The sequence below is a fragment of the Sphingomonas hominis genome (genome assembly GCF_013328205.1).
Classification (GTDB): Bacteria; Pseudomonadota; Alphaproteobacteria; order Sphingomonadales; family Sphingomonadaceae; genus Sphingomonas; species Sphingomonas hominis.
Genome location: NZ_JABULH010000002.1, coordinates 1 through 57,671 on the forward strand (window position 1 = coordinate 1; position 57,671 = coordinate 57,671).

A 57,671-nucleotide genomic window follows, 5' to 3' on the forward strand; every position below is an offset into this window, starting at 1 on the left:
TAGACCACCGGGATGAGGGGTCCCTTTTCGACGCCGATCACCCCGCTACCGGGGTCCTTTTTCCACGCCGATCCACACTAAGGCTGTAGGGTGACTTGATCGGAAGGATCGGAAGGGGGGCTGCTCCTCGTTCCGTCGTAACAGGGGGGCAAACCTTGGTAATTCGGTCACCGGAATGGGGCATCGTCGCGGATGCTTGGATTTTGCAACCGGTTGCAAAAGCGTTTAAGTCTTGCCCACTAGGCCTAGCTCAATGGTGCTCAATCTCGAAAGGTGATGCTAAAACTTTCTACAAAGAGCAATTGCGGCTCTCAAACATCATACTTCGGAAATCGTCTTAGAGCCTTATCCATAGCCGATAGTGTGACGTTTCCATAGTCTTCGTGCTCATCCTTGCCGGAATGACCCGTTATGGCGCGCCTGATGTCTCCATCGATCCTTCCTCGCGCGCGCGAGATGAAGGCGTGCCTCCAGCCGTGATTAGGTTGGAGCTCCTCATCATCGACACCCAATGCCCGTACCCATTCGGCAATGCGCTGCCCGACGCGCTGCGCTTGAGAGTTGCCCTCTCCATTCCGCTTGAGGGCAGCGTTATAGAATAAAGGTCCAGAGCGCTGCGCAACCGCATCAGGGAAGCCCTGCTCGATGAGATGAGGATGTAAAGCTACATGCCTCGCCTTTCTGTCTTTCACCGATCCCGCATCAGGGCGAACGATGATGTGCCAAATACCATCGGCGCTCTTTGACACGTCGTTCCGCCGCAATTGCGCCATCTCGGTAACACGAGCACCTGTATAAGCGCACAGCCAAGGCAGCCACCGCCGCGCAAATGCACCGTAGGATTCGTTGCTGTCACAGTCGATTTCTAGAGCGGCACGCAGCACGATCTTGGCCTCCGCAGCGCAGTACCCGCGCTCCGGACGATTGGTAGCCCGGCGGGGCACTCTGACGGTGATCCCTGCTACAGGGTTGCAGTCGATCTTGCGGTTCTCCTTAGCCCATCCGAACACGGGCTTAGCGGCTCCCAAATAGCCGTTTCGAACAGTGCCGGGGTCACGAGACTTGCCATTAACAGGCGCAAGAAGTGCGGCTTTCCAAGCAACAATGTCTTCTGGCGCTACGCGGGTGGCATCGTCATGCCCCAGATGAGCAATGAGTGACTGGAGCGCCGTTCGCCACTTCTTGACGGTTTTGGCGGCAGGCTGCTGCTCGGCTAGATAGCCAGCAAAGATGTCCATGATGGGGACCGCCCCACGTACCATTGCAGGCAAGCTTTCTCGGTCCTGCGCGAACGCTGCGGCCTCGAACATGGCGTGCGTCGGCGTCGGGCGATCCTCGAAGTTAAGTTCCGCCTTTACTCGTAAAGCTAATTCCCTCTGTGCACGCCCGACGCGGTCAAGCAAGTACTCGCCCAAGCTGCCATCTGGGGGCAACCTCCAGTGCTCTGCTTCCGCGATGTTGTCTGCGGTCCAGCTTGTTGTCAGGAGCGACCCGAGCCGCCCTTCGCGCAGATGGTCTGGCGTCAGAGCAGCTATGTTGGCGAGGTCTCTCACCGTTTGCCTTCTCGCCTCCCTGTCGAGCTTCTCTTGGGACGCGCGCTGCTCCTGATCCGTGACCCAGGCACGAACTGCGCGGTCTATATCAGCTTGGTCGGGGACGCGCCCCCCAGGCTTGAACGATGTGACGCGCATAGTTGGATCAGGCTTGCTTGAAGCCTCCGCAATACGTCGATCACAATATTTCCGGCACTCGGCTGCGAGGTGATCGGCCTCTCGACGGCTAACATCACCGAAGCTGCGCGAGAACGTAGCTATCCCGCCCTCGAACGTCGCGCGGGCGTAAAGCGGTATGACCTTGCGGAACTCATAGCTATTCCCGCGCCGGTACAGGTGTTTTGCAACCCGTTGCAGCGTTGGACGGGATGTCGATTTTGCAGCACACATTGCAGCCAGCTACCGAGAAAATCGGCTAATTTGCAAGGGTTTCTGCACATCCAAGCACTTAGCTTGAAGGTGGCGGAGACGGAGGGATTCGAACCCTCGGTACGGTTTCCCGTACGACGCTTTAGCAAAGCGTTGGTTTCAGCCACTCACCCACGTCTCCGGATGCGGCGTTCGTGGGGCTATAGCGAGGGGGCGTGGCACGATCAACCAGCTGTGTGCATCTGATCGACGCGAATTCGCGCTGCCCCGTCGAACGTTCATTGCCGGGACAGCCCAAGCACGGATAAGTCGAACCGTCAGGGGTCAAGGGGCGTGGGTCATGGGTAAGTGGATGCGTGGCGCAGGCAATGTCATTGCAGCGCTGGCGCTTGCGGGAATGCAGGTCGCGCCGGCGTTGGCGCAAGTGCGATCGATCGATCCCAATGCGGCGATCGATGCCGACGTCGAGGGACCGCGGGAAGTGCCGCGCGATGCTGCGCCGCGCTATCCTGATGCGCCCCCGCCGGCGTCGCCCGCCACGGTCACCGGCGACACGGCTCGCAGCGGTGCTCCGGTCGATCCCGAGCGCACCACGGCCGCGGCGGACACGTTCAAGCGCGACGACCTGATCGGCGCGGGCGAGGACGTGTTCGGCAAGGGCGCGGAAGGCTTCGCTTCGTTGATCGAGAAGATCCTGAAGGAGCAGGGGGAGCCCAACGCCTATATCGCCGGACGCGAAGCGTCCGGTGCGTTCGTGCTCGGCGTCCGTTACGGCTCCGGCATCATGACGCACAAGGTCGAGGGACAACGACCTGTCTACTGGACCGGGCCGTCGGTTGGTTTCGACGTCGGGGGCGATGCCAACAAGGTATTCGTGCTGGTCTACAATCTGTACGACTCACAGGAGTTGTTTAAACGTTTCCCCGGGGCCGAGGGCCGTCTGTATTTCGTCGGCGGGTTTGCCGCGACTTATCTGCGGCGTGGCAATGTTGTCCTGATTCCAGTCCGATTGGGCGTGGGCTGGCGTGCCGGGGTGAATGTTGGCTGGATGAAGTTCAGCGAGAAATCTAGCTGGTTGCCATTCTGACAGACGCACCTGTCTGTTATAGGCGCAGCGTGCGTCGTTCATGCGATTGCGAACCAACCTGGTGTGTTACTTTGAAATAGATGTTTGTTTGCGAATTGCCGCGCCTGTCTGACGTTTGCAAACGATGATTCAACATTGCCGGCGAGGCCCGGTATGGGAAAGATAAACAGCGCAAAGTAAACTGCGACTTAAAAATCATCGCGTCTGGTGTGTAAAGGATCAGATATGAAGTCCGCCATCATCACCGGCGCCACTATCAGCCCGCAAGGCCTCGTGTATAAATGATGACGATGACATGCTGGTGAGCACGGCTGTTCGCCGATCTGCTCACGCATCGAGCAAGCGAGTAGTGTTAGGCGTGGGCGTGTGCTGATCATTGACGGCGTTGAAGGGGTGAGGATGAAGATGTTGAGACTAGGCAGCACGGCCGCGATGCTCTTTATCGCATCAACCAGCATGGCGGGCATGGCGACCGCGCAGGTGGCTGCCACGGATGCTGGCCAAGTTGCGGGCGCGACCGACGACCAGGTGACGAGCTGGAAGGGTATTCCGTTCGCCGCAGCGCCGGTCGGGGCGCTGCGGTGGCGCGCGCCGCAACCCCCTGCCAAGTGGGCCGGCGTGCGTCGGGCGACCGACTACGGCCGCGACTGCATGCAGGTGCCGTTCCCGAGCGACGCCGCGCCGCTCGGTACCACGCCGGCGGAGGACTGCCTTACGTTGAACGTGTGGAAGCCCGCGAAGAGCACGCAACCGCTGCCGGTGATGGTGTGGATCTACGGCGGGGGCTTCGTGAACGGAGGCGCCTCGCCGCCGACCTATTCGGGGGCACCGCTGGCCAAGCAGGGCGTGATGGTGGTCAGCTTCAACTACCGGCTCGGTCGCTTCGGCACGTTCGCGCATCCGCAACTCACCGCGCAGAACGCCGACGGTGGGCGGTTCGGCAACTATGGCTACATGGATCAGATCGCCGCGCTGCAATGGGTGCAGCGGAACATCGCGGCATTCGGCGGCGATCCGAGGAACGTGACGATCATCGGCGAGAGCGCTGGCGGGATGTCGGTCAACACGCTGGTCACCTCACCACAGGCGAAGGAATTGTTCGCGCGTGCAGTGGTCATGTCGGGCGGTAACGGGCAGAACATGGGTTCGACCGGTCTGGCAGGCGCGGAAAAGATCGGCGTCGACTTCGCGCAGAGCAAAGGCATCGCCGCCGACGATCCCGCAGCCTTGGCGAAGCTGCGCGCGCTGTCGGCCGATGCGGTCACCGACGGCCTCAATCTCGCCACTGCATTCACCCCGAACGGAAAGCCGCGTACCTTTGCCAGCCCCTTCCCGGACGGCAGGATCGCGGTCGATCCAGCGACCGCATATCACGCGGGCGCTTTCCCCAAGATGCCCATCATGATTGGTGCCACCGACAATGATATCGGTGGGCCCACTGGTTACATGGTCGCTGGCGCGCGGAAACTTGCCGGCACAATCACCGCCGCGGGCGCACCCGTTTACGAATACCGCTTCTCCTACGTCGCAGAAAGTCTCGGCAAGACCGGGGCCGGCCATGCGACCGATATTCCGTGGTTCTTCGATACTGCCGACATCAAGTACGGGGACAAGACCACAACGCGTGATCGGGCGGTGGCGCGAACGATCAGTGCATATCTGGTGAACTTCGTGAAGACGGGAGATCCCAACGGTCAAGGTCTGCCTCGCTGGTCGCGCTATGAACGCAGCGCCGACGAATTGATGGACTTCACGGCTGCGGGTCAGGCCGTGTTGAGGAAGGATCCACTCGGTCCTACAATCGACGCAGCTCCTGTCACCAGCGAGCGCTAGCGCAGCCCTGCGAACCTCCGGTTGTGGCAGGACGTCACCACGTCCTGCCAACGGGTACGCCAGGCGCTGACGCGTTGAAGGAATGACCCATCAATGATCGCTCTGCTGATCGCGCAAGCCGCCACGCTCGGCGCCACGAATTACCAGGTGGATGTGCCGATGCGCCCGCCCGCAACCCGTCCGAGCTTCGCCGACGAGTTCAACGGCGCGCGCGTCGACAAGGGCAAGTGGCGCTACGACACGTCGCGCAATGCGGAAGGCTGGTTCAATCACGAACTGCAATATTACGCCGCCGATCGCCCTGAGAACGTGCGGGTGGTCAAGGGCGCGCTGGTGATCGAGGCGCGGCGCGAGCGGCTCGGCCGGACCCGCGTCCGCGATTGGGGCGGGCAGGACTACACTTCGGGCAAGCTCGTCAGTCGACACGCGCTCGGCTACGGTTTCTACCAGATCCGCGCCAAGCTGCCGTGCGCGCGCGGCACGTGGCCGGCGATCTGGATGCTGCCAGCGAGCGGCAAATGGCCCGACGCGGGCGAGATCGACATCATGGAGATGGTTGGTTGGGATGCGAACGTCGTTCACGCGACGTTGCACACCGCCGCGTTCAACCACGCCAAGGGCACGCAGCGCGGTGCCGAGCGGCGGGTCGCGACCAGTTGCAGCGCCTTTCACGACTATCAGCTCGACTGGCGGCCCGACGCGATAACGATTGGGGTCGACGGCCGCGGCTACATGCGCGTCGTCAACGACCAACCCGGCGGCGCGGCAGCGTGGCCGTTCACCAACCCCTATCACCTGATCCTCAACCTCGCGGTCGGCGGCGACTGGGGCGGCAAGAACGGGGTGGACGATGCCGCTCTGCCGCAACGCATGGAGGTGGATCACGTGCGCTACTGGCGCGCGCACGCCCGCTGACGCACCCGGCCGGCAACGGCTGACCAATATCGACGACCAACGAGCCGGGCGACGCACGCGCGCCGCCCGGCATGGCTGTTACGCGCGGTTGCTCACGGCTTCATCGTTGCCGCATCGAGCGTGGCAGTCGACACCATCGTCCGGTCGGTCGCGTCGCGTGCCAGCGCCACACGGTAGCTGCCGCCGCGCACGCGCCAGCCGGGCAGGCGGGTGTCGTAATCGGCGATCACGCGCGGCTCCGCGGTCAGCGTCACGCGGCGCGTCTCGCCGGGGCGCAGCATCACGCGCGTGAAGCCGGCGAGCCGCATCGGCTGGTTCGCGCCGTCTCGCGATACGTACATCTGCGGCACGTCCGCGCCTGCCGTGCGCCCGGTGTTGACGACGTCGAAGGTGATCGACAGCCGCTTGCCCCCGCTCACCACCGGGTTGCGATACGCGAAGTTGGTGTAGCTGAGCCCGTAGCCGAACGGGAACAGCGGCTTCATCGCCTTCTTCTCGTACCAGCGATAGCCGACGTCCGATCCTTCGACATAGTCGACCGGGAAGCTCGGCAGCACCGCGTTGCCGGCAGCACCCGGATCGGCCGCCGCCTGCGCTTCGGCCGAGTTCAGCCCGTCGAGCCCGACCGGTGCGGGGCGCACCGGCTGCGCGGCGGAGGCAGGGAAGGTGATCGGCAAGCGGCCCGACGGATTGACGCGGCCGGTCAGCACGTTCGCGATCGCCTCCCCACCGCGCTGTCCCGGATACCAGGCCTGTACCACCGCGGGCACCTGATTGAGCCACGGCATCAGCACCGGCCCGCCGTCTCCATCACCGCCACCGTCTTCGGCTGTACCTTCGCGACCATCGCGATCAGCGCGTCCTGATTGTCGGGCAGGCGCAGATCGGCGACGTCCTGCGCCTCGGTCGTCCACTGCGTCGCGAAGAAGATCGCCAGGTCGGCGTTCTTCGCTGCGTCGAGCGTGGCGTTCAGGTTGCGCCCGTCGACGTAGCTGATCTGCGCGCCCGGCAGTGCCTTGCGCATCGCGGCGAGGGGGGAGGAGGCGTGGTAGGTGATGCGGGCGAACGATGAGGCGCCGCCGCTCGACAGCGGGATCTCGACCGGCGCGCCGCCGACCGAGCGGACCTGGCTCGACCCGCCGCCCGACAGCACGCCCACGTCGGCCGAGCCGCCGATCAGCACGATACGGCGGGCGGTGCGCGCCAGCGGCAGCAGGTTGTTCTCGTTCTTCAACAGCACCATCCCCGCCTCGGCCGCGCGCTGTGCGACCTCGGCATGGGTCGCGTAAGGCGGCATCTGCGCGGTGCCGGGGACTGGCGCGTCATAGGCGCCCGTCTCGATCAGTCCGGTCAGGTAGCGCAGCACCATGTCGTCCAGTCGCTGCATCGGCACCTGGCCCGCCTCGACCGCCTGCTTGAGCGCGGGGCCGAAGAACAGCGATTTGTCGAGTTCCTGACCCGATTGCTGGTCGAGCCCGGCATTCGCCGCCTTGACGGTCGAGTGCACCGCGCCCCAATCGCTCATCACCCAGCCGCGATAATCCCAGTCGCGCTTCAGCACGCGGTTGAGCAGGAACTCGTTCTCGCACGCCCAGTCGCCATTGACCTTGTTGTAGGCGCACATGACCGAGCCGGGATTGCCGCGCTCGATCGCGATCTCGAACGCGAGCAGGTCACTTTCCCGCAGCGCCTGCTCACCGATGCGCGCGTCGGCGACCGTGCGTCCGGTTTCCTGCGCATTGAGCGCGAAATGCTTGATCGTCGACACGATGCGGTTCGACTGGACGCCGGCGATGTGCGCGCCGCCCAGCTCGCCCGCGAGCAGCGGGTCTTCGCCCAGATACTCGAAATTGCGCCCGTTCCACGGATCGCGCGTCAGGTTCACGCCCCCCGCCAGCAGCACGTTGAACCGCTTGGCGCGTGCCTCGCTGCCGATCATCACGCCACCCGCGCGCGCGATTTCGGGGTCGAAGCTCGACGCGGTGGCGAGGCCGGAGGGGAGGGCAGTCGCGACATCGCCGCGGCGCTGCTCGACCTGATTGGCGACGCCGAGCGAAGCGTCGCTCTCGCGCACCAGCGGCACGCCCAGCCGCGGCACGCCGTCGATGTGACCGGCCGACGGGATCAGCTCGTTGCTCGTCTTGCCCGCCGCCATCGGCGGGAACAGTCCGTGGACCAGCGCAATCTTCTCGTCGAGCGTCATGCGCGCGACGATCGCGCGGGCGCGCACTTGCGCGGCGTCGCCGGTGATCCGCGCAGATTGCGTTTCAGCCGCCGATCGCTTCCGCACCGCGCCTTGTTGCGCGTTCACACCGCTCGCTCCAGCGATTGCGAGCAGCGAAGCGCTCACCAGCACGGCCTGCAAATTCTTCACCATTTCTCCGCCCTTGCCCCTTGTTGGTCTCGCGTTCACGGCGCTCTCTGTGGTGTTAGACCGTGATTAGCGAGCAGCGCCGCCACTGGTTCTCAGGTTACGCGTCCTGTCAACGAAGGCCGCGACCCAGACTAGCGGCGCGTTCCAGTTGATCGCCACTTCGTTCTGCGTGAACGCCTGCGCTTCATCCGACCAGCAGGTGAGCGGGCGGCACGTGCCTTTCATCGTCGTGGCGACCGGGTCGGTCATCGCGACATTGTTCGGGCCACCGGACAGCACACCCGGCGGCGGCGACGGGAACGCGGGGTCGAGCTGATGCGCCCAGAAGCGATGATGCGGGTTGCGCATCGGTCGCGCGCCGTATCCGGTGACATAGGAACGGTCGAGCGGATTGCGACCGAGCACGTAGTCGAGCGCGTCGACCACGCCGGTGCGATACGCGCCTCGTCGCGTGAGGTCGTATGCGGTGCCCAGGATGATCGCACGCGACAGCACGTCGCCGTTCGAGCCCCATTGCATCGCACCCGGTGTCGCCGGGAAGCGATAGCCTTGTTGCGCAGCGTCGGCGAGCAGGCGGTCGGCGCGTGCGATCACCGCACGGCGCTGCGTTGCGATCGTTGCGGCAGGGATGTGGCTGGGCACGGTCAGCATCGAGATCGCACCGAGTGGCCCCGTATCCGCCCATCCGATCGTGCCGCCCGCACCGCTGCGACCCAGTGCGGAGCCGCTCACCCGCGCGATGACGTCCCGGTCGCCGGTGGTGATTGCCAGCTCGCTCGCCGCCCAGAAGAACTCGTCGGCGACCTGTTCGTCACCATAAGCGCCGCTGCCGGTGAAGCGATCATCCGCGATCAGGTCCGGGTGGCGCAACGCGGCGGCATAGGCGCGCTTGGCCGCCACCAGGCACGTGGCGGCGAACTGGGGATCGATCGTGCGCCAGATGCGTGCGGCTTGTGCCGTCACCGCGGCGAAATTGAGCGTTGCGGCCGTCGATGGCGGATAAAGCGCACGGACGTCGTGATCGTCCTCTACGCGCAGCGGCAGCTTGGCCCAGTGGATATCGCCGAGCTTGTGATGCACCAACCCGCCAGCATCGATCGTGCGCGTCGCCTTGCGACCGGGCGCCAGCACCGCGGTATGCGTGCCGTCGGGCAATTGCATCCGCAGCATCCACGCGATCTCGTAGCGTGCTTCGTCGAGCAGGTCCGGCACGCCGTTGCCGGCCTCGGGCAGGGCCAGCACCCCGTCGCGCATCAGGTCGGGTGTGCCGTGCGCCTGCGCGCGCTCATACGCGTTCAACAGCGTCCACACGCTCAGCCCGGCGTTGACGACATATTTGCCGCGGTCGCCGGCGTCATACCATCCGCCGCTCACGTCGACGCGACGATCGCACGCCGGCCAGGCGAGGCCGAGCATGTCGGTGCCCGCGAAACAGCTCGCCCGCTCGCCCGGGTGGCCCGCCACGCGTGCCAGATCAGGCCGCTGTACGTAGCGCGCGAGGATCGGGGTGCCGGCGCGCTGTTGGTAGAAGAACGACATGGCGTCGCGGAACAACGGCTGAAACGGGCGCGAGGTGATCGTGATCGGACGGCTGGTCACGCCGCCGGCGGTCAGCGCATATCGTCCCGCCGGCAGCGCGGCCGCGATGCGGACGGTCGCAACGCTGTCGCCCGCACCCGCGTCAGGGCGCGGCGTGGCCTTGCCGGAGGCGACCACCCGACCGCGTTCGTCACGCAGCGACCAAGAAACGGTTCGGGGAAAAGCGAGCGAAACGGTAACCGGTTCGCCGACCGCGAAGCCTTGCTGGTTGAAGCGAATCGGCGAGGCAGGTGGCTCGGCCGCCGCAGTGCCGAACAGCAATGCGGTGCCCAGAACCGCCGCACGCAGTGCCCGCGACGCCCGCCTGGCCGGTGCGACCGTGGATGAAATGGTCGCGCTGGCCAGACGAGGCGTCTTCATGATCAAAGGTCCTTAGAACTTCATCCGCGTGGTGAGCGAGAAGCGGCGATCGTTCTTGAAGTAGCTGCGCGGTGCGCGCAGCCCTTCGGCGTTGATCACCGATTCCGTCTTGGTCGTGCTGTCGAGCAGGTTCACGCCCTGGAAGCCGATCTTGAAATGCTCGTCGACCGAGTAAAGGATCGTGCCGTCGAGCTGCCCGAAGGAGCCGGAATAGATCGGCAGGAACGGCGCGATCTCGTCGCGCACGGTCAGCAGGTAGCGTGAGCGCCAGTTATAGGCGGCGCGCAGCGACAGCGGCCCCTTCTCGTAGATCAACGCGCCGTTGATCGTGTGGCGCGACAATCCTTCGAGCGGCAGGCGTGAGGTGTCGATCGTGGTCGTCGGCGATGTCGCCTGACCGGTGCGTCCCTGCGGGATGTTGGACGGATCGACGTAGGTGTAGTTCGCCTGGATGCCGAAACCCGACAGGAAGCCCGGCAGGAAATCGTAGGTCTGCTGATACGCGACCTCGACGCCCTTCACATTGCTGTGTCCGTCCGCATTCTGCGGCGCGATGAACAGCACGTCCTGCGTGATCCCGTTGTTGGTGACGGAACGGGTTTGCGCGACGTTGGCGACGATGACGTTGGTCAGGTCCTTGTAGAACGCCGCCACCGTGAGCGAACCGACCCGCGCGAAATACCATTCCGCGGTCAGGTCGAACTGGTTCGCCTCCACCGGGCGCAGGTTCGGGTTCGAATTGCGGCCACTGCCGTCCAACCGGAAGATCGACACCCCGCTCGCCGGCTGGATCTGCGTCGTGCTCTGTAACTGATCGAAGCCCGGACGCGAGATCGCCTTGGAATAGGCAAAGCGCGTGATCAGGTTCGAGGTCAGGCCGACCTTCAGGTTGAAGCTGGGCAGCCAGTGATCGAAGCGATTGCGCACCGTTTGGTTGATCGCGGTACCGTCCGCGAAGGCGAGCACCGCCTGCTGCTGCTGGGCGTTCAGGCCGCAGAACGCGCTGGTCTGGGCCGGCTGCGCGCAGAAGGTCGCCACGTCGGCCGCCGTGCCGATGATCTGATTGCGCGTCGGGAAGGTGAAGAAGCCGTTCGCCTTGTCGGTCGTCTGGACGTAGCGCAGGCCGACGTTGCCCGACACCTTCAGGCCACCGAAGATGTCGTTGCCCTGCGTGCCGAAGTCGAGCCGTGCATAAGCGGCCTTGGTGGCTTCCGAGTTGGTGTACACCTCGTTGGGCAGGAAATTGGTGCCCGGCAACACGCCCGCGCGCGCACCGGTCGGCGTCCAGCCGCCCGAGTTCGCACCCTTCTGATTGCGCCAGATCGCGTTCACCGCCTGCACCTGTGCTGCCGCACCCGCGTAATCGGATGCAGGATTGCCGTTCAGGTAATTGGCGGCGAGATTCGACGGGCCGTCGCCGCGGAACACGTTGTCGAAGCTGTACTGGCCGTAGGTCTCAGGCGCGGTATCGGCGAAGGTAACCGGGCCGGAGCCGTCCCACACCTCGCTCAACACGCCCCAATTGTAGAGCGAGTAGCGCACCGTCTGGTCGCGATCGGCGTAGCGTGCGCCGACCTTGGCCTTTTTCAGGAAGCCGTCGCCGAAATCATAGGTGGCATCAGCCTTGAACGCCCATTCGTGACCGTCATTGTCCTCGAAATGGTCCATCGCGGCGCGATAATAGCTGTTCGCCGGATCGGCGTAGAACGCCTGGCTGTTCGAACCGTTCGGTGCCAGGAAATCGATCTGCGGCGCATCTCCCGTCACGTCCAGCGCGACGTCGGCGAAGGTCGATCCGTAAATGGAGAAGTCGGTCTGCTTGGTGGTCGACTTGACGTACTGACCGTCGAAGTTGAACGACAGCTTGTCGCTGGCCTCCCACTTCACGTTGCCGCCGAAGTCGTTGGTCACCGCGCGGGTCTTCACCCCGCGGTTTGCAAGCTGGGTCACCATGCCGCGCTGCTGGCCGCCGGGCGGGACGTAACCGCGGTCGATCGAGATCACGCCGCTCTCGAACAGCCCGTCGTCACCGAAGGCGTAGTTGGTACCCGGCGCCGGGAAGGTCAGCCGGTCGATCGCGTCCGGGCTGGTCTCGAACGTCCGCTCGCCCCAGGTCTGGCGCGCGTCGCTGCGGATGAACTGCAACGTCGCGAGCAGCGATTCATCGTTCGACTGGAACTGCAGCGCCGCCGCCGCGCCCAGCCGCTCACGGTCGAATTCCTGCGTGCGCACGCCCGCGCCGACCGGCGCGTAGACGACGCGGCCGGGCGCGATCCCCGCCAGCGTGTCGGTTTCCGCAACGCCGTCGCCGTTGATATCCTGCGACCCGTTGAAGCGCGCCTGGTAGTTGGTGACCTGAAGGCCGTCGGCACGGCTGAACAATTGCGAATAGGACGCGCCGACCAGCACGCCGAAGCGGCCGATACCGGTGTCGAAATTCTTGCTGGCCAGCCCCGAGATCGCGGGCGAGCCCTGCTTGATGAAGTCGCCGTAGTTCATGTCGGCGGACAGGTAGAATACGGGGTCGCGGCTATCGAACGGCTTGCGCGTGTTCAGATTGACGGTGCCGGCGATGCCGCCCTCGATCTGGTCGGCGGTCATGTTCTTGTACACTTCGACCGAGCCGAGCAGCTCGGGCGACACGTCCTGGAAGTTGAGCGCGCGGCCGCCGTTGGTGGAGAAGCTGTCACGGCCGTTGAACTCGGAACGGACGTAGTTGAGCCCGCGGATGACGATGCCCGAACCTTCGACCGAGAAGTGGTCGGGATCGGTCGCACCGGCGAAGCGGCTGATCGACACGCCGGGCACGCGTTGCAGCGCTTCCGTCACCGACCGGTCCGGCAGCGCGCCGATATCTTCGGCGGTGATCGCGTCCACCACGGTGTCGGCATCGCGCTTCAGCCCTTGCGAGTTCGCCAGGCTGGCGCGGATACCCGTCACCACGATGTCCTGGCCCGCGGCATCGTCGACCTGCTCGGCAACCGGATCCTGTGCGATGGCCGGTGTGCCGGTCTGCGCATCGGGTGCCGGAGCGGCCGACACCACGGGGTCGGTGGAACGGGAAATGCCGCCGTCCTGCGTGTTGGTCGTCGGCGCGGTGGGCTGCTGCACGGTCTGCGCGAACGCCTGACCGGCGCTCATCACGGCGAGCGCGGACGCACTCACCTGCAACGAACGGATAAGCGACATCTTGGCACTCGGTGCGCGAACCACAGGCATTCATCCCCTCTCAGCCGACCGCGAACAGGCAGGTCGGTCTTCCGCATGACGCGGGAAGGCGCGGTGGCTAACGTGGCCAAGGTCTTGATCGCAACGGTAAACCCGCTTGCCGCAGGTTTAATGGTTTTGATTTTCACTTATCTGTTGCGTAGAAGGCACAGGTTACATCTGCAACTATATCGTGCGATGGAGGGATCATCGTGGCTGCGTCGCAGGCGCCTGGCACTGCACCACCGTTGAAGGTGGTGATCGTTGGCGGCGGCACCGCAGGGTGGATGACCGCGGCGGCGCTTGCCTGCGTGCTGGGTCCGCGCGTGGCCGACGTTCAGCTGGTCGAATCGGAGGAGATCGGCATCGTCGGCGTGGGTGAAGCGACCCTGCCGCACATCCGCGCGTTTAATACGCGCATCGGCATCGACGAGGCGGCATTCATGCGCGCCACCGCCGCGACCTTCAAACTGGGGATCGAGTTCCGCGACTGGGCGCGGATCGGCGACAGCTACATTCATCCGTTCGGCGCGTTCGGTCACGACGTCGACGGCGTCGGCTTCCATCATTACCTGACCCGCGCCGGATCGATCGCGGACCTGCCCGATTACTCATTGCCGGTGGTGGCCGCGCGCGCCGCCAAGTTCGCGGTGCCCGACGACGATCCGCGATCGTTGCTGTCGACGTTCGGTTACGCGTACCAGTTCGACGCCACGCGCTACGCCCCGTTTCTTCGCGCCCATGCCGAACGCCACGGCGCACGGCGCACCGAGGGGCGCATCACCGATGTCGAGCGCGACGACGGAGGCAACGTCGCGGCGGTGGTGCTGTCGGACGGACAGCGGATCGCGGGTGACCTGTTTATCGATTGCTCGGGTTTCCGCTCGCTGTTGCTGGCGCAGGCGATGCGCGAGCCGTTCGAGGATTGGTCGCACTGGCTGCCGTGCGACCGCGCAGTGGCGGTGCCGTGCGCCGGTCAGGGGCCACTGCTGCCTTATACCAGCGCCACCGCGATGCCGGCGGGTTGGCGCTGGCGCATTCCGTTGCAGCACCGCGTCGGCAACGGTTACGTTTATTCCTCCGCGCACATCGCCGACGACGCCGCGCGCGACGCGCTGCTCAGCGAGCTCGAAGGCCCGCCGCTCGCCGATCCGCGCTTCCTGCGCTTCACCGCGGGACGTCGGCGGCGAAGCTGGGTCGGCAACGTCGTCGCGGTCGGGCTCGCCGGTGGGTTCCTGGAACCGCTGGAGTCGACCAGCATCTACCTGATCCAGCTCGCGATCACGCAATTGCTGGAGCTGTTTCCGCAAAAGCCGGTCGCGGCGATCGACCGCGACGAATTCAACCGCGTCGTTGATCTGGAATATGATCGGATCCGCGACTTTCTGATCCTCCATTATCACGCAACGACGCGCAATGACTCTCCTTTCTGGGATCACGTGCGCACGATGACGGTGCCCGACACGCTGGCGGAGAAGATCGAGCTGTTCCGCCGTCGAGGTCGCGTGATGACATACCGCGAGGGCGTGTTCCTGGAGCCGAGCTGGATCGCGGTGTACCTGGGACAACGGATCGAGCCCGCGGGTTACGATCAGCGCGCCGACGCGCCGCCGGCTGCTGCGCTCGCGCGCGCCCTGCAACGCCTGCGCGACGAAACGCAGGCGGCGGTCGCGACCATGCCCGACCATGCCGCCTATCTGTCCATGATCGGCGCCGCGGCATGAGCGACGCACGCATCCGCACGGTTGCGGTCGTCGGCCACGGCATCGCCGCGTGGAGCACGGCGGCGGCGCTCAAGAAGCGTGTACCGGGGCTGGCCGTCGCATTGGTGCCCATTGCTGCGTTCCGGCCCGGCTTCGTCGACCTGACCGGCGCCGCCGCTCCGTCGATCGGCGACTTCCACCGCGATATCGGCCTGGCGGAAACCGACGTGGTGGTGCGGACCGGCGCGGCGTTTCGGCTGGGCACGCGCTTCACCGGATGGAGCGGCGACGGCTCCGATTACGTCCACGCCTACGGGCCCGCGGGACAGCCGATCGAACGGGTCTCGTTCGCGCCCTTGTGGATGCGCGATGGCGGCGACGCGCCGTTCGATGCCTTTTCGCCCGGCGCGGCGCTGGCGCGAGCCGGGCGCTTCGTGCCCGCCGGCGGCGCGGTGCCGGGTGGTTACGCGCACGGCCTGCATCTCGATCCCCCGACCTATGCGCGCTTCATCGAAAGCTACGCGCGGCACTTGGGCGTGGTGGTGACCGCGGCACCGTTTGTCGAGGCGCTCGTCGCGGAGCGGCGCGTCAGCCGGCTACGGCTCGCCGATGCGAGCGAGCTGACCGCCGATTTGTACGTCGATGCGACCAACGCCGCAGGAGCGTTGATCGGCGCACTGGACGGCGCGTGGCAGGACTGGTCGCGCTGGCTGCCGTGCGATCATGTGGTGCTTAACCGAGCGCGCCCCGATGCTGACCTCGCGCCGGTGGACGAGGTCACCACCTTGCCCACCGGGTGGCGCGCGACAGCCGATCTACCGACGCATCGCCAGACGATCGACGTGCAGGCAGGCCGAGGCGCCGACGCGAGCGGCACCAATGTCACCTTTCGCAACGGCCGCCGCCCGCACGCGTGGATCGGCAATGTCGTCGCGGTCGGCGAGGCGCATAGCGTCATCGAGCCGCTGGAGGCCGCACCGCTCCACTTGCTCCACGCGCAGATCGACCGGCTGGTCGCTACCTTGCCCGATCGCTCCTTTGCGGCGGTCGAGCTGGCGCACTACAATCGCGTGACGAACGAAGAGGCCGACCGTTTGCGCGATTTCGTTATCATGCATTACGCGACATCGGACCGCCCCGAACCGTTCTGGCGCGCGGTGCGCGAGGTGCCGCCGCCTGATCTGCTGGCGGAAACGCTGGCGTTGTTTCGCGAACGCGGGCGGTTGCCGATCCGCGACGGTGAGAGTTTCGACCGTGACAGCTGGCACGCGGTGCTGTTCGGCCAGGGCGTGCAACCGCGTCGCGTCGACGTGCTCGCACACGCGGTCGACCCCACGCAGGCGCGCGCCGCGATGGACGCATTCCGCCGCCGGCTGGCGGCCGCGGTCGCGACCGCCCCCTTGCACCGCGACTATCTGGCGGGTTTGAGGATCGGCGCATGAACGAACACAGCATCCGCGATATCGTGATCGTCGGCGGCGGTACCGCAGGCTGGATGGCGGCGGCGGCCTTGTCGAAATTCGTCGGGCACCGCGCGCGCATCCGCCTGGTCGAGAGCGAGGCGATCGGCACCGTCGGCGTCGGCGAGGCGACGATCCCGACGATCGCGACCTTCAACCAGATGCTCGGCATCGACGAGGATGATTTCGTCGCGCGTACGCAGGGGACGTTCAAGCTCGGTATCGAGTTCGTCAATTGGCGCCAGGTCGGCGAACGCTACTTCCATCCCTTCGGCCAATTCGGTCACGACATCGAGGGACTGAGCTTCCATCAATTTTTTCTGAAGCTGGCCCGCGAAGGCAAATGTGCTGACATCTGGCACTACGCCCCTTGCGCGGTGGCGGCGGCGGCGGGGCGTTTCGCGCGGCGCGCGCCCGACCCACGATCGCCGTTCGGCACCTTGCCCTACGCCTTCCACTTCGATGCCGGGCTCTACGCCCGCTACTTGCGCGATTATGCCGAAGCGCGCGGCGTCGAGCGGATCGAGGGACGGATCGTCGACGTGGCGCTGCGCAGTCACGATGGCTTCGTCGACGCGGTGACGCTGGACGATGGCCGCGCGATCGGCGGCGAGTTGTTCATCGATTGCTCGGGCTTTCGCGGGCTGTTGATCGAGGAAGCGCTGGAAAGCGGCTACGAGGATTGGCGCCACTGGCTGCCGTGTGACCGCGCGGTCGCGGTGCCGACCGCCAACGTCGGCGCGCCGGTCCCGTTCACGCGCGCCACCGCGCGCGCGGCCGGCTGGCAATGGCGTATCCCGTTGCAGCACCGCACCGGCAACGGATACGTATATTCCAGCACGCATCTGTCGGACGAGGACGCGCGCGCGACGTTGCTCGCGAACGTCGAGGGCGAGCCGCTTGCCGAGCCACGGCATTTGTCGTTCGTCACCGGGCGTCGCAAGCGTTTCTGGCACCGCAACGTCGTGGCGTTGGGGCTGTCGGGCGGGTTTCTCGAACCGCTCGAATCGACCTCGATCCACCTTATCCAGACCGGCATCGCCAAGCTGCTGGCGCTGTTCCCCGATCGTCGCTTCTCGGGTGTCGAGGCGGATGAATACGACCGGCTGATGCGTAGCGCCTATGACGGTGTGCGCGACTTCATCATCCTGCACTATCACGCGACGACGCGCAGCGATTCAGCCTTCTGGAATCACGTGCGGCAGATGGACGTGCCCAACACCCTGCGCCGCAAGACCGAGCTGTTCCGCGCGACGGGGCGCTTCTTCCGCTACGACGATGAACTGTTCTCGCTGGCGAGCTGGGTCGCGGTGATGCTGGGGCAGGGAATCACGCCCGCGCGGCACGATCCGCTGGTCGACGGGCTGGACGAAGCGCAACTGGCGCAGGCGGTGGAACGAATGCGGGTCGCGATCCGGCAGAACGTGGCACAGATGCCGACGCATGTGGACTTCATTGCGGCGCATTGCCGCGCCGCCTGAGCCGCGCCTCAATCGTCGTTGGTCGCCGCGATCTGGCCGGTGTTCATCAGGATCGCGTCGGACGGCAGCAAGCGGGCGCTGAACGGCAGCAGCGCGGCGCCGACCGCGGGCGCATCCGCCGCCATGGTCGCGCGCCGTACCGGCGCCAGCGACGGCAGACGCGGCGCATAGGGTGCGAGACGCGCGTTCAGCGCCGCGACCAATTCGTCGATCAACGCCGCCGGCATCCGCCCGCCGATCAGAACCGCTTCCGGGTTGAGCAAGCAATTGAGCGCGATCAGCGGGTCGACCAGCAGGGTCGCGGCTTCGTCGATCCAGGCGGCGATGACCGCTCGTGCGTGCGCATCGGCCCCCGCCAGCGCATCCAGCGACCCACTGGCACATCCGGCTTCGGAGAGGCGATGGTACAGCGCCGACAGCGACACGCGTGCCTCGATCGGCTGGTCATCGGCACCGGGATGACGGCTGACGATGAACCCGATTTCGCCGCTGCGTGCCCCGGCTCCGCGATAATAGCTGCCATCCACCACCAGCCCGCCGCCCAGCCCTGCGCTCAGCAACAGGTAGAAGAAGTTGGAGCAATCGCGCCGCGACCCGAATTCCAGCTCCCCCAGCGCCGCGGCGGCGGCGTCATTGTCGACGTGGATCGGCCACGCCAGCAAATCCTGCAGCAAGGCGGTGATATCCACGTCGTTCCACGCGGCATAGCCGGCGGGCTGATCGTGGAAGTTCGCCTTGCTGAACGGTTCGGGCACCGCCACGCCGACACCGATCACGCGGTCGAACGCGACGTCCGACGACGCCCGGATCGTGTCCATCGCCGCCGCCACGAACGCGCGCACGTCGTCGGGCAGCGCATAGGCGATGTCGCGCGCCACGCGTGCGCGCACCTGTCCGCTTAAATCGAGCACCACCAAGGTCAGATGGTCGCGATCGATGTTGATCCCGATCCCGAACGCGCCGTTCGGGTCGATCGCCAGGCGTACCGCGGGCTGCCCGCGCCCGCGCTGCAACCGTCCCGCGGTGCGCGCCAGCCCGGCCGCGACCAGCCGCCGGGTGATGTTGGCGATCGTCGGCACCGTCAGCCCGGTCAACTCGACCAGGTCGCTGCGCGTCACCTCGGCATTCAATCGGATCGCCTGCAACACGACGCGCTGATTGTAATCGCCCGCACGTTCCAAGTTGGTACCCGACAGGCTGACGTTCAGGCGCGCTTCGCCGATCTTCATACGCCGCGCGCCAGACCGCGCAGCAGGAACTCGCGCATCATGGCGGTACGCTCCGGGCTGCTCGGGCCCAGGATGCCGCGCGCGTGCGCGGGCAGGTGCGCGGCATCGTCGGGGTCGGCATCGAACACGTAATGGTCGAAGAACGCGCGCCAATGCGCCCGCTCGTCGGCGGGGCGGTTGCGGATCGACAGCATGGCGTGGATCAACGCCTCGAACGCGGAGCCGTCGTTCGGCGCGCTCCACCAGTAATTGACGAGCAGGTTGAACGGCGCGGTGGAGCGGACGTGGTGCCACCACATTGTCGGCACGTAGATCGCGTCGCCCGGCTCCAGCTCAGCCGAATGAGCATGTGCGGCAGCCTCGGCGAAGCGCGGGAAGCGCGACAGGTCGGGGGCGAGCGGATCGACCATGCTGACCGGCTGGCCCGAGATGGTGTTCTCCAGCGGGCCGACATACAGGTTGCCGACCTGATCGGGCGGGAACAGCGTGAATTGCCGGTTGCCTGCCGCCACGCAGGCGATGTTGTCCGCCAGGTCGTAATGTGTCGACACGGTCACCGCATTGCCGATCCACAAGCGCGGCGCCACGTTCTCGTCCAACAACCCCATCGCATTGTCCCCCGAAAACGTCGGGAAGTGATTGGTTGCCGCCGCCGCACCGCTGTAGATCGCCGGACCCTGACCGGTAGGATCGCTCAGCAGCATGTTGGCGACCGCGCGAAACGGTGCCGATCCGCGGTCGAAATTGAACCCGCGCATGTCGTCACGGTAGAAGAACTTGCCCGCAATCTCCGGTGCCCCGACATAGGTCGACAAGGGTGCTCCGGAATCATGCGCGGCCAGATAATCGACCAGCGCGACGGGTGAGCGGCGGCTTGCCGCAACCACCGGCCACGCATCCACCAACCCGCGCATCACCGCGGGTTGGTGCAATGGCACGATCTCGCGCTCGAACGTTTCTCTCGTTACTTCATGCCACGTTCGGACTGGTTTGCCGATCATCTCAGGCTCCATGCCTTGATCGGATTGCCTTGCAAACGACAATCGTCCGGGCACGACGACGCGGACTGGCTCGGCGGACACCTGAGCCCGCGTCTTCGGCTCGGTTCCAGATGCGGTCGGCGCGTCGCACCTGCCGGGCGAACTCCGCCGGACCGCGCCCGCGGTGCAGCGGTCGTGGCTGAGCGGCTATGCCGGCATGACACGGCACCAGAGGCGTTCGCACTACACGTTCGCGCCGGGCTGTCGCAGGGCGGCTTCACGCGCGGCAAGCTCATGTAGATGCTGATGCAGGCGGCGATCTAACCTCGGCTGCCGCGATCAACGACCCAGGGGCATTGGGTGGAGAACGCTCGGCGCTGAGGCAACAGCACTCGGCGGTCTGGCCATGATTACTCGTCAGGTGGACGTCCGCTCGTGCACCATCCGCGTCAACTCGCGTCGACTGGGGCCATCCAGCCCGCTCGTTGCGGGGAGCAAACCAGCGTCACCGAAAACCGCATCAACGATGCCGTTCGCGCCATGCTCGTTCCATAAACCGGAGAGTCGGTCCGCGAGCGGATCGGCAACTGTGTGCGAGTTACCGCGCACGAACACGAGCCACGCGGCCAGCGCTTGCAACGTCGCGGGAGACGCCATGCCTCGCGCGCACGCGATCGCCAGTGGCTCGAGCCAGCGCGGGCCAATCTTCTGCGACCCGTCGGTTGCGATCTGGTCTAACCGGTGCGCGAGCGCCGGGTTGGCGAAGCGGTGCAGCAGCGCATCGATATAGGCGGGCAGGTCCTGCCCGGCGGTGGCGTCGATCGTCGGCGCGGCCTCGATCCGCATCAATCGTTCAACCAGCGGGCGGATTGCGGGGTCGGCCACCGCCTCGTGGACGAACGACAATCCGCGCGCGAGCCCGAGATAGGCGAGCGCTGAGTGCGCGCCGTTGAGCAGGCGAAGCTTGGCGGTCTCATAAGAGCTGACATCGGCGACGAACTGCGCGCCGCCAGCCTCCCACCTCGGTCGCGGACCTGCGAAGCGGTCCTCGATCACCCATTGGTGGAAGGGTTCGGTGATCACCGCCGCCTCGTCGCGCATCTCGAGCCGGCTGGGGACCCGATCCAGATCGCTCGCGGTGACCGCGGGGACGATGCGGTCGACCATCGTCGAAGGGCAGGCGCACTCGGCCTCGAACCACGCGCGCAGCTCGGGCATAGTCGCATCCAAGAACTCGCTGATCGCTCGATGCAGCACGGGGCCGTTGGCGGTCAGATTGTCGCACGACACCAACGTCAGCCCAGGGAGACCGGCCGCACGCCGTGCGGCGAAGGCGTCGCATAGATAGTGGTAGATGGTGCGCGCGCGGCCGTTCACTACCGCGGGATCGACGGTCCCATCCGGTCGGCGGCAATAGCCTTTCTCGGTCACGGTGAGGGTGACCACGTGCGTGTCGCGCGCGGCGATCGCGGCCACGACGGCGCCCGGGTCGTGCGGCGCGACCAGCACATCGCGGATCGCGCCGATTACGCGCATCCGCTGTGCCGATTGGTCGCGCTCGGTCAGCGTGTAGAGCCCGTCCTGCGGCGCGAGTGCGTCGTGCACGTGCGGCGAGCGCAGCGACACGCCGGTGATCGCCCAGTCGCGATCCCCCGCCGCCATCGCCTGATCGGTGTAGGCCGCCTGGTGCGCGCGGTGGAAGGCGCCCAGGCCTAAGTGGACGATGCCGCGGCGCTGCGCATCGCGATCGTAGCTTGGCCGCTGCACGTCGCCGGGCAGATGCGCCAGCGTCTCAGGCGACAGCCTCACAACCGGTACGCTCGGCGCGCGAGCCCGACCGTCAGCTCGTGCGCGAGTTCGGCGGCTTCCCAATCCTCCAAGCGGTGCTCGGTGACGAGCCGGGCGAGAAACGCGCAATCGACGCGGCGCGCGACATCGTGGCGTGCGGGGATCGACAGGAACGCGCGCGTGTCGTCGTTGAACCCGACCGTGTTGTAGAACCCCGCGGTTTCGGTCGTCATTTCGCGGTAGCGCCGCATCCCCTCGGGGGAATCGTGGAACCACCAAGCCGGGCCGAGCCGCAGGCACGGGTAATGGCCGGCCAGCGGGGCGAGCTCACGCGCGTAGGTCGATTCGTCGAGCGTGAAGAGGATCAGCGTGAAATTGCGCTCGTTGCCGACCACGTCGAGCAGCGGCTTCAGCGCGGACACGTAATCGACCCGCATCGGGATGTCGGCGCCCTTGTCGCGGCCGTGGCTGGCGAACAATGCCGCATTGTGGTTACGAAGCGAGCCCGGGTGCAATTGCATCACCATGCCGTCCTCCACGCTCATCCGCGCCATCTCGGTCAGCATCTGCGCGCGGAACAGGTCGGCATCCTCGGGCGAGGGATCGGGCCCCGTCACGCGCGCGAACAAGGCCTCGGCCTCGCGCGGGGACAGGTTGGCGGTGCGGGCCGAGGGGTGGCCGTGATCGGTCGCGGTCGCGCCGGCGGCGCGGAAGTCGGCGCGGCGGCGGCGATGCGCGGCGAGATAGCCTTGCCACGACCACACGTCCTCGCCGGTCAGCGCGGCGAAGCGCGCCATCGCGGGGGCGAATTGTTCGTGCTCGACGTCGATCACGCCATCGGGGCGATAGGTGGTGACGACGCGCCCGTTCCATCCCGACGCGCGGATCGCGTGATGCGCCGACAGATCGGCTTCCGCGCCCTCGGTGGTGGCGAGCAGCTCGATCCCGAACCGGTCGAACAGCGCGCGCGGGCGGAAGGCAGGCGAGGCCAGTTTCTCGGCGATCGCGTCGTAGTAAAGGTCGGCGGTCGCCGCCTCTAACTGCACGTCGAAGCCCATGATCTCCGCGAAGACATGGTCGAGCCACAACCGCGACGGCGTGCCGCGAAACAGGTGGTAACGCGCGGCAAAGGTCCGCCATGCCGCGCGCGGGTCGGTCGCAGGCGGGCCTTCGCGCGACGGTACGCCCAGCGCCTCAAGCGGCACGCCCTGACTGTAGAGCATGCGAAAGATGTAATGGTCGGGTGTCAGCAGCAGCTCGGCCGCATTCTCCCATGCTGCGTCGGTCGCGAACCATTGCGGGTCGGTGTGGCCGTGCGGCGAGACGATCGGCAGGTCGGCGACCGCGGCGTACAAGGTGCGCGCGATGTCGCGCTGGACCGGATCGCTCGCGAACAGCCGGTCGGGGTGGAGGCGCAGCGGGCGCGTCATCGACGCGGATCGCGCGTGATGATCGGGGCGCTTTCTCGCATATCCTCTCTCCTTCGACGTTGTCGCTTGCTAGCCAAGCCTGACTCATTTTACCAGAGCCGCAACATTGGTCAGGCAAGATAGGCGCGCAATGACGATTGTCGTGGTGGGAGAGGGGATGATCGAGCTGTCGCCCGCGGGTCAGCCGCGCGCGTGGACGCTCGCATACGGTGGTGACACGCTCAACACCGCGATCCATCTCGCGCGGCTGGGGCACGACGTCGGCTTCCTGACCGCGCTGGGTTCCGACCCGTTCAGCGACCAGCTGCGCGCGGCGTGGGTCGGCGAAGGGCTTCGGCCCGAGTTCCTGCTGACCCACCCGACGCACCGTCCGGGGCTGTACGCGATCAGCAACGATGACCGCGGCGAGCGGCAGTTCACCTATTGGCGCAGCGACAGCGCGGCGCGGCAGGTGTTCGCGCTGCCGGGGAGCGCCGACGCGATCGCCGCGGCGGTGCAGGCCGATCTGCTCGTATTCTCGATGATCTCGCTCGCGATCCTGCCGGCCGCAGGACGCGCGGCGCTGCTCGATCTCGCGCGTGCGGTGCGCGCCAACGGGGGACGGGTCGCGTTTGACACCAATTTCCGCCCCGCCTTGTGGCCCGACATGGAGGACGCGCGCGCGGCCTATCGCGACGCATTGGCGGTCGCCGACATCGGGCTGCCCACGCTGGAGGACGAGGAAGCGCTGAGGGGGGCGGAGACGGAGACGGGGGCGGATGCGGCGAACGCGATCGTCGATGGCTGGGCGCGCGCCGGCGTTGGGGAAGTGGCGCTGAAACGCGGCGCGGACGGTTGCCTGGTCGATGGGACGCTGGTGCGCCCCGCGGCGGTGCTGTCGCCAGTCGACACCAGCGGCGCGGGCGACGCCTTCAACGCGGGCTATCTCCACGCGCGGCTCGGCGATCAGGCGCCGCGCGCTGCCGCGCGCGCGGGCCATGCGCTGGCGGGGTGGGTGGTCATGCAGCGCGGCGCCATTCCCGACCGAACCGCTGACGCACCTTATGGGCAGATGATTGGCCCGACCAATATGGACAGGCCATAACGAATGCGCTAGTCGATCCGGTGACGTCGAACACGGCGCGAGGCGGCAGGAGCCGGGGAGGAGACAGGCGTTGCGCGTACGGAACCTGCGCTGGTGGATCGTGGCGCTGATCTGCGCCGGCACGATGGCCAATTACCTCGCGCGCAACTCATTGGGCGTGCTCGCCCCCGAACTGAAATCCGCGCTGCACATGACGACGCAGCAGTACAGCTACGTCGTCGGCGCATTTCAGCTCGCCTATACGATCATGCAGCCGATCGCGGGTGCGCTGGTCGATCGCTTCGGGCTGCGCATCGGGTTCGCGATGTTCGGGCTCGCCTGGTCGGCCGCCAACATGCTCCACGCGCTCGCCTTCGGCTGGCTCAGCCTGGCGCTGTTCCGCGGGCTGCTCGGCATCTTCGAGGCCGCGGCGATCCCCTCGGGGATCAAGGCGGTGGCGGAATGGTTTCCGGCGCGCGAACGCTCGGTCGCGGTCGGCTGGTTCAATGCGGGCACCTCGCTCGGCGCACTGATCGCGCCGCCGGTGGTCGCCGCGGTCGCGATCTGGGCCAACTGGCGCTGGGCGTTCATCGTCACGGGTGCGGTCGGCGTGATCTGGGCGATCGCCTGGTACGCCTGTTACCGCCCGCCCGAGCAGCACAATGCCATCACCGCGGACGAGCGCGCGATGATCGCCGCCGACCGGCCCGCCACGCCGGCGGCGCGCGCGCGTCCACGCGAGATCCTGCGCAGTCAGCGTTTCTGGGTGATCGCGGTTCCTCGCTTCCTCGCCGAGCCGGCGTGGCAGACGTTCAGTTTCTGGATCCCGCTGTATCTCGCGACCGAGCGCGGCATGGACCTGAAACAGATCGCGCTGTTCGCGTGGCTGCCGTTCCTGGCGGCCGATTTCGGCGGCATCCTGGGCGGCTATCTGTCACCCTTCCTGATGCGCCGCGGCGTCGCGCTGATCCCGTCGCGCGTCGCGGGGATCGCGCTCGGCGCGGTGCTGATGATCGCGCCCGGCTGTATCGGCCTTGCCGCGAGCCCGTACACCGCGATCCTGCTGTTCTCGATCGGCGGCTTCGCGCACCAGATGATCTCCGGGCTGATCAACACGCTGTCGGCGGACGTGTTCGCGCCCGGCGAGGTCGGTACCGCCAACGGCTTCATCGGGCAGGCGGGCTGGATCGGCGGGCTGATCTTCTCGCTGCTGATCGGGCAGTTCGCCGACACGGTCGGTTATGGTCCGCTGTTCGGCGTGCTCGCGGTGCTCGACCTGATCGGCGCGGCGATCTTCATCATCTTTATCGGCAAGCTGACGGCGCCGACCCCAGCCGAGACGAATTCAGCCAAGGAACTCTCCGCATGAGGCGCGCGACGCTATCCCGCCCCCCGATCTTTACGCTTTCGGCGCGCGCGCCGGGGCGCGTCACGCTCACCGCCGACACAGGCACAGTCGCGCACGTCTTCGTGCTGGAGGACGACGTGATGCGGTTGCTGCTGCTCGCCGAGGGGCGCGTCACCAGCCCGCCGAGCTGGGCGATCGCGCCTGGGGCAAGTGACCTCGCCGAGCCGGGGCGCGACCGGATGGACACCGCCGGCTTCGCCTTGCCCGATTTCACCTGCGAGGAGCGGGACGGCACGCTGATCGTGGCGACCGCGCGTATCCGCGTGACGATCGCGCTCACCGGGCTGCACTGCGTCTGGGAACAGCAGAGCGGGGAGGCGGGCGACTGGTGCCTGATGGCGGCGGATCGCCCGACGCAGGCGTATGACTTTGGCTGGTGGGACGGGCGCGCGCACCATTATGTCGCGCGCCAGCCGGGCGAGCGTTTCTACGGCCTGGGCGACCGCACCGGCGACTGCGACCGCGCCGGGCGGCGCTTCCGACTGACTAACGTCGACCCGATGGGCTTCGACGCCGAGCACAGCGATCCGATGTACAAGTCGATCCCGTACCTGCTCGTCGCAGATAGCGCGGGCCGTTGCCACGGCGCGTTCTACGACAGTGTCGCCGACGTGACGGTCGATTTGGGGCGCGAGCTCGACAATTATCACGGCCTCTACCGCCACGTCGTTGCCGACGCAGGCGACCTCGACCTGTGGATGATCGCCGGACCGGACCCGCTGGCGGTGACGCGGCGCTTCACTTGGCTGACCGGGCGTCCGGCGATGATGCCGCGCTGGTCGCTCGGCTATTCGGGCTCGACGATGACCTATACCGATGCGCCCGACGCCGCGGTGCAGATGGCGGGGTTCCTCGACCAATGCGCCGAGCACGATCTGGGGTGCACGTCGTTCCACCTGTCGTCGGGCTACACCTCGATCGGCGACAAGCGGTACGTGTTTCACTGGAACCGCGACAAGTTTCCCGATCCCGTCGCCTTCGTCGCCGGCTATGCCGCGGCGGGCGTGCGGCTCGTCCCCAATATCAAGCCCGCGCTGCTGCGCAGCCACCCGCGCTACGACGAGGTGGCGGCAGCCGGGCTGTTCGTGTCCGATGCGGACGGCACGCCAATCGAGGCGCAATTCTGGGACGAGGTCGGCAGCTACCTGGATTTCACCAAGCCCGCGGCGGCTGACTGGTGGCGCGGCGAGGTCGGCCGAGCCTTGCTCGATCACGGCATCGAGGCGACGTGGAACGACAACAACGAATATGAGCTGTGGGACGCACGCGCGCGCTTCGCCGGCTTCGGCACCGCGCAGGCTGCGGCGGCGATGCGCCCGGTGCAGCCGATGCTGATGACGCGCGCGTCGCGGCGCGCGCAGGTCGAGGCGAAACCCGATCAACGTCCCTATGTCGTCACTCGCTCGGGAATGGCAGGGCTGCACCGCTACGCGCAGACCTGGTCGGGCGACAACCGGACCGAGTGGAAGACGATCCGCTACAACGCGCGGCAGTCGATCGGGCTCGCCTTGTCGGGCGTGTCGAACAGCGGGCACGACGTCGGCGGCTTCTCCGGCCCGGCGCCGTCGCCCGAATTGCTGGTGCGCTGGGTACAGGCGGGCATCCTGATGCCGCGTTTCAGCATCCATAGCTGGAACGACGATCGCAGCGTCAACGAACCGTGGATGTACCCGGAGGTGCTGCCCGCGATCCACCGACTGATGGCGCTCAGGCAGACGTTGATCCCGTTCTTCTACGATTTGCTCCACCGCTACGCGCGCGACTATCAGCCGATGGTGCGCCCGGTCTGGCTCGACTTTGCGGATGACGCGCGAAGCTGGGACGAGTGCGACGAGCATCTGCTCGGCCCCAACCTGCTCGCTGCCCCGGTGATGGAGCCGGGCGCGACGAGGCGGCGCGTGCGCGCGCCCGCGGGCGCGGACTGGATCGACGTATGGGGCGGGCAGGGGATCGCGGGCGGCACGGAGGTGACGATCGACGCTCCGCTCGACGGCGCCCCGCCGCTGCTCGCACGCGCAGGATCGGCGATGTTGGTCGATCTGGCGCGCGGTGGCTGGCGGCCCGAGCCGTATCGCCGCGGATTGTGGCTGTTCCCGCCGCTTGACGGCACGTTCGCCTGGGATGCGGTGGAGGATGCGGGTGACGGCGACGGGCCGATCGACCGCTGGCTCGTGACCGGCAGCGCCGACGCGAATAGCGTATCGATACAGGTACGCCGCGATGGTCCCGGCACGTTCGGCGACTCCGATGTCACGCTGCTCCTGCCGCCCGGCGACACGCGACGGCTAATCGTGAACGACGGCGCGGGCAGCGTGGTCCGGCACGACGGCCGCGCGGGGGTCGCGATCAGTCTGTTCTGACCACCGCCGATCTCACACCGAGACGCGGCGTGCCAGCGCGCTGCGCTTCTCCTCCAGTTCGGCGCGCGTGCGTTCCATCGTATCGATCTCGGTCGCCTCGAGCAGCCCGTCGATCACGCGCGCCAGATGGTCGCGCATCGCGGTGCGCGCGGCGGCCGGATCGCGGTTGCGCAGCGCCTGGATGATGACGAGGTGCTCGTCGATGCGCGGCTGCACGCCGACCTTGCGCGCGCGCTCCAGCATCTCGGCGCACAAGGGCGAGCTGTAGCGCGCATCCCACAGCGACTCGATCACGCCGACGATCGCCGAATTCGCGGTCGCGCGCGCGATGACCAGGTGGAACTCGCGATCGGCGCGCTCGCCGCCGACCTGCTGCTGATTCTCGCGCTCCATGTCGCTGATCAGCTCCTCCAGCCGGACGAGATCGGCCTCGGTGATCGACAGCGCGGCAAGCGCGGCGGTTTCGCCCTCGAACAGGCGGCGCGCCTCCGTCAGCTCGAACGCGCCGATGTCGAGGCTGAGCGACAGCGCGTCGCTGCTGGGATTGTCGACGACGAAGATGCCCGACCCATGGCGTGATCGGACCAGACCCGTGACCTCGAGCGCGATCAACGCCTCGCGGATCGTCGGGCGGCTGACCTTGTGCTCCTCGGCCAGGTCGCGTTCCGACGGGATGCGCTGCCCGGGGCGATAGTCGCCGCGCTGGATCGCGGCGGCGATCGCGGCGGCGGCCTGCTGATACAATTTCCGGCCGTCGGGCTGGAGGAGCGACGGCGACGCGCGAAGTGGTCTTATCAATGCAACTCTTCCCGGATGGCTGCGCAACCTAGCGGGTTGGCTACACCGCTGCAACGCGCCGTCTTGTCGGCGTAGTCGACGCAACGGTCTTACCAGCTACAAATGTCGCTTGCCAATGGTAAGGCCAGTTGGTACGCCTGCACCATGTTCAGCCGACCGAGAGCGGCGACACGTCAAAGGGAGGATTTCGATGAACCTGCGCACGTCCGCCGCGACCATCGCCATTTCGGTTGCACTCGCCGCCGCTGCCACGCCGGCGACGGCGCAGACGCAAACGCCGGCGACCCCCGACACGACATCAGCCGACGCCGCGTCCGCGCAACTGACGCAGGATGGGCAGGGCGCACCCGGCGGCCCGACCGCCGCGGTTCAGGGCGAGGCGACGACGGGTGAGATCATCGTCACCGCGAACAAGCGGGCCGAGAACATCCAGCAGGTGCCGCTCGCGGTCGCGGTGGTGACCCCGGCGCAGCTCGCCAGCGCGGGCGTTCGCAACTTCACCGACATCGGCAAGATCGCGCCCTCGCTCGTCGTGCGCCCGGCCGAACAGCCGCAGAATTCCAACATCTCGCTGCGCGGCGTCGGCACGTTCGCCTTCGGCATCGGCGTCGAGTCGAGCGTCGCGGTGCTGGTTGACGAAGTGCCGCTCGCATTCCAGGCGCGCGCCTTCACCGACCTGCCCGACGTCGAGCGGATCGAGGTGCTGCGCGGACCGCAGAGCACGTTGTACGGCAAGTCGGCGTCCGCCGGTCTGGTCAATCTGATCACGCGCAGCCCGACCAGCACGCTGCGCGTGCGCGCAAACGGCGTCGCCACGACCGACGACGAATACGGCCTGAACTTCAGCGTGTCCGGACCTGCTGGCGACGACTTCGGTTATGTTGTCTCCGCCGCGTACAACAATTGGGACGGCAACGTGAAGAACCGCTTCAACGGCAAGACCGTGAACGGCCGCGAGACGCTCAACCTGCGCGGCAAGGTGCGGTGGGAGCCGGTCGATGACGCGTCGCTGACGCTGTCGCTCAACTACGTCAACGGCAACACCGATGTCGGCCGCCCGTTCGTTCGTTTCGGCCCCAACGCGCGGCTGCGCGGCACCGCCGGCCTCACCCCGGCGGTTGTCCTGCCCGGCGTCAGCGTCGAGGAATATAACGACGAGATCAGCAACAACTACAATTCGCGCACCAAATACGAGGGCGGCGGCGGCTATCTGCGCGGCGAGGTCGCGCTGGGCGAGATGAACCTGGTCTCGATCACCTCGTATGATCGCTTCCACCTCGACGATTTCCTCGATCAGGACGATACCTCGGCCGCGGGCGCGATCGGCAACAACAACCAGATCGGGCAGTTCGACTCGGAGCAATATACGCAGGAAGTGCGGTTGCAGTCGCCGGACGACAAGTCGTTCCGCTATACGGTCGGCGTGTACCTGGCGAGCAACGCGTTCGAGCGGCCATTTCAGCGCGGCCCCGTCTTCTCGCTCGCCAACTGGTTCGCGACCTCGAAATCGCGCCAGATCGCGGGCTTCGCGCAGGTCGATTGGACGCTGACCCCGGGGCTTACCCTCACTGGCGGCGGACGCGTGCAGAACGAGCGGGTCGCCTATACCTACCGCGACAATCTGACCAATCGCTTCTATTCGGGTGACGCGAGCGATACCGCGGGCACCTACCGCGCGAGCGTCAAGTACGACCTGACGCGCGACATCAACGCGTTCTTCACCTATGCGACCGGGTACAAGGGTCAGACCTACGACCTGACCACCGGGTTCAACCAGAACCGCGCCGCTGCCGGCCCGATCCGCCCCGAACGCTCGCGCGACAAGGAGCTCGGCATCCGCAGCCAGTTCTTTGATCGGCGTTTGACCGCGAACGTCACCTTGTTCGACACCAATTATCGCAACCTGCAGGCGCAGACGATCGAGACGCTGGCCGACGGTACCTCCAACTACCGGCTGACCAACGTCGGCAAGCTGAACACCCGCGGCATCGAGTTCGAGGGATCGCTGCGCCTGTCGGACGACCTGAACGTGAACGGCGCGGTGACCTACCTTGATGCCACCTACAAATCGTTCCCGGTCGCGCAATGCTATCCGCTGCAGACCGCAGCGCAGGGCTGCACCGGCACGCCGGCGAGCCAGAACCTGAACGGTGAGCGCGTCGCGCAGGCGCCGGAATGGAAGTTCAACGTCAGCGGCGATTACTCGCCGTCGCTGACCACCGGGCTGCGCGGCGTGGCGCAGTTCAACTGGCAATACCAGAGCAGCCTGTATTTCGCGCCGCGCGACCCGCAGCTGTTCCAGCCCGCGTTCCACATCGTCAACGTAGGGCTCGGCGTGCGCGACGAGGAGCGCCGCTGGGAGCTGGTCGCCTTCGTCAACAACGTGTTCGACCAGCAATATTACGGCGCGCTGGTCAACACCGCGGGCAATTTCGGCAACAACATCGCGACCCAGGCTGTGCTGCCGCGCGATTTCAAGCGTTACGCCGGACTGCGCCTGGGCCTGAACTTCTAAGCGCGAGCGGGATACGAGCGGGAATTGGTGATGACAGTGAAGCAGGTGCTGCTGGCGGGTCCGGTGCTGGTCGTGACCGGCGCGGCGATCGCCGCCGAGGTGCCGAGCGCCGCCGGTCCGGGTTCTACAAGGCCGCGCCCCATCAGACCGGGTGGCGTCCAGCCGGCGGACGGCGCGCAGGCCCGCCCACCGGTCGACGCGCCCGAGCTCGCGCGGTTGGGCGCGCATCCGGTCGGGCTCGCGCGCGTCGAGCTGGTGCAGCCCGGGCAGGCCGACCCGTTGCAGGGCACGGACCAGCCGCTGGTGACCGCGCGGCGGCTGCCGACCCTGGTCTGGTACCCGGCGGCGCGCGGGGGGCCAAGTACCGAAACCGGTACGACCTACCATGCCGCGATGTCGGGCGCGGATGGGCGCGACGTGCCGTTCACGCTCGCGGGGCTGGCGACACCCGAGGCGCGCGCGGCGGCGGGGCGGTTTCCGCTGGTCATCCTCGCACATGGATACGGCAACGCGCCCGAAGCGCTCGCCTGGCTGGGCGAGAATCTGGCGAGCAAGGGCTATGTCGTCGTCGCGCCCGAGTTCGGCGATCCGCCGATCAGCATCCGCACCGCCGCGGCGCGGTCGGGGCCGATCACGCGGCGTCCGCTCGACATTGCGTTCGTGGCCGCCGAGGCGCAGCGCCGCGCGGCGCGGCACGACGGCGTGTTCGCCGCCGCCGACGCATCGCGCACGGTGCTGATCGGTTACTCGATGGGCGGCTACGGCGTGCTGACCGCCGCGGGTGCGCCGCTCAACCCGCAGATGGGATCGCTGTCGCGCGGGATCCTCGCCGATTATGCCGCGGGTGGCGCGCGCGCGGCATCGCTCAAGGTCGCGAACGTGAAGGCGGTGGTCGCGATCGCGCCCGCCAGCCGCTTCGGCGAGATACCGGCCTGGTCGCCGTCCGGGGCAGGCGTCGGCGCGATCACGGCGCCGACCTTGTTCATCGCAGGCGATCACGATCACGCGGTCGGCTATGACGCGGTGCGCGCCCTGTTCGCGCAAGAGCGGCGCGCACCGCGCTACCTGCTGACCTTCAAGGGCGCGGGGCACAGCATCGCACTTGCCGGCGCGCCCGCCGAAATGCGCGGTACCTTCTGGGACATGGACTGGTTCGAGGATGCGGTGTGGCGCAAGGACCGCCTGCTGCCGATCCAGACGCACTTCATCACCGCGTTCCTCGACCGTTTCGCCAAGGGTGAGACGGCCAAGGCGGCCTATCTCGACGGGCTGGTGAGCGATGCCGACGCCGGCAACTGGCCGAACGCGCCGATCGGACGTTACGACGGGTTCAGCCCCGGCGCGCCGGTCGCAACCGTGTGGAAGGGATTCCAGCCGAGCCGCGCCACCGGCCTGCGGTTCGAGGCGGAGCCCGCGTCGTGAGCGACGAGGGGAGCGGCGACGCGTCGCGGATGACGCAGACAATGCGCTGGTTCGGCCCCGCCGATCCGGTCAGCCTGCGCGACATTCGCCAATCCGGCGCGACCGAGGTGGTGACCGCGCTGCACGACATGCCCAACGGCGAGGTCTGGCCGCTCGAGGCGATCACGGCGCGCCGCGCGACGGTGCAGGCAGCCGGGCTCGACTGGACCGTGGTCGAGAGCCTGCCGGTGCACGAGGACATCAAGAAGCGTGGGCCTGACTGGGACCGGCTGATCGAGGCGTATTGCATCAGCCTGCGCCACCTCGCCGCGGCCGGAATCCGCGTCGTCACCTATAATTTTATGCCGCTGCTCGACTGGACGCGCACCGATCTGGCGTGGCCGATGCCCGACGGCGCGCTGGCGCTCAGGTTCGAGCTCGAGATGGTGGCGGCGTTCGACCTGTTCATGCTCGCACGGCCCGGCGCACAAGGCGATTACGCGTCCGACACGCTGGCGGCGGCCGAACGCCGGTTTCACGCGATGGACGAGGCGGCGCGCCACCGGCTCGAGCGGACGATCATCGCCGGACTGCCGGGCAGCGAGGAAAGCTTCACCGCCGCAGCGTTCCTGGACGCCGTACGCGGCTATGACGGGATTGACGCCGACACGCTGCGCGCGAACCATGTCGCGTTCCTGCGCGCGGTCTGTCCGGTCGCCGACGAGGTGGGTGTGCAGTTGGTCGTCCACCCCGACGACCCGCCGTTCCCGATCTTCGGCCTGCCACGCGTCGTCAGCACCGAGCACGACGTGGCCGCCCTGTTCGAGGCGGTGCCCAACCGGTCGAACGGATTGTGCATGTGCACCGGATCGTTCGGCGTCCGCGCCGACAACGACCTCGCCGGGATGGTCGATCGCCTGGGCGCGCGGATCGGCTTCCTCCATCTGCGCTCGGTGCAGCGCGAGGCGAACGGCACGTTCCACGAGGCACCGCATCTGGCGGGTGACGCCGGCATGGCGGCGGTGGTCGCGGCGGTGCACCGGCTGCAACGGCGTGAAGCACGCGCGATCCCGATGCGCCCGGATCACGGGCACCAGATGCTCGACGATCTGAGCAAGGTGACCAATCCGGGCTATTCGCTGCTCGGCCGGATGCGCGGCCTGGCCGAGTTGCGCGGGCTGGAAGCGGGGATCGCGCACGCGACACATTCTGACGACTAACACCGCGGCGAACGACCGCGGTCCATGAAGAGGCGGGAGAGGCGATGATGTCGAGCAGGTTCACGCTGGTAGGTGCGGGATTGATCGCGGCGCTGGCGATCGGTCCGATCGCGGCGCAGCAGGCATCACCGCCCACGCCGGCATCGGGCGCGGTTCAAGCCCTACCCAATGCACCGCTGCCGACCCCGACGCCGTTGCTCGTCGCCGCCGATCTGCGCGACGGCACCGACCTGTCGGGCCCGTGGCATTATTCGATCGATCCGTTCCGATCGGGAATCGCCGGTTTCCACGGTGAAGCGCCCGACAGCGGGCAGCAGCGCTGGCGCGACGTCGACGTGCGCCAGGCGATGGCGAGCGACAGTCGCACCTTGTACGAGTTCGATCTCGCGCGCTCGCCGCTCGCTTCGCTGCCATCGTCGTGGCTGACCCACGCGGCCGAGCTACGCCATTATGACGGGCTGATGTGGTACCAGCGCAATTTCGTCGCGCCCGCGAAGCGGCAGGGGCGGTATTTCCTGCGCTTCGGTGCGGCGAATTACGCGACGCGTGTGTACTTGAATGGGCAGGAGGTCGGCCGGCATGAGGGCGGGTTCACGCCCTTCGCCTTTGACGTGACGCGGCTGCTGCGCGACGGCAGTAACCAGTTGACCGTCGGGGTCGACTCGCAGGCGACCGAGGCGACGGTGCCGCCGCCCGTCACCGATTGGGAGAATTACGGCGGCATCACGCGCGCGGTGCGGTTGATCGCCACCCCCGACACCTATGTCGATGATGCGTGGGTGCGGCTGACCCGCGACGGGCGGCTGGCGGCCGACGTCCATCTCGACGGGCCGCAGGCGGCGAACCGTGCGGTGCGGTTGCGGATCGCGGCGCTCGGGCTCGACCAGACCGGGCGCACCGACGCTGCGGGCAATTGGCGCGCGACGATGGCCGCACCCGCCGCGCTGGTACGCTGGTCGCCCGAGCGCCCGCAATTGTACGACGTGAGCGTCGAGGCGGGTGCCGACCGCTGGCGCGACCGTATCGGGTTCCGCACGATCGAGGTGCGCGGCGCCGATATCCTGCTGAACGGCAGGCCCGTCTACCTGCGCGGCATCTCGATGCACGAGGAGGAGCTGGGCGCCGAGCCGACACGCGCGATGACCCCGGCGGCGAGCCGCGCGCTCCTGTCGGAGATCAAGGACGGGCTGCACGGCAATTTCGTGCGGCTGGCGCATTATCCGCATTCGGAGGTGACGCTGCGGCTCGCCGACGAACTCGGGCTGATCGTGTGGAGCGAAGTGCCCGTTTATTGGCGCGTCGCCTGGGGCAATCCTGATACGCTCAAGCGCGCACGCACGATGCTGGCGGAGAACATTCTGCGCGACCGCAACCGCGCCGCGATCGCGATCTGGAGCGTCGCCAACGAAACGCCCGTCAACGATCAGCGCAACGCCTTCCTGCGCACGCTCGTCGCCGACGCGCGGCAGATGGACGACACAAGGCTGGTCAGCGCCGCCTTGCTGGTCGAGCGTGACCGAGCCGCCAACCATCCGGTGATGACGCTCGCCGATCCGCTCGCCCCCGCGCTCGACGTGCTGGCGATCAACACCTATAACGGCTGGTACACGCCTGACCGGTTGCGCGACCTGCCCGCCAGCGAGTGGCGCGTGCCCGCGGACAAGCCGCTGATCTTCTCGGAATTCGGCGCCGACGCGCGCGCGGGCTTCCACGATCCCGCCAACAAGCAGAAATTCTCGGAAGATTATCAGGCCGATTACTACCGCGCGACGCTGGCGATGGCGGCGCGCCTGCCGAGCTTGCGCGGAATGTCGCCGTGGATTCTGAAGGACTTTCGCTCGCCCAGGCGGCAGAACCCCGATTTCCAGCAGGGCTGGAATCGCAAGGGGCTGATCTCGGAAACGGGCGAGCGCAAGGAAGCGTTCGGCGTGCTGGCTGACTTCTACGGCACCAAGCGCCTTGATGAGGGCGGTGTCCGATGAAGTCGCGCATCGATCACAGGTGCCGCCAGATCAGGGGCACGTGCTGGTAATCAGGTTCGGTCCGCTGCGTATCGACGATGACCGACCCCGGCAGCCGCGCTCATCAAGGGGTGGGACGCCGGCCAACCGGGACGAGAACTCACGCCTCCCGTTCAGGCTCGACGGTAACGTTGCAGATTAGTCAGCGCGACCATCGGCGTGACTTGATCGACCTTGTTCTGAGCCGGCTTCACGATGCAACCGGGCCGGCAAGGCGCCAGCGCTCGAGCTGGGTCAGGACGTCGCTGGCGATCTGGTCGATCGAGAAGCCGGTAAGGTCGCGTGATCGCGTTTCGCCATTCGTTTGTGCCGCCAGCGTCCAGGTCAGGCTGCGTCGGGCTTCCGGCGCTTCCAACGCGGTATAAGCGGCCAGCGGGCGGGACCGCGGGGCGAGCCGATAGACGAACGATCGACCGCCTTCGGCACCGATCGTCAGCTCCAGCTGCTCCGCTTGCACATCGATCCGGCTGTCGGTCCAGCCCTCCTGCTGCATGGCATGGTGGACCAGCGTCAGCGCAGGTTCTCCGTGGTCGTGCAGCTGGCGCAGGATATCGGTGCGGCGCGGCGGGACGAGAAGCCGCTTGATGCGCTCGCTGATCGCCGGTGCCTCACCGGGCAACGTCACACCGGCAAGATCGGCGCTGGTCTGCCGAACGAGGCCGACCGCGAGCAGGAGCATGATGAAGCAGAAGGGCAGTGCTGCGAGCAGCGTCGCCGCCTGCAACGCACCCAATCCGCCCGCTACCAGCAACAGCGTCGCCGTGACGCCCAGGAGGACGCACCAATAAACCCGCTGCCAGCGCGGCGTTTCCTCGGCGCCGCCCGATGCCAGCGTGTCGATCACCAGCGCACCCGAATCCGCCGACGTGATGAAGAACACCGCGACTAATATGATCGCCAACGTGGAGGTGACGCCGGCGCCGGGCAGATACTCCAGGAACTTGAACAAGGCGGTGGACAGGTTCGCCTGCACGGCATCGGCGATCCCGCCCGCCGCGGAGCCGAGATCGAGCGAGATCGCGGTGTTGCCGAACACCGTCATCCACAGAAAGGTGAAGGCAGTGGGCACGAACAGCACGCCGATGACGAACTCGCGGATCGTGCGCCCGCGCGAAATGCGGGCGATGAACATGCCGACGAACGGCGACCACGCGATCCACCATGCCCAATAGAACAGCGTCCAATCCGCCATCCACGCGCGCGGTTCATACGCGTAGAGCGTAAAGGTGCGCATCACGAAATGGTCGAGGTACAGCCCGAAATTCTGCACCAGCGCGCGAAGCAGAAACAGCGTCGGGCCGACCGCCATGACGAACAGCATCAGCAACACGGCGACCGTCAGGTTCAATTCCGACAAGCGCCGAATACCACGATCCGCTCCGCTCAACACGGAGATGGTGGCCGCGCCCATGACGAGCACGATCACCACGATCTTGGTCGCGGTCGTGTCCGGCAGGCCGTAATTATAGGCGAGACCGGCGGTCATCTGCGAAACGCCGAAACCCAGCGACGTGGATACGCCGAACACCGTGCCGCATACCGCGAAGATGTCGATCGCATCACCCAGCGGGCCGTTGATGCGCTTGCCCAGGATCGGCGACAGGCCCGAGCGCAGCGTCAGCGGCATGCCCTTGCGATAGGTGAAATAGGCGAGGCTCATCCCCACCAGTGCGTAAATCGCCCAGGCATGCACGCCGTAGTGGTGAAAGGTGATGGCCATTGCCTCGCGCGCTGCGAGGATGGTCCCCGGTGGGGCCTCGGGCGGTGAGATGTAATGCTGGATCGGCTCGGCCACCGCGAAATACATCAGCCCGATCCCCATCCCTGCCGCGAACAGCATCGCCAGCCACGACAGGTAGGGAAAGTCGGGCTCCGCATCGTCCGGGCCCAGCTTCAGCTTGCCCGCCGGCCCGAACCCGAGCAGCAGCACGACCACCAGGAACACCGCCACCGCCGCGATGTAGAACCAGCCAAACGTGTCGATGGCCCAGCTCTGCGCGGCCTTGAAGGCGGCGTCCGCCGTTCCCGGCATCGCCAGCGTGATCAACAGCAGGGCGGCAATGATCGCGGACGCGCCCCAGAACACGCGCGGATTGATTCTGCTTGTCGGCATCGCCGCGACCTAGCGCTTATGCGCTGCAATGGCGAATGGCGAAGCGTCGCGACGATGTCAGCGGCCGGCATCGCTCGGTGTTGCGGCCGGCTCGGCGGTCAGTTCGGCCGCGAACGGCGTGGTGCGGGGCAGCGGTTGATAGGCTTGCTGCATGTCGGCGGGTACCTTGTCGCCGACCATGCGACGCCACAATCCAAAGCCGAACACGCTGGCGGCCAGGACGGCGAGCACGTGGAACAACCCCTGCGGCCCGGTGAGCGCCATTGCGGCCGATACTAGCAGGGGGCCGATCGCCGCGCCGAGCGAGTAAACCAAGACCAGCCCGCCGGTTGCGCTGATCCGCTCCGCCGGCGCGAGCTGATCGTTGGCATGGGCGACGCACAGCGGATACAGGGCGAAGGCCGTTCCCCCGAACACTCCGGCCAGGACCAAACCGATGCCGTCCGGCCCGGTCAGCGCCAGCGCGAACGCGCTGATTGCGGCTGCCGCGGTGGTGAGAATGATGACGGTGCGTCGATCGAACCGGTCGGACAAACGGCCGAGCGGCCATTGCAAGGCCACGCCGCCCAGGATCACGACCGTCATGAACCCGGCGGTTCGCGACACCGACAACCCGAGGTCGCCGGCATAAACCGGACCCAGCCCGTAAAAGGCACCGAGCACGACCCCGGTCAGCGCCACGCCGATGATCGCCAGCGGTGAAATGACGTACAGCCGCCGGATCGGCAGCGCGGCGCTGGTCTGAAGCGCGGGGCCGCTCATCCGGGTCAGCGCAACCGGCAGCACCGACAGCGAGATCAGCAGCGACGCCAACACGAACGGCGTTGCCGACACGGCGCCCACGACGTTCAGCAATTGCTGGCCGAGCCCTTGTCCCAGATAGAGCGCAATCATGTACCCCGCCAGCACGCTGCCGCGCGACGGGCCTTCCGCACGGTCGTTCAACCAGCTCTCCAGACAGACGTAGACGCCGGCGACGCAGCAGCCGTCGATGAAGCGCAGGACCATCCACAGCAACGGCTGCGCGTTGAGCGTGTAGGCGAGCGTAGTCGCGGACAGCAGCGCGACGACCACGGTGAACGTGCGAATATGTCCGATCCGCGCCACCAGCCGCCCGACCCGGACCGCCCCGGCCGCGAGGCCGGCGAAATAGCTCGTCGCGATCAGGCCGATGATCAGCGGACCGGTACCGCTCGCCTGCAAGCGGATGCTGACCAGCGTGGTCAGGAAGCCGGCCCCGAGCATCAGGATTAAGATCGCGAACAACAGGCTGCGAACGGGAACCAGGGAAGCAATCATCCCGACACAATGACAGGCGCCATCGGCCGTTCCATAGCGCTTGCCCGCTCCCCATGCTCTGGAATTGCAGCGACCGCTTTCAAACTAGCTCGCGATGCTGCGTCAGGATCCGGTCTTTAGCGCCTGAGACGATTGCGGCGTGACGACCGGCTGACGACCTGGCCGAAGGATTATGGATCACCTCCGCGGCCCGGAGCGGGTTGTGGATCGACCGCCGCGTGTGCCATAGCGACCGCGGGTGCTCGCGAACCATCGCGCGGGCAGGTTCTTGCGCTGGTCGGGCCGCCAGCGCTGAATTCTCGTGCCCGGAGCATCGGCTTGCCCGATCGAACTTCTACGATCTCGATCTGCCGTCATGACGCCTTGATCCGCCAGGGGAGCTGCCGGTGGCGTTGCTGATCCTCGTCACCCTGCCGTTCATGGCGGTCGTGCTGTTGATGGCGGCCCGGCGCGCGTCGCGGCAGGTCCACGTCGGGATCGCGGCGGCGTGTAGCGCGGGCGGCCTGGCCGTGCTGCTGGTGCAGGCGGGTCCGGTGTTGTCCGGTCGAACCGCGACCGTGCGGTTGCCCTGGATACCGACGCTCGGCCTCGACGTCAGTCTGTGGCTCGATCCGCTGGCGCTGCTGTTCGCCGGGTTGATCCTGAGCATTGGGCTGCTCGTCGTCGTCTATGCGCACGGCTATCTCGGCAAGACGGAGCCGACCGCGCGCTTTCTGTCTTTCCTGATGCTGTTTCAAGGGGCGATGGTCGGCATCGCCTTGTCGAGCAACGTGCTGCTGATGCTGGTGTTCTGGGAGTTGACCAGCCTCGCGTCGTTCCTGTTGATCGGTTTCTGGCGCGATCAGGCCGATGCGCGGCAGGGCGCGCGCATGGCGTTGACGATCACGGGCGGCGGCGGACTGGCGCTGATCGCGGGCATGGTGCTGCTCGGGAAGGCCGCGGGCAGCTATGATCTGGCGACGATCCTCGCGCGCGCCGATCTGGTACAGGCCTCCGCGCTCTATCCCGCCATCCTGATCCTGATCCTGGTGGGGGCGTTCACCAAGTCGGCGCAATTTCCGTTCCACTTCTGGCTGCCGCACGCCATGGCCGCGCCGACCCCGGTGAGCGCCTATCTCCATTCCGCGACGATGGTGAAGGCGGGCGTGTTCCTGCTCGCGCGATTGTGGCCGGTGCTGGCGGGGACCGACTGGTGGTTCTTCGTCGTCACCTCGGTCGGGCTGACGACGATGCTGTTCGGAGCGGGCGTCGCGCTGTTCCGCCACGATCTGAAAGCGATCCTCGCTTATTCGACGATCAGCCAATTGGGACTGATGGTCATGCTGCTCGGTTTCGGCACGGGCGCGGCAGTGGCGGCGGCGATCTTCCACATCCTGAACCATGCCGCGTTCAAGGCGGCGCTGTTCATGCACGCGGGCATCGTCGATCACGAAACCGGCACGCGCGACATCAAGCGGCTCGGCGGCCTGGCGGCGATCATGCCGCTGACCGCGACGCTGGGTGTCCTGGCCGCCGCGGCGATGGCGGGCCTGCCGCCGCTGGGCGGGTTCATTTCCAAGGAAATGATGCTGGAACAGAGTGCGCATACGTCCTGGCATGGACAGGCGCTGCTGGTGCCGGTGCTGGCGACGATCGCCGCGATGCTGTCCGCGGCCTATTCGCTACGCTACGCCGTGGCGCTGCACTTCGGCGCGCGACGGACCGGAGCCGTCGCGGCGCCGCACGATCCCGGTGCGTTGCTGCTCGCGCCGCCGGCAATCCTTGGTGTGATCGCGCTCGCACTCGGGATCTTGCCGATGACGCTGGCCGGTCCGCTTGTCGCAGCGGCGACGGCGGCGGTGACCGGCGGCGCAGCGCCACACCTGCATCTGGCGCTGTGGCATGGCCTCAACCCCGCCTTGTTCATGAGCCTGGGCGCGGTGGCGATCGCGATCCTGCTGCTGTGGCTTTACCCGGCTGCCGCGGCATCGGTCGCCCGCCTGCCGTCACCCGATGCCAAGCAGATGTTCGATCGCGCGCTGGCAACAAGCGTCGATGCGTTGCGCCGGCTGTCGGGCGTTATCCACCGCGCGTCGCTGCAACGGTACCTGGCGGTGCTGTTCGTCACCGCACTCGCGCTGGCGGGCGAGGCCGCGTGGCGGTTCGGGGTCGCGGCCGGCGCGCGCGCGACGACGCCCGCGTCCCCCGTAGCGGTTGTCGCCTGGGCGGCGCTGATCGTGGCAACGGCGGCGGTGCTGGCGGTCGATCGGCGGCGGTACCTCGCACTCGTATTCATCAGCGTCATCGGGCTCGTCATGGCGCTGGCGTTCATTCATCTGTCCGCCCCCGACCTCGCGTTGACGCAGATCGCGGTGGAGGTGGTGACGATCCTGCTCATGCTGCTGGCGCTGCACCTGCTGCCCGGCAATCCGCCGCGTCTGTCGGCCGTATCGCGCCGGGTGCGTGACGGGGCGATCGCGCTGTGCGGCGGGCTGGGTAGCGGCTGGCTCGCCTGGGCCGTCATGACCCGGCCGGAGCGGGCGGGCATCTCGCGATTTCACTGGAATAACAGCTATTCGGGCGGCGGCGGCACCAATGTCGTCAACGTCACGTTGGTCGACTTCCGCGCCTTTGACACGCTGGGCGAGATCACCGTGCTCGGCATCGCGGGCCTGACGATCTTCGCGCTGCTCGAACCGGCCGCGCACGGTGTCGCGGGGCGGCGGTTGCGCGAATGGCGGTCGAAGGACCGCTTCTCACCCGAACGGCACCCGATGATGTTCGTGATGGCGACGCGGCTGTTGCTGCCGCTGGCGCTGCTGGTCGGCATGTACATCTTCTTGCGCGGGCATAACCAGCCGGGCGGCGGGTTCATTGCCGCGCTGGTCTTCTCGATCGCGATCCTGTTGCAATATCTGGCATCGGGGTTCGACTGGACCGATGTGCGGCGGCGGATCAGCGAGCATCAACTGATCGGTATGGGCGTATTGATCGCGGTCGCGACCGGGCTGGGATCGCTCGTGTTCGGGGCACCGTTCCTGACCAGCAGCTTCGACCATGTCCACCTGCCGCTGATCGGCGAGTTCGAGCTGGCGACCGCGATGCTGTTCGACCTGGGCGTCGCGCTCGTCGTGGTCGGCGCGGTGATGATGGCGTTGGCACAACTCGCCCATGTCGCACAGCGCGCCGCCAAGCAGGACCCCGCCGAGCAGGACGGCGCCAAGCAGGACAGCACCAAGCAGGACAGCACCAAGCAGGGCAGCGCCAAGCAGGGTAGGGAGGAGCGGTCGTGAGCCTGGAGTTCCTCGTCGCCTCCGCGATCGCCGCGCTGGTCGCGGGCGGAATCTATCTCGCGCTTCGCGGGCGAACGTTTCAGGTCGTGCTGGGGCTGACCTTGCTGTCCTACGCGGTCAACCTTTTCCTGTTCGCGATCGGCCGCCTGGTCGTCGACCGCCCGCCGCTATGGGCCAAGGGCGTGACCGATCATGCCGACCCGCTGCCACAGGCGCTGGTGCTGACCGCGATCGTCATCACCTTCGGCATGACCGCGCTGACCGTGATCCTGAGCCTGCGCAGCTTTCTGGAAAGCGGATCGGACCAGGTCGACGGCGTGGCCGAGCCGGAGGATGCCGCGTGACCGCGCTCGATCACCTGATGGTCGCGCCGATCGTGGTGCCGGCGGTCACCGCGCCGATCACGCTGCGGCTGATGCGACGTCATCGGGGGGCCGCGCTCGCCATCTCGCTCGGTGCCTGTGTCGCCATGCTGGTTACTGCCGTGGTGCTGTTCGCCGCGGCGCAGGACGATGCGATCCGCAGCTATGCGCTGGGCAATTGGCCCGCGCCGTTCGGCATCGTCCTGGTGGCTGACCGGCTCGCGGTGGCGATGCTGGTGCTGGCGGCGGTGCTGGGGACGGTGGTGCTGGGCCATGCCGTCGTTACCGGTGCGGATCGGCGCGGATGGCATTTCCACCCGCTGTTTCATTTTCAGCTCATGGGATTGAACGGCGCCTTCCTGACCGGCGACCTGTTCAACCTGTTCGTGTTCTTCGAGGTGCTGCTGATCGCCTCCTATGGCCTGATGCTGCACGGCCAGGGCGCGCTGCGACTGAAGACGGGCGTGGCCTATGTCGTGGTCAATATCGTCGGTTCGGCCTTGTTCCTGATCGCGTTGGGGCTGCTCTACGGCCTGACGTCGACGCTCAACATGGCGGACTTGGCGGTGAAGGTCGCTGCGCTAGGGGCGCAGGATCAGGGGCTGCTCCGTGTCGCCGGGTTGCTGCTGATGGCGGTGTTCGCGCTCAAGGCGGCGGTGGTGCCGCTGCATCTCTGGTTGCCGCGCACCTATGCCGCCACCATGCCGGTGGTGGCCGCGCTGTTCGCGATCATGACCAAGGTCGGCGTTTACGCGATGATCCGCACCGTGCCGTTGATCTTCGGCGCACGCGCCGGCGCGGCTGCCTGGGTGCCCGCGCCCTATCTGCTGCCCGCCGCCATGCTGGGCGCAGCGATCGGCTTCGCCGGGGTGCTGACCGCGCGCGGCATGCGGGAGCAAGCGGCGTTCGCGGTGCTCGCCTCGACAGGCACGTTGCTGATGCCGGTGGCGTTATGGCAGGAGGCCGCGCTTGCCGCCGCGCTCTATTACCTCTTGCAGGCGGTGCTCGCCGGCGCGGCGCTGTTTCTGGTCGCGGACGTAACGATGCGGCGGCGCGGCCAATATGCCGACGCGATCGTACCGAGCCCGCGCTTCGCCCAACAGGATGCGGCGGGGCTGCTCTATCTCTTGGCAGCGATCGCAGCGGTGGGACTGCCGCCGCTCGCCGGGTTCGTCGGCAAGCTGTTGATCCTCGACGCCAGCTTTGCCGCACCGGGCTGGCCGGCAGTGTGGGCAACGATCCTGGCGACAACCATGATTGGCGTTGTCGGCTTCTCCCGCAGCGGCTCGACCCTGTTCTGGAAGGCAACGCCCCAAGTCGAGGGCGAGGCCCTGGTCGAGCCGATCGCGAGCACGCGTCGATCCCGTGCCGAATTCATCGCGCCCGCAACGCTGCTCGCCCTGCTGGCGGCGCTGACGATCGCCGCTGGGTGGGTGACGATGCAGACCGGCGCCACCGCGGCGCAGATCATGGCACCCGAACGCTACGTCGCCGCGGTGCTGGGGGCAGGGCGGTGAAGAACCTGCTCCCTCATCCTGGATTGTCGGCGATGCTGCTGATCGTCTGGCTGTTGATGGCGAACAGCATCACGGTCGGAGGGCTAGTGCTGGGTGCGGTGTTCGCGCTGGTGCTGCCCAAGTTTACTCAGCCGTTCTGGCCCGACCGGCCGCGGATGCGCTTCGGCCGCCCCTTTCTCGGCTATCTGGCGATCGTGCTGTTCGACATCGTCGTCGCCAATTTTCAGGTCGCCTGGCTGATCCTGTTCCGGCGCAATCGCGACCTGCGCGCGCGCTGGCTAGTGGTGCCGATCGACCTCACCACGCCGGAGGCGATCACGATGCTGGCGGGCACGATCAGCCTGACGCCCGGCACCGTGTCGTCCGACGTGTCCGCGGACGGCCGCTTCCTGCTGGTGCACGGGCTCGACGTGGCCGACGAGGTGGCGGAGGTCGCCCGGATCAAGTCGCGTTACGAAACCCGGTTGCAACGGATCTTCGCATGATCGCCGTCACCCTCCACGTCGCGACGGCGGGCATCGCGCTGGCGCTGTTGCTCAATCTGTGGCGGCTGCTGCGCGGACCGGCGCTGGGCGACCGGATCGTCGCACTCGACACGATGGTCATCAACGCCATCGCGCTGATTGTGCTGATCGGCATGATCGGCGGCAGGGACACTTATTTCGAGGCTGCGCTGCTGCTGGCGATGGTCGGGTTCGTCAGCACCATCGCTTACTGCAAGTTCATCCTGCGCGGGGACATCGTCGAATGACATTGGTCGCCGACATCATCGTGATCGTGTTGCTGCTGCTGGGCGCCGGTTTCGCATTGATCGGAAGCTGGGGGCTCGTCCGCCTGCCCACGACGATGGAGCGGTTGCATGGGCCGACCAAGGCGACCACGCTGGGGCTGGGCGCGCTGCTGGTCGCCTCCGTTGTCCATGCGCAGGCGCGGCTCGGCGTCTGGACCGCGCACGAGCTGCTGATCTCGCTGTTCCTGTTCATCACCGCACCGATCTCTGCCAACATGATCGCCAAGGTCCACCTCCACCGCGCCCGCGTCGGCACCGTCGACGAGCCGGAGGGGATTGCTGGGCCACCGCCGCGCCCATCCGGCGATGGCGACTGGGCGACCTTTGAGGCACCGAGGCGGGATACGCCGGCCTCGACCGCGAATAGCTGAGTGTTCACGTCCGACTGCGAGTTCGTCGGTCAAGTTGCGCGGCAGGGCGGCTAAGAAACGCGCAAGCAGGGGCGTGGGTGATGATCAAGCCCGCGCTGAAGACATCCGCCGCCGCTATGCCGCGCGGCCGATGCTCATTGAAAACGCGAGAGGCGGTCAAACCCGGTGTTGGTCTTCGCCATCTTGCGGATCTTTCTGCTGGCGGAGCGCACGTGGCGATCGAAGCGGCGGTCGTCGTAGACGCCGCGCCAGATATAATCCTCTCGTTCGAGTAATTGGTCGAGCGCGGCGACGAGGGTCGCCTGGCTGTTCGTGACGGCATCTTTGTTCACCAGCGTGCAGACCATCTCCTCGGCGGCGGCCTGGTCGCAATCGTCCTCACCGTCGCGGCCGCGCCGCTGCGCCGCCACCTGATCGGCCCGGGTGGACGCGATGCGGCTCGCCAGCCACGTCCGGACCGCCGCCTCGTTCCAGTCGATCACCTGCTTGGTCATGGATCATCCCATCATGGCGGCACCGGCCCGACGCGCGGGCCTGAACGGCGCATACGACGCGGCTATCGCCTGGATACCGCGATAATGGCGAGCTTGCGCAGGCTGCGCGCGACCCGCCGCGCTTCCAGCACGCCGAGGCCGCTCTGACGCAGGGCGATGGCCAACTGTCGCTCGGTGAGCGGCGCCGACACTGCATCGAGCAGGTCGAGCGCCGCTTCGCGGACTTCCGCCGGTGCGGCGTGCAGGGCATCGAAGGCGTTCATGCGTACCTAAAAGCGAGAAAAACGGTAGCCGGTGCGGTCAGCTGAGCACCCTCCGGCTCGGCCGACACGCCGGACAAGCTGATCATGCGCTGATCCGCCTCATTGCGGCAAGCTGTAAGGGAGGTGAGCTGTCCGGGTTGGGACAGCTTTCCCCACTCCCGGGCTGCGCGATCGCAGCCCGCGCGCCTATCGCGCCCGACCAATCGCGGCGGCGAAGGCGCGTGCCTGTTCGCCGACCGACGCCGCCGTCATGCCCGGCTTGTAGAGCGCGGAGCCGAGGCCGAAGCCCGCCGCGCCCGCGGCGAGCCAAAGTTCCATGTTGGTCGGCGTGATCCCGCCCACCGGCAGGACGCGCGCATCGGCGGGAAGCACGGCGCGCATCGCCTTCAAGACGGCCGGCGTCGCGTGCTCGGCGGGGAACAGCTTCAGCGCGGCCGCGCCGGCCTCCAATGCCGCGAACGCCTCGGTTGGGGTGGCGATGCCCGGCAGCGCGACCATGCCCGCGTCTGCCGCGGCACCAATCACCCGCGTGTCGGCATTGGGCGCGATGATCAGCGTACCGCCCGCATCCGCGATCGCCGCCACGTCCGCGGCGCGCAGCACGGTGCCGGCACCGACCACCGCTCGACCGGCGAGCGAGCGCGACAGGCGCGCGATGCTGTTCAGCGGATCGGGCGAATTGAGCGGTACTTCCAGGATCGTAAAGCCCGCCGCGACCAGTTCCTCGCCGATCGCCTCCACCTCGTCCGGGCGCACGCCGCGCAGGATGGCGATCAGCGGGAAGCGCGCGAACGCCTCGTCGAAGCGCTGGCGGTGGGTCATGCGTGATGCTCCTGGATGCGGGTGATGCCGGCCACGAAGGCCTGGCGACTGTCGATCAGCGCGCTGCTGCCACCCAGCGTATCGATCGCGCTGGCGTAGAGCGTGCCGAGCGTCGGATCGGCGAGGATGTGCACGTGCGCGCCGCGCTCCTCGTCGAGGCGCGCGGCGACATCCGCGCCGATCAGCAATCCGCTGGCATGGCTCGCCGCATCGGCATCGTCGCGGTAGCCCAGCACCTTGGCCGCGCGGATGCCGAACAGCGCGGCGGCGAGATCGCGCGCCGCGCCGCGGCGCACGCCCTCGCGAAAGGCGTCGCCCGCCGTCACCGCGCCGGTCAGCTGGCGTGCGAGGATGCCGTGCCCGCGCAGCAGCGCGAACAGCTCACCGGTGATCGCGGTGGTGAAGCGCGCGATGCGGCCGTCCTCCATCCACACCCATTTGCAATGCGTACCTGGCTGGCACAACAGCGCGTCGCGCGGCACCAGCCCTGCATCCACCGCGCCGAGCAGTTGCACTTCCTCGCCGCGCATGACGTCCGGGTTCGCGGGGTCGCGCATCGCGACGCCGGGGACGATCGCGGTCCGCTCGTCGACCCAGGCCAGCCCGTCCGCCAGCGCGGCGATCCCGGCGGGCGCGGCGACATAGGGCACCTCGCGCCAGCCGATGGTTGAGCCCACCATGCCGGCCAGCAGCATCGGCAGGTCGCCCATGCGCGCGCGGATACCCGCGACCTCCGCGGGATAGTCGGCGGGCGTCATCGACGCAGCGCCCTTGTTGTCACGCTCCGACGCGACCACCGCCCCGTCATCGATGCGAAATACGCGGCGGTTGGTGGTGCCCCAATCAACGGCGAGAAACGTCATCGGCACCACCATTTCGCATCGAGGTAGAGGAGGATCGGCACGATGCCCGAACTCGGCGCCACCGTGATGCTTTATCGCAGCTGACCCTGACGCTTGCGCGAGGTCGATCGGTGCTGGCGTCATCGATTCCCTGTCACGCTGCGCCCGCAGCGTTCATGCGCCACGCGCACTATAGGAAGAAAAGCGTGTGTCCACCGCTCTCAAACAGGCACGACTGCGGACTTCTCGATCAAAATCCGCACGCGAGACCTGTTATGAGTAGGCCCCGCGCGAACGCTGGGCGGAACCCGGATGCAATCCGACCTACGACATGCCGGATATGCTCGGCGAGGCAATCGTCGCCGAGAAGCCCCGAATTGGGCTTAAGGCCTCGCGCTTGCGCCGCCATATCGCTCAGCGGGAGAGCGACCTTCGGGATGGCACCGCACGGCATGATCGGCGCGATCGACGTTCCCTATCAGGATGACGGGATAGCGGGTTCGGCAGAACGGCCCCGTGCGCGCCTGGTCGCGCTCGAACTGGACGCCGCCATCACGGTCGCGTGATCGTCTGGACGCTCCAGGGTAAGAGGCGCATGCCACGAGCAGTTCCTTGACCTCGCTACAACTGCTTCAGACCCAAGGGGGACCGCAGCGTCGCGGTCCTCCTCGCGTGCTCACAATTCGCGCCCAATCGGATACAGCAGGTAGCGCTCGTCGCGATATGGCGTTCGCGCGATGAACCAGGCGAGCCTGGCCGCACCATCGGTCGCGAAGGCAGGGTCGGCGGCAAGTTTCGCCTCGAACGCGCGACGAAGCGCCGGATCGCGCGCGAGCATCGCGTCCGCCATCGGCGCGCTAGCGTAGCGCTCCATTGCGCCGCTTTGTTGCAACATGCCGGGAAAGAAGCCCCAGGCCAGGAACGAATCCTCCGCTTCTGCTTCGAGCAGCGCCGCGGCGAGCAGGCCTTTGGGCTGATCATAGGGCACGCGGACCGAGCCGGCCGGCATCGCCTCTTGCCGCCGCTCATGCCGCATCGTGCCCGACACCATCACGCGCTGCTCGCTCGCCGGTCCCAGCCGGGGTTCGCTCAGGCGGACCATGTCGAGCGCGACCGTCCTCGGGCTGCCAATCCGTTCGTAGCGGATGCCGTGCAGGTCGAGCCGGTCGATCACCTCGGTGGCGCTCGCCGGTACCCACCACGCGCGCGGCAACGTGACGAAGCCGACCGGTTTCTGTCCAATGATCGGCAGGGTCAGCCGCTGCGGCCGCGCCAGGTAGCGGACTTCCTCCTCACCCGAAGCGGGCGAGCGATAGCGTTCCAGCGCCACGCCTTCGAATGGCACCTGCTCCAGCGGCACCGGATCGCGCGCCCATCGCGCTGCCAGCGTTTCGGGTCGCGCGGCGCGATCGGCGGCGATCGCGGCGCGCAGGTTGGCGACGTCGCCCGCCGCTCGCCGGATCGCGCCTTCCATCATGGTGTACGCGCCGAGCACGCGCTGGCGATACGGCTTGAGGCAATGCATCTCGACCAGCACCGTTGGGATGCGCGCGAAATCGCCGTAACCGGTGGAGTAACGCGGGCCTTCCGCGGCGACGCGCAGCCCCTTGCTCAGGTCGCGCTCGTCGATCGCGCTGGGGTAGAAATGCGGGCGATGCCCCATGTTCGTCACGAACGCGTCGACGCCGGTCTGGAACGACGTGTTGAGCCAGCGGGTGATCGCGCGCGACTGCGTGTGTCGGCCCCAACCGGCGTAGGTGTAGGTCACGTCGTAACCGTGGTCGAAACCGTCGGACACGTGCATGTCGACGTACAGGATCGGGTCGAGCTGCTTCAGCAACGCCAGCATCGCACGCGTCTCGGGCGCATCGGCCTTGGCGTAATCGCGGTTGAGGTTGATGTTCTGCGCGGTGGAGCGCGTGCCGGGGTTGCGCGGTCCGCGCTGATTGGGACGGTTCCAGGGACTGGTCCGCTCGTGGCCATCGGCATTGTAGATCGGCACGAACACCAGATCGACGCGGTCGAGCAGGTCGTCCTTGCCGCGCAGCGCGATGTCGCGCAGCAGCATCAGCCCGGCGTCCTTGCCGTCGATCTCTCCCGAATGGATACCCGCCTGGATCAGGATTACCGGCTTGACGGAACCGCCTTTGCCGGCACGGACGTAGAACAGGTCGCGTCCCTCCGGCGTGCGGCCGAAGGTATGCAGCGCGAGCAACGGCGAGGCCGCAGTCAGCCGTTCCAGCCACGCGCGAGTCTCGGCGTAATTAGGCGTCGTCTCGAAGCGCGCACGCTCCGCGGGCGTGATCCAGCGATCGCCGGGCGCGGCGATCAGCCGCTCGCTGGCGCCCGACCACGCCATTGCGGGAGGCAAGGGGGCGACCGGTGCAGCGGTCGGAATTGGTGCCTGAGCGGCGGCGATGGCGAGAAAGGCGAGGTGGCGAGGGATCGGGAGAACTCCGGTTGAGGCAAGGTTAGCGGCGGCTGTTGCCGCCCACACGGCGCACGGCCGATCCGCCCAGCGCGAGCAGCAATGCCGCCGCGAGCAGCAGCGCGATCAGCGACGCCGTGGGAAGGCTGCCACCGGCGGGGCGAACGGCATGGCGCGGCAACCGGTCGAAATCGCCCGCCGTGAACGGCGTGTCGGTGAACAGATACGGGTAGAAGAACCGCCGCAACCGCGTGTGGAACGCGCCAACGCTGTCCTGGAACGCGAGCTGCGCGGCGAGATCGGTGTCGGCGAGGCGGTGCAGCACGCCTTGCGCGGCAACGCCGGGCAGGATCAGGGCGAGCCGGTTCGTCCAACGCTCGCGCGCCTGCAGGCTCTCGCGATAGGCTGCCACTTGGGCGCCCACCGCCTCGTCGCCGACCTGGTGCATCGCGAACAGCCACTTCCAGTGGAACCGCCCCTCGAATTGCTCGCGCCCGCGCCATTCGGGATGGTTGACGAAGAAGCGCTCGAACGTGGCGGGCTTGGGGATGTCCCAGCCGCGGTGTACGATCTCGCGCTGCGCCAGCGTCAGGTCGATGCCGCGCGCGACGGGCACGGCGCGCGCGATCGCCGCGCTGCCGAGCGTCGGCAACACCAACGTCAGCACGATCCAGCACCCGACCAGCCCCGCCGCCGCAGTGGCGGACGCGGACACGAGGCTGCCGATCAGCAGCGCGACGCCGAACCAGAAAGCGAGATAGAGCATTGCCACGACGATCATGCCGATCGTGGCACCAATGGGTGCGCCCAGCATCACGGCCGCGACCAGCAGCGGCAGCGTCACCGCGATCAGCACCGCCGCGTAGCGCAAGCCAACCCGTCGTCGCCACAGCCCGCTGGTCGGCATCGACAACAGCAGCCGCAGTCGCCCGCTCTCGCGCTCGCCGCTGACGAGATCGTGGCCAAGCGCGATCACCACCAGCGGCGCGAGGTAGATCAGCACGAATGCCCAGTCGAACACACCCGGCAGCGCCAGTTCGGCGTTGACTGCCTCGGCGTCGTAGAGCTGTTGCTGCAACCCCAGCGCACGCACGCGCAGCACAAACGGCTGGATGTCGCGCTGCCCGATTGCGGCAAAGGCGAGCGGCGGGGGTGGATCGCTCGCCAGCATGAAGCTGTAGTAAGCGGCATTGCCCGCCTCGCCGTCCGGCTTGCCATAAGCGGCCGTCACGGCGGCATAGTCGCGCGCCTGTTCCCCGGCGACGCGCGCAATCGCGGCGTCCTGGCGCGCGACCTGCGCGACGCCCGACCAGATTGCCAGCGTCGACAGGACCAGCAGCAGCGCCAAAGACAGGATTGCGAAGCGCGAGCGCGACAGCAGGCGCCATTCGGCAGCGGTGCGGCTCATCGCGTCACCCGACCCAGCCGGCGACCGACGATCGCGGCAATGCTCGCCAGCGCTACCAGCCACGCAGACAAGATGATGAGGTTGCGCGCGATCGGCGCCCGTTCGGACAGCGGATCGCGCGCGCGAAAGGCGAAGCGCGGCACCGTTCGCCAGTTATCGGCCGACACGCGCGGGTCGATGCCCGGGTTCGACACAGGAATTTTCTCCGCTTGCATCCGGTTCAGCGCCTGGACGAAGCGGTAACGGAACGCCTCCGTTTGACCCAGGAAGTCTTCATGCGCGGCCGGGTCGCTGCCCGACAAGGCCATCGACAATTGGCGGATCGCGATCAGCGGGCTCGCCGCCGCGAAGGCGTGGACGAAGCCGTTCTGCCGCTCCTGACGCGCGGCGGCATCGGTCGCGGCGCGTGCATAGAGATCGGTGGACAGGCGTTCGCCTTCCATCGCGACCAGTCCCGCATATTGCACCGGCATGTCCTCGATCCGGCTGACACCGTAGCGGGCGAGCGTCCGCGCCTTGAACCCGGCGAAATACGGATCGTCGGGATCGTGGCTGTCGCCGATCCGGGCGAGGTCGCGGTGGATCGCCACCTCCGTCTCGATGCGGGTCGGCAGGATGGCGCGCGACGCCGCCACGCCTGGCAGCGCGCGCGGCAGCAGGATCACGCCGACGATCCACACGCCCATCAGCACCGCCAACGCATCGCGCGAACGCGCGGCCAGCGCGGAGACGACGACCGCCAGCCCCGCCCAGATCAGCAGCCAGGCGGAATACCCCAGGATCAGCAGCAGCGCCGCGCTCCAACTCGCGCCCTCGGTGGTCGCCGTCAGCCACAGCAGCGCGACAAAGGCCGGCGTTCCGATCGCCAGCGCGATCGCGGCATGACCGAGCAGCTTGCCTGCGAGCAGGCGACGCCCGTCGAGCCCCTGCGCCAGCAGCAGCCGCAACGTTCCCCGCTCACGCTCGCGCGCCACGGCCGTGAAGGCCAGAAAGATCAGCAGCAGCGGTGCGAGCGTCTGGAGAACGAAGGCGGGAGTCAGTTGACCGAAGCGAACCAGCAGCGACGATTGCCGCGCTTCGGCGAAATTGGCGCTGTTCTGCCGGTGGCCTTCGAGGAACACGGTGGTGCCGGTGAAGCCGTCCACGCCCGCGTCGAAGAAGGCGAGCGGCGGTAGCGGACGGAACACGAACTGCCCGTAATGTACCATCCGGTGCGGATGGCGTGCGGGCTGCTGGTCGAAATCGCGGTCGGTGCCGGCCTGGTACCGCGTCCGGTCCGCATCGATGACCGCGCGCCGTTCGAGGCTGACGAAGGTCGCCGCCAGCACCAGCACGACCAGCAACGCGGTCGCGATCACGCCGGCACGATTGCGCGCCAGCGCCCGCCATTCCTCCCGCGCAATGCGGATAACCGCCCCGCTCATGCCGCAACCTGCGGCCGGGCGTAACGGGCGTGCAGCGCGTTGAGATCGAAGCGCGCCGACCCGCTGTCGGCCTGCCGCTCTTCCTCGATCCGTCCGTCCGCCAGGAATCCGATCCGGTCGGCGACGTCGACCGCGCTCAGCAGATCGTGCGTCACCATCAGCACGGCGACGCCGCGGGTGCGGGCGGTGGCGAGCAAGCGATTGAACTCCAGCGTCGCCTGCGGGTCCAGCCCGGACGTCGGCTCGTCGAGCAACAGCACCGGCACGTGCCGCGCTAGCGCCAGCGCGATCGCCACCTTCTGCCGCATGCCCTTGGAAAAGCCGCCGGTGCGCGCGTCCCAGGCGTGGCGGGGCAGGGCAACCGCGTCCAGCGCGGGGTCAATCACCGTCGCGCCGCTGCGATCGGCACCGGCGAGCGAGAGAAAATAATCGAGATTCTCGCGCGCGGTCAGATGCTCGTAGAGCGCGACGCTCTCGGGCACGTAGGCGAGCTGCGCGCGTGCCCCCTGCGGATCGGCAGCGGGATCGATGCCGCACACCCGCACGATGCCGGCGGACGGCGCGATGAAGCCGAGCAGCGCGGCCAACGTCGTCGACTTGCCTGCGCCATTGCCGCCGAGCAGCGCGTAGATCTCGCCCGGTCCTACGCGGAGATCGAGCCCGCGCAGCACCTGACGCGATCCGTAGCTGTGGCGCAGGTCATGAATGACGATCCCGCGCTCGTCATCCGCGCGCGCTTCCGTCGAGCTGTCGCCAACCGTCATCAACATCCGAAACCTTTTCATCTTGCAACGCAGCATGACCCCACTATGCAACAGTGTATCATCACGCAACCCCGGTGCTGACCGGAAAGGGAAACGTTACATCATGACTAAGTTCGGCCATGGCTCGCGCCGGTGCGCGATCACGGGCGTGTCGTCGCTCGGGCTGCTCGCCGCTTTGCTCGCCCCCACGACCGTTATCGCGCAGCAAGCCGGTCCACCCACCCCGGCCGTTGCCGAAACGGTTGGCGCGACCAGCGTCGACGACATCGTGGTCCTCGGCAGCCGACGCATCGACCGCGTCAACGGCTCCGACGTGGTGACCGAGCGCATGTCGCAGGCGAGCATCGCGCTCGATCGCAGCATCCTCGACGATTACGGCGTGCGCCGTTTGTCCGACGCGCTGGAGCTGGTCAGCGGCATCTCGCAGCAGAACAATCTGGGCGGCCTGCGTGACAATTACGCGATCCGCGGCTTCCTCGGCACGCCCGACACTGGTGCTGAATATTTCGTCGACGGCTTTCTCGCCAACCGCGGCTTCGGCCCGCCGCGCGATCCCGCCAACGTGGAACGGATCGAGGTGCTGAAAGGGCCGGTCGGCGCGGTGTTCGGCACGGTCGATCCGGCGGGTCTGGTCAACGTGGTGACCAAGAAGCCGCAATTCCGCACTGGCGGCGGCGCGGTGGCGAGCGGCGGATCGTTCGGCACGTTCCGGGTGGAGGCCGACGTCGAATCCGCGCTCGACCCGACATTCTCCATCCGCCTCGTCGGCGCGCTGGAGAATAGCGACGGTTACCGCGACTTCGTTGACCTGCGCCGCCGCTTGTTCGCGCCGTCGGCTAGCTGGCGGCCGATGCCCGGTACGACGCTCACCTACCAAGGCGAATATGTCCAATTCCGCGCGCCGTTCGACCGCGGCATCCCGGCGGTGAACGGCGATCCCGAGGCGGTGCCGCGCGACCGCTTTCTCGGCGAACCCGCCGACGGGCGCGTATCGTCGAGCAACTGGCGCCACGAACTGACGCTGGAGCAGGATTTGGGCGGCAGTTGGACCCTGGCCGGCGGCACGGCGTATCGCGACGCGCGCATTCGCGGCTTCTCGACCGAGGCATCGACGCCGCCGGTGGGCGGCGTGCTTACCCGCCAGCGTCGGTATCGCGACTGGAACCTGACCGACTGGTCGGGGCGCGCCGAAGTGCGTGGCACGGTGGAAGCGTTCGGCACCCACCGGCCGAGCGTCGGTGTCACGCTCTACGACCTCGATTTCGACACCTATCAGGAGCGGTTCCGGCCGAGCGCGACGCGGCCTTACCCGATCAACGTGTTCGATCCGGTTTACGGCGGCGTCGCCGGACCGTTGACGCCGTTCACGGTCACCAACGAGCGGCGAAAGGCGGTGGCGGGTTACGCCCAGGATATGTGGGAAGCGACGGACAGCATCAGCTTCGTCGCTGGCCTGCGTTACGAACATCTGGATCAAACGATCGACAACATCCGCACCGGCCAGGTCAGCCGTTTGAAGCGCGATCCGCTGGAGTTTCGTGGCGGCGTGCGTTTCCGCCCCGATCCGCGCTTCGCCTTCCACGCCAATTGGGGCGAGGGGTTCCGAGCCAACAGCAGCGTGGGGCGTGACGGACAGGCGTTCGCACCCGAGACGGGCAAGGGCTATGAAGTCGGCGCCAAGGTCGTGCTGCCCAGCTTTCGCGCGGCGGCGAGCTGGTTCAGCGTGTCGAAGCGCAACATCCTGGCGACCGATCCCATCGACGTGAACTTCCTGGCGACCGTGGGGCGTATCCGGTCGCGCGGCGTTGAGCTGGACGGCGAAGTCGATCTCGCCCGCGGTGTCCGGCTGATCGGCAATTACGCCTTCGTCGATGCCGAGGCGCGCGATCCCGCTTTCCCCAGCGCCGACGTGCTCAACGTGCCGCGCCATTCGGGCACGCTGCAAGTGTTCGCGACCCTGCCGGTCGCCGGCCGCGATCTCGACCTCAGCGTGGGCGGAACCTATGTCGGGCCGCGCGCCGCCGCGCTGGACGGCGGCAGCCTGCGATTGGAAGATTACGTCAAGGCCAAGGCCAGCGTCGCTTATGCCGTGACCGACCGCGTCACCGCGCGCGTCGAGGTCGACAACATCCTCGACCAGACCTACGCGCAGAGCAGCTACAGCGCGTTGTGGATCTTCCCCGGTGCGCCGCGTTCCGTGCTGGCGTCGCTGGCCTTCCGTTACTGATCGCTGGCGAAAAACCGTGTTCGCGTAACGGAACGGCGGCAGGGTCACCTGCCGCCGTTGTCATTTCTACAGGCCGAAGCGGATCGTCGCCCGCAGATCGCGCCCGGCGAGCGGGGCGAAATCCTTCAGGAAGCTCGCGTGCCGGCGTGCCACCACGTCGAACAGATTGTTCGCCGACAACAGCAATGTCGTCTTGTTGTCACGCCCGAACGGCCGCAGCGACACGCTGGCATTGACCAGGGTGTAATCGTCGGTCGGCGTCTCGAACGCCGCGATCCGGTTCTGCTCGAACACGTGCTCTACCTCGGCCCGCGCCGTCACGCGATCGCCCTGCGCCTCGATACCGCCCAGCAGCCGCAGCGGCGGGATGCGCGGCACCGGGCCGCCATCGCGAATGCTGGCGTGGACGTAGTCGGCCACGCCGTCCAGGTTCAGGCTGTACTGACCAACCGTGGCGAGGCGCACCGAAGCGTCCGCCTCGAACCCGTAGAAGCGCGCGCCGGCCTGCTGATACTGGAAGCAAGGCAGGTCGACCTCGCGGCCCGACGGGTCCGCCGCCGCCTGGCACACCGCCTGTCCGACCTGATTCTCGAAGATGAAGTTCTTGAACCAATTGTGATAGGCCGACGCGTCGAAGCTGAAGCCGTCCCCATGCGCGTGCAGCGTCGCTTCTACGCCCCACGACCGTTCCTTGCGGAAATCGGGATTGCCCAGTTCGTACGCCTGGGTGCCGGCGTGGCCGCCATTCGCGAACAGTTCCTCACCCGATGGCGCGCGCTCCGTCCGTGACCCGTTCAGGCCGAGGCGGATGCCCTCGACCGGTGAGAAGGATGCGCCCAGTGAGCCCGACAATGCGCCGAAGTCGCGGTCGCCGCGAAAATAACGCAGATCGCCGCTGGCCGTCTTGGCCTGCTGCTGCGTCCACTCGTACCGTAAGCCGCCTTCGGCCTTGAAGCCGCCGAAATCGATCTGCTGGAGCGTGAACAGGCCGGTCTGATTGGTCTCGTTGCGCGGCAGGAACGCTTCCTCGCCCTGCACGTCGAACTGCCGGTTGAAATATTGCACGCCGCTCGCGCCCTGCCAGCCGCCGCGGTTGGCCTGAACCAGCTCCAGCCGTCCCT

At 67.3% G+C, this 57,671-nt stretch carries 39 protein-coding genes, 1 tRNA gene and 1 pseudogene (1 of these 41 running past the window's edge); 20 read left to right on the plus strand and 21 right to left on the minus strand.

Annotation, left to right across the window (positions count from 1 at the left end):
* Positions 1-311: 311 nt before the first annotated feature.
* Together HRV97_RS05155 and HRV97_RS05160 are read right to left on the minus strand one after the other, a co-directional pair.
* On the minus strand, positions 312-1,553 hold the full coding sequence (locus HRV97_RS05155; RefSeq protein WP_174192781.1) for a site-specific integrase: 1,242 nt from the start codon (positions 1,551-1,553) through the stop codon (positions 312-314).
* Positions 1,554-2,013: 460 nt separating this feature from the next.
* A tRNA-Ser gene (locus HRV97_RS05160) sits at positions 2,014-2,103 on the minus strand.
* Positions 2,104-2,262: 159 nt separating this feature from the next.
* Here HRV97_RS05160 and HRV97_RS05165 point away from each other — a divergent pair.
* From HRV97_RS05165 to HRV97_RS05175, 3 genes are all read left to right on the plus strand, one after another.
* Positions 2,263-3,009, plus strand: coding sequence for a DUF1134 domain-containing protein (locus HRV97_RS05165; protein WP_425505732.1), 747 nt, complete (start codon positions 2,263-2,265; stop codon positions 3,007-3,009).
* Positions 3,010-3,408: 399 nt separating this feature from the next.
* Positions 3,409-4,842: a carboxylesterase/lipase family protein gene (locus tag HRV97_RS05170; protein ID WP_174192782.1), complete on the plus strand. Its 1,434-nt coding sequence runs from the start codon at positions 3,409-3,411 to the stop codon at positions 4,840-4,842.
* Between the two features lie 93 nt (positions 4,843-4,935).
* A complete protein-coding gene (locus HRV97_RS05175; RefSeq protein ID WP_174192783.1) occupies positions 4,936-5,757 on the plus strand; it encodes a glycoside hydrolase family 16 protein in 822 nt (273 codons plus the stop codon).
* Positions 5,758-5,849: 92 nt separating this feature from the next.
* On the opposite strand, the pseudogene HRV97_RS05180 reads toward HRV97_RS05175, so the two are convergent.
* From HRV97_RS05180 to HRV97_RS05190, 3 genes and pseudogenes are all read right to left on the minus strand, one after another.
* Positions 5,850-8,134: pseudogene (locus tag HRV97_RS05180) on the minus strand (beta-glucosidase).
* A 63-nt stretch (positions 8,135-8,197) separates the two neighbouring features.
* On the minus strand, positions 8,198-10,090 hold the full coding sequence (locus HRV97_RS05185) for a glycoside hydrolase family 9 protein (RefSeq protein ID WP_174192784.1): 1,893 nt from the start codon (positions 10,088-10,090) through the stop codon (positions 8,198-8,200).
* Positions 10,091-10,102: 12 nt separating this feature from the next.
* Entirely contained in the window at positions 10,103-13,279 is a 3,177-nt protein-coding gene (locus HRV97_RS05190) for a TonB-dependent receptor (protein ID WP_246248567.1), read from the minus strand.
* Positions 13,280-13,509: 230 nt separating this feature from the next.
* Between HRV97_RS05190 and HRV97_RS05195 the strand changes: the two genes are divergently transcribed.
* The 3 genes from HRV97_RS05195 to HRV97_RS05205 are packed head-to-tail and all read left to right on the plus strand — an operon-like array spanning position 13,510 to position 17,941.
* A complete protein-coding gene (locus HRV97_RS05195) occupies positions 13,510-15,021 on the plus strand; it encodes a tryptophan halogenase family protein (RefSeq protein ID WP_343044441.1) in 1,512 nt (503 codons plus the stop codon).
* Positions 15,018-16,442: a tryptophan 7-halogenase gene (locus HRV97_RS05200; protein ID WP_174192788.1), complete on the plus strand. Its 1,425-nt coding sequence runs from the start codon at positions 15,018-15,020 to the stop codon at positions 16,440-16,442. The genes HRV97_RS05195 and HRV97_RS05200 overlap by 4 nt, the downstream gene beginning before the upstream one ends.
* The gene (locus HRV97_RS05205) at positions 16,439-17,941 is read left to right on the plus strand and encodes a tryptophan halogenase family protein (RefSeq protein WP_174192789.1); all 1,503 of its coding nucleotides are present in this window, start codon (positions 16,439-16,441) and stop codon (positions 17,939-17,941) included. Before HRV97_RS05200 ends, HRV97_RS05205 begins: the two co-directional genes overlap by 4 nt.
* Before the next feature lie 8 nt (positions 17,942-17,949).
* On the opposite strand, the gene HRV97_RS05210 is transcribed toward HRV97_RS05205, so the two are convergent.
* From HRV97_RS05210 to uxaC, 4 genes are all read right to left on the minus strand, one after another.
* Positions 17,950-19,170 (minus strand): ROK family protein, encoded by a 1,221-nt coding sequence (locus HRV97_RS05210; protein ID WP_174192790.1) that lies wholly within the window; start codon positions 19,168-19,170, stop codon positions 17,950-17,952.
* Positions 19,167-20,171 (minus strand): cupin-like domain-containing protein, encoded by a 1,005-nt coding sequence (locus HRV97_RS05215; protein WP_174192791.1) that lies wholly within the window; start codon positions 20,169-20,171, stop codon positions 19,167-19,169. Before HRV97_RS05215 ends, HRV97_RS05210 begins: the two co-directional genes overlap by 4 nt.
* A gap of 396 nt (positions 20,172-20,567) precedes the next feature.
* Positions 20,568-21,959 (minus strand): mannitol dehydrogenase family protein, encoded by a 1,392-nt coding sequence (locus HRV97_RS05220; protein ID WP_343044442.1) that lies wholly within the window; start codon positions 21,957-21,959, stop codon positions 20,568-20,570.
* Entirely contained in the window at positions 21,956-23,368 is a 1,413-nt protein-coding gene (gene uxaC / locus HRV97_RS05225; protein WP_174192792.1) for a glucuronate isomerase, read from the minus strand. Before uxaC ends, HRV97_RS05220 begins: the two co-directional genes overlap by 4 nt.
* Before the next feature lie 130 nt (positions 23,369-23,498).
* On the opposite strand from uxaC, the gene HRV97_RS05230 reads away from it, so the two are divergent.
* The 3 genes from HRV97_RS05230 to HRV97_RS05240 all read left to right on the plus strand — a co-directional run bounded on the left by HRV97_RS05230 (position 23,499) and on the right by HRV97_RS05240 (position 28,199).
* Positions 23,499-24,452, plus strand: a complete 954-nt coding sequence (locus HRV97_RS05230) for a sugar kinase (protein ID WP_174192793.1) — start codon at positions 23,499-23,501, stop codon at positions 24,450-24,452.
* Positions 24,453-24,522: 70 nt separating this feature from the next.
* On the plus strand, positions 24,523-25,800 hold the full coding sequence (locus tag HRV97_RS05235; protein ID WP_246248568.1) for an MFS transporter: 1,278 nt from the start codon (positions 24,523-24,525) through the stop codon (positions 25,798-25,800).
* Complete coding sequence (locus HRV97_RS05240; protein ID WP_174192794.1) at positions 25,797-28,199, plus strand: glycoside hydrolase family 31 protein; 2,403 nt, start codon at positions 25,797-25,799, stop codon at positions 28,197-28,199. The genes HRV97_RS05235 and HRV97_RS05240 overlap by 4 nt, the downstream gene beginning before the upstream one ends.
* A 12-nt stretch (positions 28,200-28,211) precedes the next feature.
* Here HRV97_RS05240 and HRV97_RS05245 read toward each other — a convergent pair whose 3' ends face one another.
* On the minus strand, positions 28,212-28,997 hold the full coding sequence (locus HRV97_RS05245) for a FadR/GntR family transcriptional regulator (protein ID WP_223176641.1): 786 nt from the start codon (positions 28,995-28,997) through the stop codon (positions 28,212-28,214).
* Between the two features lie 190 nt (positions 28,998-29,187).
* On the opposite strand from HRV97_RS05245, the gene HRV97_RS05250 reads away from it, so the two are divergent.
* The 4 genes from HRV97_RS05250 to HRV97_RS05265 are packed head-to-tail and all read left to right on the plus strand — an operon-like array spanning position 29,188 to position 36,115.
* A complete protein-coding gene (locus HRV97_RS05250; RefSeq protein WP_174192795.1) occupies positions 29,188-31,512 on the plus strand; it encodes a TonB-dependent receptor in 2,325 nt (774 codons plus the stop codon).
* A gap of 30 nt (positions 31,513-31,542) precedes the next feature.
* Positions 31,543-32,934: an alpha/beta hydrolase family protein gene (locus HRV97_RS05255; RefSeq protein ID WP_174192797.1), complete on the plus strand. Its 1,392-nt coding sequence runs from the start codon at positions 31,543-31,545 to the stop codon at positions 32,932-32,934.
* A complete protein-coding gene (uxuA, locus tag HRV97_RS05260; RefSeq protein WP_343044443.1) occupies positions 32,931-34,133 on the plus strand; it encodes a mannonate dehydratase in 1,203 nt (400 codons plus the stop codon). Before HRV97_RS05255 ends, uxuA begins: the two co-directional genes overlap by 4 nt.
* A gap of 44 nt (positions 34,134-34,177) precedes the next feature.
* A complete protein-coding gene (locus tag HRV97_RS05265) occupies positions 34,178-36,115 on the plus strand; it encodes a glycoside hydrolase family 2 protein (protein ID WP_246248569.1) in 1,938 nt (645 codons plus the stop codon).
* A gap of 229 nt (positions 36,116-36,344) precedes the next feature.
* On the opposite strand, the gene HRV97_RS05270 is transcribed toward HRV97_RS05265, so the two are convergent.
* Together HRV97_RS05270 and HRV97_RS05275 are read right to left on the minus strand one after the other, a co-directional pair.
* On the minus strand, positions 36,345-38,267 hold the full coding sequence (locus HRV97_RS05270) for a BCCT family transporter (RefSeq protein WP_174192799.1): 1,923 nt from the start codon (positions 38,265-38,267) through the stop codon (positions 36,345-36,347).
* A 57-nt stretch (positions 38,268-38,324) separates the two neighbouring features.
* Positions 38,325-39,566, minus strand: a complete 1,242-nt coding sequence (locus tag HRV97_RS05275; protein WP_174192801.1) for an MFS transporter — start codon at positions 39,564-39,566, stop codon at positions 38,325-38,327.
* Positions 39,567-39,952: 386 nt separating this feature from the next.
* Here HRV97_RS05275 and HRV97_RS05280 point away from each other — a divergent pair, with 386 nt between their 5' ends.
* From HRV97_RS05280 to HRV97_RS05305, 6 genes are read left to right on the plus strand one after another with little or no spacing between them, the layout of a single operon-like run.
* Entirely contained in the window at positions 39,953-42,838 is a 2,886-nt protein-coding gene (locus HRV97_RS05280; RefSeq protein ID WP_343044444.1) for a monovalent cation/H+ antiporter subunit A, read from the plus strand.
* A complete protein-coding gene (locus HRV97_RS05285; protein WP_174192803.1) occupies positions 42,835-43,182 on the plus strand; it encodes a Na+/H+ antiporter subunit C in 348 nt (115 codons plus the stop codon). The genes HRV97_RS05280 and HRV97_RS05285 overlap by 4 nt, the downstream gene beginning before the upstream one ends.
* Positions 43,179-44,717, plus strand: coding sequence for a monovalent cation/H+ antiporter subunit D (locus tag HRV97_RS05290; protein ID WP_343044445.1), 1,539 nt, complete (start codon positions 43,179-43,181; stop codon positions 44,715-44,717). Before HRV97_RS05285 ends, HRV97_RS05290 begins: the two co-directional genes overlap by 4 nt.
* Positions 44,714-45,202 carry a Na+/H+ antiporter subunit E gene (locus tag HRV97_RS05295; RefSeq protein WP_174192805.1) on the plus strand — a complete coding sequence of 163 codons (489 nt, stop codon included), beginning with the start codon at positions 44,714-44,716 and terminating at the stop codon, positions 45,200-45,202. Before HRV97_RS05290 ends, HRV97_RS05295 begins: the two co-directional genes overlap by 4 nt.
* On the plus strand, positions 45,199-45,468 hold the full coding sequence (locus HRV97_RS05300) for a K+/H+ antiporter subunit F (RefSeq protein ID WP_174192807.1): 270 nt from the start codon (positions 45,199-45,201) through the stop codon (positions 45,466-45,468). Before HRV97_RS05295 ends, HRV97_RS05300 begins: the two co-directional genes overlap by 4 nt.
* Entirely contained in the window at positions 45,465-45,878 is a 414-nt protein-coding gene (locus HRV97_RS05305; RefSeq protein ID WP_174192809.1) for a Na+/H+ antiporter subunit G, read from the plus strand. The genes HRV97_RS05300 and HRV97_RS05305 overlap by 4 nt, the downstream gene beginning before the upstream one ends.
* 134 nt (positions 45,879-46,012) lie before the next feature.
* On the opposite strand, the gene HRV97_RS05310 is transcribed toward HRV97_RS05305, so the two are convergent.
* The 8 genes from HRV97_RS05310 to HRV97_RS05345 form a co-directional block, all read right to left on the minus strand.
* Positions 46,013-46,372 (minus strand): hypothetical protein, encoded by a 360-nt coding sequence (locus HRV97_RS05310; protein ID WP_174192811.1) that lies wholly within the window; start codon positions 46,370-46,372, stop codon positions 46,013-46,015.
* A 62-nt stretch (positions 46,373-46,434) separates the two neighbouring features.
* Positions 46,435-46,635: a hypothetical protein gene (locus HRV97_RS05315; RefSeq protein ID WP_174192813.1), complete on the minus strand. Its 201-nt coding sequence runs from the start codon at positions 46,633-46,635 to the stop codon at positions 46,435-46,437.
* Between the two features lie 186 nt (positions 46,636-46,821).
* Complete coding sequence (locus HRV97_RS05320) at positions 46,822-47,457, minus strand: 2-dehydro-3-deoxy-6-phosphogalactonate aldolase (RefSeq protein ID WP_174192815.1); 636 nt, start codon at positions 47,455-47,457, stop codon at positions 46,822-46,824.
* Entirely contained in the window at positions 47,454-48,320 is an 867-nt protein-coding gene (locus tag HRV97_RS05325) for a 2-dehydro-3-deoxygalactonokinase (protein ID WP_246248570.1), read from the minus strand. The genes HRV97_RS05320 and HRV97_RS05325 overlap by 4 nt, the downstream gene beginning before the upstream one ends.
* Before the next feature lie 655 nt (positions 48,321-48,975).
* Positions 48,976-50,658: a M14 family metallopeptidase gene (locus HRV97_RS05330; protein WP_174192820.1), complete on the minus strand. Its 1,683-nt coding sequence runs from the start codon at positions 50,656-50,658 to the stop codon at positions 48,976-48,978.
* A gap of 112 nt (positions 50,659-50,770) precedes the next feature.
* The gene (locus HRV97_RS05335; RefSeq protein ID WP_174192822.1) at positions 50,771-52,135 is read right to left on the minus strand and encodes an ABC transporter permease; all 1,365 of its coding nucleotides are present in this window, start codon (positions 52,133-52,135) and stop codon (positions 50,771-50,773) included.
* Positions 52,132-53,559: an ABC transporter permease gene (locus HRV97_RS05340; RefSeq protein ID WP_174192824.1), complete on the minus strand. Its 1,428-nt coding sequence runs from the start codon at positions 53,557-53,559 to the stop codon at positions 52,132-52,134. Before HRV97_RS05340 ends, HRV97_RS05335 begins: the two co-directional genes overlap by 4 nt.
* Positions 53,556-54,329: an ABC transporter ATP-binding protein gene (locus HRV97_RS05345; protein WP_246248571.1), complete on the minus strand. Its 774-nt coding sequence runs from the start codon at positions 54,327-54,329 to the stop codon at positions 53,556-53,558. The genes HRV97_RS05340 and HRV97_RS05345 overlap by 4 nt, the downstream gene beginning before the upstream one ends.
* 97 nt (positions 54,330-54,426) lie before the next feature.
* On the opposite strand from HRV97_RS05345, the gene HRV97_RS05350 reads away from it, so the two are divergent.
* Positions 54,427-56,550, plus strand: coding sequence for a TonB-dependent receptor (locus HRV97_RS05350; RefSeq protein ID WP_174192826.1), 2,124 nt, complete (start codon positions 54,427-54,429; stop codon positions 56,548-56,550).
* Between the two features lie 66 nt (positions 56,551-56,616).
* On the opposite strand, the gene HRV97_RS05355 is transcribed toward HRV97_RS05350, so the two are convergent.
* Positions 56,617-57,671 carry the end of a TonB-dependent receptor gene (locus HRV97_RS05355; protein WP_174192828.1) on the minus strand. Its footprint extends 1,105 nt past the window's final position, so only the last 1,055 of its 2,160 coding nucleotides appear in the window; its start codon lies off the right edge, out of view; the stop codon is at positions 56,617-56,619.

Bases quoted from the DNA above. Each gene is read 5' to 3' on its own strand.
- HRV97_RS05200 (WP_174192788.1), top strand. From the start codon at position 15,018: ATGAGCGACGCACGCATCCGCACGGTTGCGGTCGTCGGCCACGGCATC.
- HRV97_RS05340 (WP_174192824.1), bottom strand. From the start codon at position 53,559: ATGAGCGGGGCGGTTATCCGCATTGCGCGGGAGGAATGGCGGGCGCTG.
- HRV97_RS05170 (WP_174192782.1), top strand. From the start codon at position 3,409: ATGAAGATGTTGAGACTAGGCAGCACGGCCGCGATGCTCTTTATCGCA.
- HRV97_RS05305 (WP_174192809.1), top strand. From the start codon at position 45,465: ATGACATTGGTCGCCGACATCATCGTGATCGTGTTGCTGCTGCTGGGC.
- HRV97_RS05265 (WP_246248569.1), top strand. From the start codon at position 34,178: ATGATGTCGAGCAGGTTCACGCTGGTAGGTGCGGGATTGATCGCGGCG.
- HRV97_RS05315 (WP_174192813.1), bottom strand. From the start codon at position 46,635: ATGAACGCCTTCGATGCCCTGCACGCCGCACCGGCGGAAGTCCGCGAA.
- HRV97_RS05185 (WP_174192784.1), bottom strand. From the start codon at position 10,090: ATGAAGACGCCTCGTCTGGCCAGCGCGACCATTTCATCCACGGTCGCA.
- HRV97_RS05215 (WP_174192791.1), bottom strand. From the start codon at position 20,171: ATGATCGGCAAACCAGTCCGAACGTGGCATGAAGTAACGAGAGAAACG.
- HRV97_RS05275 (WP_174192801.1), bottom strand. From the start codon at position 39,566: ATGATTGCTTCCCTGGTTCCCGTTCGCAGCCTGTTGTTCGCGATCTTA.
- HRV97_RS05165 (WP_425505732.1), top strand. From the start codon at position 2,263: ATGGGTAAGTGGATGCGTGGCGCAGGCAATGTCATTGCAGCGCTGGCG.
- HRV97_RS05330 (WP_174192820.1), bottom strand. From the start codon at position 50,658: ATGGCGTGGTCGGGCGCCAGCGAGCGGCTGATCGCCGCGCCCGGCGAT.
- HRV97_RS05350 (WP_174192826.1), top strand. From the start codon at position 54,427: ATGACTAAGTTCGGCCATGGCTCGCGCCGGTGCGCGATCACGGGCGTG.
- HRV97_RS05335 (WP_174192822.1), bottom strand. From the start codon at position 52,135: ATGAGCCGCACCGCTGCCGAATGGCGCCTGCTGTCGCGCTCGCGCTTC.
- HRV97_RS05325 (WP_246248570.1), bottom strand. From the start codon at position 48,320: ATGACGTTTCTCGCCGTTGATTGGGGCACCACCAACCGCCGCGTATTT.
- HRV97_RS05300 (WP_174192807.1), top strand. From the start codon at position 45,199: ATGATCGCCGTCACCCTCCACGTCGCGACGGCGGGCATCGCGCTGGCG.
- HRV97_RS05250 (WP_174192795.1), top strand. From the start codon at position 29,188: ATGAACCTGCGCACGTCCGCCGCGACCATCGCCATTTCGGTTGCACTC.
- HRV97_RS05310 (WP_174192811.1), bottom strand. From the start codon at position 46,372: ATGACCAAGCAGGTGATCGACTGGAACGAGGCGGCGGTCCGGACGTGG.
- HRV97_RS05210 (WP_174192790.1), bottom strand. From the start codon at position 19,170: ATGAAGATCGGCGAAGCGCGCCTGAACGTCAGCCTGTCGGGTACCAAC.
- HRV97_RS05240 (WP_174192794.1), top strand. From the start codon at position 25,797: ATGAGGCGCGCGACGCTATCCCGCCCCCCGATCTTTACGCTTTCGGCG.
- HRV97_RS05270 (WP_174192799.1), bottom strand. From the start codon at position 38,267: ATGCCGACAAGCAGAATCAATCCGCGCGTGTTCTGGGGCGCGTCCGCG.
- HRV97_RS05255 (WP_174192797.1), top strand. From the start codon at position 31,543: ATGACAGTGAAGCAGGTGCTGCTGGCGGGTCCGGTGCTGGTCGTGACC.
- HRV97_RS05230 (WP_174192793.1), top strand. From the start codon at position 23,499: ATGACGATTGTCGTGGTGGGAGAGGGGATGATCGAGCTGTCGCCCGCG.
- HRV97_RS05190 (WP_246248567.1), bottom strand. From the start codon at position 13,279: ATGTCGCTTATCCGTTCGTTGCAGGTGAGTGCGTCCGCGCTCGCCGTG.
- HRV97_RS05320 (WP_174192815.1), bottom strand. From the start codon at position 47,457: ATGACCCACCGCCAGCGCTTCGACGAGGCGTTCGCGCGCTTCCCGCTG.
- HRV97_RS05175 (WP_174192783.1), top strand. From the start codon at position 4,936: ATGATCGCTCTGCTGATCGCGCAAGCCGCCACGCTCGGCGCCACGAAT.
- uxaC (WP_174192792.1), bottom strand. From the start codon at position 23,368: ATGACGCGCCCGCTGCGCCTCCACCCCGACCGGCTGTTCGCGAGCGAT.
- HRV97_RS05345 (WP_246248571.1), bottom strand. From the start codon at position 54,329: ATGTTGATGACGGTTGGCGACAGCTCGACGGAAGCGCGCGCGGATGAC.
- HRV97_RS05205 (WP_174192789.1), top strand. From the start codon at position 16,439: ATGAACGAACACAGCATCCGCGATATCGTGATCGTCGGCGGCGGTACC.